At 58.1% G+C, this 56,966-nt stretch carries 51 protein-coding genes, 1 tRNA gene and 1 pseudogene (2 of these 53 only partly in view); 15 read left to right on the top strand and 38 right to left on the bottom strand.

Translation table 11 applies throughout. The annotated features are described in order from the left end of the window. The 6 genes from ACL9RJ_RS16875 to ACL9RJ_RS16850 all read right to left on the bottom strand — a co-directional run. Positions 1-66, bottom strand: partial view of an NAD(P)/FAD-dependent oxidoreductase gene (locus ACL9RJ_RS16875; protein ID WP_103032673.1) — the start only. The gene continues 1,017 nt to the left of window position 1, outside the view; only the first 66 of its 1,083 coding nucleotides appear in the window; it begins with the start codon at positions 64-66; its stop codon lies off the left edge, out of view. Beyond that, on the bottom strand, positions 67-2,091 hold the full coding sequence (locus tag ACL9RJ_RS16870; RefSeq protein ID WP_017127048.1) for a LodA/GoxA family CTQ-dependent oxidase: 2,025 nt from the start codon (positions 2,089-2,091) through the stop codon (positions 67-69). Between the two features lie 228 nt (positions 2,092-2,319). Next, entirely contained in the window at positions 2,320-2,640 is a 321-nt protein-coding gene (locus ACL9RJ_RS16865) for a hypothetical protein (protein ID WP_177119744.1), read from the bottom strand. A 312-nt stretch (positions 2,641-2,952) separates the two neighbouring features. Beyond that, positions 2,953-5,301, bottom strand: a complete 2,349-nt coding sequence (locus tag ACL9RJ_RS16860) for an FdhF/YdeP family oxidoreductase (RefSeq protein WP_017127046.1) — start codon at positions 5,299-5,301, stop codon at positions 2,953-2,955. Next, on the bottom strand, positions 5,298-6,137 hold the full coding sequence (gene fdhD, locus ACL9RJ_RS16855; protein ID WP_103032671.1) for a formate dehydrogenase accessory sulfurtransferase FdhD: 840 nt from the start codon (positions 6,135-6,137) through the stop codon (positions 5,298-5,300). Before fdhD ends, ACL9RJ_RS16860 begins: the two co-directional genes overlap by 4 nt. A gap of 95 nt (positions 6,138-6,232) precedes the next feature. After that, positions 6,233-7,120 (bottom strand): LysR family transcriptional regulator, encoded by an 888-nt coding sequence (locus ACL9RJ_RS16850; RefSeq protein ID WP_017127044.1) that lies wholly within the window; start codon positions 7,118-7,120, stop codon positions 6,233-6,235. Between the two features lie 137 nt (positions 7,121-7,257). Here ACL9RJ_RS16850 and lysM point away from each other — a divergent pair, with 137 nt between their 5' ends. Continuing rightward, entirely contained in the window at positions 7,258-7,698 is a 441-nt protein-coding gene (gene lysM, locus ACL9RJ_RS16845) for a peptidoglycan-binding protein LysM (protein WP_017127043.1), read from the top strand. A 136-nt stretch (positions 7,699-7,834) separates the two neighbouring features. Here lysM and yrfG read toward each other — a convergent pair whose 3' ends face one another. Beyond that, positions 7,835-8,497, bottom strand: a complete 663-nt coding sequence (gene yrfG / locus ACL9RJ_RS16840) for a GMP/IMP nucleotidase (RefSeq protein ID WP_103032670.1) — start codon at positions 8,495-8,497, stop codon at positions 7,835-7,837. Between the two features lie 231 nt (positions 8,498-8,728). Here yrfG and nudE point away from each other — a divergent pair, with 231 nt between their 5' ends. Together nudE and cysQ are read left to right on the top strand one after the other, a co-directional pair. Continuing rightward, positions 8,729-9,295, top strand: coding sequence for an ADP compounds hydrolase NudE (gene nudE, locus ACL9RJ_RS16835; RefSeq protein WP_017127042.1), 567 nt, complete (start codon positions 8,729-8,731; stop codon positions 9,293-9,295). An 11-nt stretch (positions 9,296-9,306) separates the two neighbouring features. Further along, the gene (gene cysQ / locus ACL9RJ_RS16830) at positions 9,307-10,134 is read left to right on the top strand and encodes a 3'(2'),5'-bisphosphate nucleotidase CysQ (RefSeq protein WP_042935703.1); all 828 of its coding nucleotides are present in this window, start codon (positions 9,307-9,309) and stop codon (positions 10,132-10,134) included. A gap of 38 nt (positions 10,135-10,172) precedes the next feature. On the opposite strand, the gene ACL9RJ_RS16825 is transcribed toward cysQ, so the two are convergent. The 7 genes from ACL9RJ_RS16825 to rfbB are packed head-to-tail and all read right to left on the bottom strand — an operon-like array spanning position 10,173 to position 17,265. Further along, positions 10,173-10,628 (bottom strand): YiiD C-terminal domain-containing protein, encoded by a 456-nt coding sequence (locus ACL9RJ_RS16825; RefSeq protein ID WP_017127040.1) that lies wholly within the window; start codon positions 10,626-10,628, stop codon positions 10,173-10,175. Positions 10,629-10,650: 22 nt separating this feature from the next. Then, positions 10,651-12,042, bottom strand: a complete 1,392-nt coding sequence (locus ACL9RJ_RS16820) for a sigma-54-dependent transcriptional regulator (protein ID WP_017127039.1) — start codon at positions 12,040-12,042, stop codon at positions 10,651-10,653. Then, positions 12,039-13,853: a sensor histidine kinase gene (locus ACL9RJ_RS16815; RefSeq protein ID WP_178992400.1), complete on the bottom strand. Its 1,815-nt coding sequence runs from the start codon at positions 13,851-13,853 to the stop codon at positions 12,039-12,041. The genes ACL9RJ_RS16820 and ACL9RJ_RS16815 overlap by 4 nt, the downstream gene beginning before the upstream one ends. A 37-nt stretch (positions 13,854-13,890) precedes the next feature. After that, positions 13,891-14,775, bottom strand: coding sequence for a dTDP-4-dehydrorhamnose reductase (gene rfbD, locus ACL9RJ_RS16810; RefSeq protein ID WP_177119740.1), 885 nt, complete (start codon positions 14,773-14,775; stop codon positions 13,891-13,893). Continuing rightward, entirely contained in the window at positions 14,772-15,317 is a 546-nt protein-coding gene (rfbC, locus tag ACL9RJ_RS16805) for a dTDP-4-dehydrorhamnose 3,5-epimerase (protein ID WP_017127036.1), read from the bottom strand. The genes rfbD and rfbC overlap by 4 nt, the downstream gene beginning before the upstream one ends. Beyond that, positions 15,314-16,186 (bottom strand): glucose-1-phosphate thymidylyltransferase RfbA, encoded by an 873-nt coding sequence (gene rfbA, locus ACL9RJ_RS16800; protein ID WP_017127035.1) that lies wholly within the window; start codon positions 16,184-16,186, stop codon positions 15,314-15,316. The genes rfbC and rfbA overlap by 4 nt, the downstream gene beginning before the upstream one ends. After that, positions 16,183-17,265, bottom strand: coding sequence for a dTDP-glucose 4,6-dehydratase (gene rfbB / locus ACL9RJ_RS16795; RefSeq protein ID WP_177109401.1), 1,083 nt, complete (start codon positions 17,263-17,265; stop codon positions 16,183-16,185). The genes rfbA and rfbB overlap by 4 nt, the downstream gene beginning before the upstream one ends. A gap of 185 nt (positions 17,266-17,450) precedes the next feature. Between rfbB and ACL9RJ_RS16790 the strand changes: the two genes are divergently transcribed. From ACL9RJ_RS16790 to ACL9RJ_RS16775, 4 genes are all read left to right on the top strand, one after another. Beyond that, entirely contained in the window at positions 17,451-20,363 is a 2,913-nt protein-coding gene (locus ACL9RJ_RS16790) for an aminotransferase (RefSeq protein ID WP_103032669.1), read from the top strand. Positions 20,364-20,576: 213 nt separating this feature from the next. Next, on the top strand, positions 20,577-21,455 hold the full coding sequence (aguB, locus tag ACL9RJ_RS16785) for an N-carbamoylputrescine amidase (RefSeq protein ID WP_177118519.1): 879 nt from the start codon (positions 20,577-20,579) through the stop codon (positions 21,453-21,455). A 5-nt stretch (positions 21,456-21,460) separates the two neighbouring features. After that, positions 21,461-22,567 carry an agmatine deiminase gene (aguA, locus tag ACL9RJ_RS16780; protein ID WP_017127030.1) on the top strand — a complete coding sequence of 369 codons (1,107 nt, stop codon included), beginning with the start codon at positions 21,461-21,463 and terminating at the stop codon, positions 22,565-22,567. Between the two features lie 246 nt (positions 22,568-22,813). Beyond that, positions 22,814-23,014 carry a hypothetical protein gene (locus tag ACL9RJ_RS16775; RefSeq protein ID WP_042935701.1) on the top strand — a complete coding sequence of 67 codons (201 nt, stop codon included), beginning with the start codon at positions 22,814-22,816 and terminating at the stop codon, positions 23,012-23,014. Between the two features lie 62 nt (positions 23,015-23,076). Here the strand turns inward: ACL9RJ_RS16775 and ACL9RJ_RS16770 are convergent, their stop codons facing one another. Further along, on the bottom strand, positions 23,077-25,170 hold the full coding sequence (locus tag ACL9RJ_RS16770; RefSeq protein ID WP_422765482.1) for a TonB-dependent receptor: 2,094 nt from the start codon (positions 25,168-25,170) through the stop codon (positions 23,077-23,079). A gap of 450 nt (positions 25,171-25,620) precedes the next feature. Here ACL9RJ_RS16770 and ACL9RJ_RS16765 point away from each other — a divergent pair, with 450 nt between their 5' ends. The 3 genes from ACL9RJ_RS16765 to ACL9RJ_RS16755 all read left to right on the top strand — a co-directional run bounded on the left by ACL9RJ_RS16765 (position 25,621) and on the right by ACL9RJ_RS16755 (position 30,190). Next, entirely contained in the window at positions 25,621-26,907 is a 1,287-nt protein-coding gene (locus tag ACL9RJ_RS16765; protein WP_017127027.1) for an OprD family porin, read from the top strand. A 142-nt stretch (positions 26,908-27,049) separates the two neighbouring features. Continuing rightward, positions 27,050-27,952, top strand: a complete 903-nt coding sequence (locus ACL9RJ_RS16760; RefSeq protein ID WP_017127026.1) for an alpha/beta hydrolase — start codon at positions 27,050-27,052, stop codon at positions 27,950-27,952. Between the two features lie 174 nt (positions 27,953-28,126). Next, positions 28,127-30,190, top strand: a complete 2,064-nt coding sequence (locus ACL9RJ_RS16755; RefSeq protein ID WP_177118522.1) for a multicopper oxidase family protein — start codon at positions 28,127-28,129, stop codon at positions 30,188-30,190. A gap of 368 nt (positions 30,191-30,558) precedes the next feature. On the opposite strand, the gene ACL9RJ_RS16750 is transcribed toward ACL9RJ_RS16755, so the two are convergent. From ACL9RJ_RS16750 to ACL9RJ_RS16715, 8 genes are all read right to left on the bottom strand, one after another. Then, a complete protein-coding gene (locus ACL9RJ_RS16750) occupies positions 30,559-31,332 on the bottom strand; it encodes a hypothetical protein (protein ID WP_017127024.1) in 774 nt (257 codons plus the stop codon). Between the two features lie 13 nt (positions 31,333-31,345). Further along, positions 31,346-32,161, bottom strand: a complete 816-nt coding sequence (locus ACL9RJ_RS16745) for an acid phosphatase (RefSeq protein ID WP_177065134.1) — start codon at positions 32,159-32,161, stop codon at positions 31,346-31,348. Between the two features lie 35 nt (positions 32,162-32,196). Next, positions 32,197-33,042, bottom strand: a complete 846-nt coding sequence (locus tag ACL9RJ_RS16740) for a MipA/OmpV family protein (protein ID WP_042935657.1) — start codon at positions 33,040-33,042, stop codon at positions 32,197-32,199. 105 nt (positions 33,043-33,147) lie between these two features. Next, positions 33,148-34,182, bottom strand: coding sequence for a DUF1254 domain-containing protein (locus tag ACL9RJ_RS16735; protein ID WP_017127021.1), 1,035 nt, complete (start codon positions 34,180-34,182; stop codon positions 33,148-33,150). Between the two features lie 164 nt (positions 34,183-34,346). After that, a complete protein-coding gene (locus ACL9RJ_RS16730; protein WP_042935655.1) occupies positions 34,347-35,330 on the bottom strand; it encodes an AraC family transcriptional regulator in 984 nt (327 codons plus the stop codon). A 273-nt stretch (positions 35,331-35,603) separates the two neighbouring features. Continuing rightward, entirely contained in the window at positions 35,604-36,617 is a 1,014-nt protein-coding gene (locus tag ACL9RJ_RS16725) for a hypothetical protein (protein ID WP_422765480.1), read from the bottom strand. A gap of 661 nt (positions 36,618-37,278) precedes the next feature. Next, on the bottom strand, positions 37,279-37,686 hold the full coding sequence (locus ACL9RJ_RS16720) for a DUF6124 family protein (RefSeq protein ID WP_422765479.1): 408 nt from the start codon (positions 37,684-37,686) through the stop codon (positions 37,279-37,281). A 483-nt stretch (positions 37,687-38,169) separates the two neighbouring features. Further along, positions 38,170-39,327, bottom strand: a complete 1,158-nt coding sequence (locus ACL9RJ_RS16715; RefSeq protein ID WP_422765478.1) for an ATP-binding protein — start codon at positions 39,325-39,327, stop codon at positions 38,170-38,172. A 766-nt stretch (positions 39,328-40,093) separates the two neighbouring features. On the opposite strand from ACL9RJ_RS16715, the gene ACL9RJ_RS16710 reads away from it, so the two are divergent. From ACL9RJ_RS16710 to ACL9RJ_RS16700, 3 genes are all read left to right on the top strand, one after another. Continuing rightward, positions 40,094-40,969 (top strand): nucleotidyltransferase domain-containing protein, encoded by an 876-nt coding sequence (locus tag ACL9RJ_RS16710; RefSeq protein WP_422765477.1) that lies wholly within the window; start codon positions 40,094-40,096, stop codon positions 40,967-40,969. After that, positions 40,969-41,631, top strand: a complete 663-nt coding sequence (locus ACL9RJ_RS16705) for a hypothetical protein (protein WP_422765476.1) — start codon at positions 40,969-40,971, stop codon at positions 41,629-41,631. The genes ACL9RJ_RS16710 and ACL9RJ_RS16705 overlap by 1 nt, the downstream gene beginning before the upstream one ends. 746 nt (positions 41,632-42,377) lie before the next feature. Then, complete coding sequence (locus ACL9RJ_RS16700; protein ID WP_422765475.1) at positions 42,378-43,649, top strand: hypothetical protein; 1,272 nt, start codon at positions 42,378-42,380, stop codon at positions 43,647-43,649. 49 nt (positions 43,650-43,698) lie between these two features. Here ACL9RJ_RS16700 and ACL9RJ_RS16695 read toward each other — a convergent pair whose 3' ends face one another. The 8 genes from ACL9RJ_RS16695 to ACL9RJ_RS16660 all read right to left on the bottom strand — a co-directional run bounded on the left by ACL9RJ_RS16695 (position 43,699) and on the right by ACL9RJ_RS16660 (position 51,000). Beyond that, entirely contained in the window at positions 43,699-43,974 is a 276-nt protein-coding gene (locus ACL9RJ_RS16695; RefSeq protein ID WP_422765474.1) for a hypothetical protein, read from the bottom strand. Beyond that, positions 43,971-44,900: an integrase domain-containing protein gene (locus tag ACL9RJ_RS16690; RefSeq protein ID WP_422765487.1), complete on the bottom strand. Its 930-nt coding sequence runs from the start codon at positions 44,898-44,900 to the stop codon at positions 43,971-43,973. Before ACL9RJ_RS16690 ends, ACL9RJ_RS16695 begins: the two co-directional genes overlap by 4 nt. Before the next feature lie 110 nt (positions 44,901-45,010). Next, a complete protein-coding gene (locus tag ACL9RJ_RS16685) occupies positions 45,011-45,508 on the bottom strand; it encodes a hypothetical protein (RefSeq protein ID WP_422765473.1) in 498 nt (165 codons plus the stop codon). Further along, positions 45,505-46,674, bottom strand: a complete 1,170-nt coding sequence (locus ACL9RJ_RS16680; protein ID WP_422765472.1) for an AAA family ATPase — start codon at positions 46,672-46,674, stop codon at positions 45,505-45,507. The genes ACL9RJ_RS16685 and ACL9RJ_RS16680 overlap by 4 nt, the downstream gene beginning before the upstream one ends. Positions 46,675-47,652: 978 nt before the next feature. After that, positions 47,653-49,569 carry an AAA family ATPase gene (locus tag ACL9RJ_RS16675; RefSeq protein ID WP_095120787.1) on the bottom strand — a complete coding sequence of 639 codons (1,917 nt, stop codon included), beginning with the start codon at positions 49,567-49,569 and terminating at the stop codon, positions 47,653-47,655. Then, positions 49,562-50,053, bottom strand: coding sequence for an ABC-three component system middle component 5 (locus ACL9RJ_RS16670; protein ID WP_368943263.1), 492 nt, complete (start codon positions 50,051-50,053; stop codon positions 49,562-49,564). The genes ACL9RJ_RS16675 and ACL9RJ_RS16670 overlap by 8 nt, the downstream gene beginning before the upstream one ends. After that, positions 50,053-50,649, bottom strand: coding sequence for an ABC-three component system protein (locus ACL9RJ_RS16665; RefSeq protein WP_422765471.1), 597 nt, complete (start codon positions 50,647-50,649; stop codon positions 50,053-50,055). The genes ACL9RJ_RS16670 and ACL9RJ_RS16665 overlap by 1 nt, the downstream gene beginning before the upstream one ends. 6 nt (positions 50,650-50,655) lie before the next feature. Beyond that, positions 50,656-51,000 carry a hypothetical protein gene (locus ACL9RJ_RS16660; RefSeq protein ID WP_095120785.1) on the bottom strand — a complete coding sequence of 115 codons (345 nt, stop codon included), beginning with the start codon at positions 50,998-51,000 and terminating at the stop codon, positions 50,656-50,658. 881 nt (positions 51,001-51,881) lie between these two features. Here ACL9RJ_RS16660 and ACL9RJ_RS16655 point away from each other — a divergent pair. Together ACL9RJ_RS16655 and ACL9RJ_RS16650 are read left to right on the top strand one after the other, a co-directional pair. Beyond that, the gene (locus ACL9RJ_RS16655; protein WP_017127006.1) at positions 51,882-52,130 is read left to right on the top strand and encodes a hypothetical protein; all 249 of its coding nucleotides are present in this window, start codon (positions 51,882-51,884) and stop codon (positions 52,128-52,130) included. 10 nt (positions 52,131-52,140) lie between these two features. Continuing rightward, the gene (locus tag ACL9RJ_RS16650; protein WP_083875371.1) at positions 52,141-52,410 is read left to right on the top strand and encodes a hypothetical protein; all 270 of its coding nucleotides are present in this window, start codon (positions 52,141-52,143) and stop codon (positions 52,408-52,410) included. Between the two features lie 114 nt (positions 52,411-52,524). Here the strand turns inward: ACL9RJ_RS16650 and ACL9RJ_RS16645 are convergent. From ACL9RJ_RS16645 to ACL9RJ_RS16615, 7 genes and pseudogenes are all read right to left on the bottom strand, one after another. Further along, positions 52,525-52,741: pseudogene (locus tag ACL9RJ_RS16645) on the bottom strand (IS21 family transposase); the annotation flags it as partial. Positions 52,742-52,811: 70 nt separating this feature from the next. Next, the gene (locus ACL9RJ_RS16640; RefSeq protein WP_017127004.1) at positions 52,812-53,165 is read right to left on the bottom strand and encodes a hypothetical protein; all 354 of its coding nucleotides are present in this window, start codon (positions 53,163-53,165) and stop codon (positions 52,812-52,814) included. Beyond that, the gene (locus ACL9RJ_RS16635) at positions 53,165-53,671 is read right to left on the bottom strand and encodes a Panacea domain-containing protein (protein WP_017127003.1); all 507 of its coding nucleotides are present in this window, start codon (positions 53,669-53,671) and stop codon (positions 53,165-53,167) included. Before ACL9RJ_RS16635 ends, ACL9RJ_RS16640 begins: the two co-directional genes overlap by 1 nt. A 263-nt stretch (positions 53,672-53,934) precedes the next feature. After that, a tRNA-Thr gene (locus ACL9RJ_RS16630) sits at positions 53,935-54,010 on the bottom strand. A 443-nt stretch (positions 54,011-54,453) separates the two neighbouring features. Further along, the gene (locus tag ACL9RJ_RS16625; protein ID WP_422765470.1) at positions 54,454-55,665 is read right to left on the bottom strand and encodes a methyltransferase; all 1,212 of its coding nucleotides are present in this window, start codon (positions 55,663-55,665) and stop codon (positions 54,454-54,456) included. Between the two features lie 192 nt (positions 55,666-55,857). Next, a complete protein-coding gene (locus ACL9RJ_RS16620; protein WP_177083568.1) occupies positions 55,858-56,547 on the bottom strand; it encodes an ABC transporter permease in 690 nt (229 codons plus the stop codon). Continuing rightward, positions 56,547-56,966, bottom strand: the 3' portion of a protein-coding gene (locus ACL9RJ_RS16615; protein ID WP_177083566.1) for an ABC transporter permease. Its footprint extends 273 nt past the window's final position; only the last 420 of its 693 coding nucleotides appear in the window; its start codon lies off the right edge, out of view — the gene reads right to left on this strand; its stop codon occupies positions 56,547-56,549. The genes ACL9RJ_RS16620 and ACL9RJ_RS16615 overlap by 1 nt, the downstream gene beginning before the upstream one ends.

The following is a 56,966-nucleotide window of genomic DNA, read 5'->3' as shown; positions in this document are numbered from 1 at the left end:
CAGGGTGATGGCGGTCGCCGAACCGGCCGGACCGCCACCGACGATGGCGACGTCGTAGTCTTCCATCTAGGTCGGACGGTTTCCGGGGTTGACGGCGCGTGGTGCCTCCCGGGCCTCTTCCTGACTGCTGAAGTTGGCCCCCTTGGGTGGCCGTGGTCCCGCGGCGCCGGGACTGCCCGCCGCCGCAAAATCGGCCGCCAACTGCGCACTGGCAAAGGTCTGCGCCTGGGTAATGGCCGGGCCGTAGCTGGCGACCATCATCGTGTCCGGGTAGACGGCGCTGCCGGAGATGCCCTTGCGTACTTCCAGCAGGCCCATGGAGCCGAAGATATCGACCATGGTCTTCATCTGTACCGCGGTCGGGGTCTTTTCCGGATAGTTGATATCCAGCGGCGCGTTCCAGTTGCTGCGCTCGACAAAGGCGACGAGGCGCTGCTCCGGCGGCACCGAAGGGTCGGTGACCAGGGCGTAATCGGCATCGCTGAGCACTTGGTTGGGGACGCGGGCGGGCCAGAATGTCGAGGTGAACGGGTTGTAGGCCGGGTCGTAGCCGCCACGGCAATAGGCCGTGTCCGCCTGCCAGGGCAGGCCCATCCAGCGGTTCAGGTCACCGGGCCCCTGGCCGTACAGCGGGCCGCCGACGGCCAGTGCCTGGGCCTGGTTCAGGGTTTTGCCGTAGTCGGGTTGCGAGCTGCCGGCCGGACGCTGGCGAATGCGCCAGGGCTTGGCATACAGCGGCAGGTGACGCATCGGCCAGGTCAGTTCGCAGCCGGGATGGAAGGCATCGGCCAGGCAGAAGTCCAGGGCTGCACGGTCGAGCATCGCCGGTTGCTCGGCCAGGGGGACCGAGTCGAGGTGCTCGGGCAGCGGATCGCCGGCCCAGTCGGATTCGAAGGTGCCAGCGGCCCAGAGGCTGAGCGCCTGGTACTGGGTCTGGGTAATCGCGGCGTTCTGCCGTGGGCTCGGGTTGGGTATCGAGGTCATGGCATCGCCATAGATCCATGGCCAGGGCAGGACGTTGCCATCGACCGGGTCGGGCTGGCGGAAACTGTTGAAGATCTGCCGGCGGGTTTCACCGAACACATCATAGTTGTCCGACGTCGGCTTGCTCGCCAGTTGGGCGATGAAGGCCGGGTCTTCGAAGTTGTAGCGGCCGTTATGGCCGAACTGGGTGGCGAAGCCCTGGTTGACCCATTGCAGGCCTGACAGGCGTTGCAGGATCGGATAGACATCATGCCGGAACGATACCGAGGTGCTCGGCTTCAGCCAGCCGGCCCCGATGAACAGGTCATAGGTCAGGTCGTACAGGGTGCGTATGGCTTTTACCTGCGGTGCGTAGTTCGGCGGCGCGGTGACGACCCAGGCCGGCTCCACCGGGATCGAGCGACCGCCGATACTGACCTGGGCGCTGACCGGGCCATCGCTGGTATCGTCGTACCAGCCGTCGGCGTTGATAAAGCTGTTGTCGTCTGTCGGGTTGAAGATCGGTGTGCCTTTGGGCGAGGCGGAGACGCCGCGACCGCCGAGGAACAGCAACCGACCCTGGGCGTCCGTGCGCAATTCGCCGAGGTAGACCGGCGTGCCCTGGAACGTCCCGTTGAACTCGACTCCCGATGCCAGGGTGCCGCTGATATGTTGCAGGCCGCCGTCAATGGTCAGTTCGCCGCGGGCCTTGGCGTCGGTGACTGTCGCATTGCGCAGGGGCAGTACCACCTTGGCGGCTTCGGGGATGTCCATCGCCAGTTGCCACTGGTACCACTGCGCCTTGCTGTTGGCGACATGGGCCGACCAGGTGATATCGGCGTTTTCCGTGGTCAGCTCGGCGACCACTTCGCCGGCCAGGTTATAGCCGTAGATCCGGAATTCGGCGGCCTGGCGCTTCAGGGCGCCCTGGGCATCGCGATAAAACCCGAGGGGCTCGGGCCGGGGTTCCGTAACCTGCGGGCCGACAAAATATTCCGCCTCGCTGTTACCGACCCGCGCGACGCCGATGGCCGGGTGGATCGCGGCGCTGACGATGCGGTTGTCCTTGCTGGGGGAGGTTGGGGTGTCGCCTTGGTGGTGCGTGGTGTGACCGGGCGTGATCGACATGAGTACTCTCCGCAATCCGTGCTAAAGAGGAAGTTGCCCGACCTGCGGGCAGGATCCCTGGGCGGGTGCCGGCCATCACATTCGAATGGATGAAGAGCACCGCCCGGAGACTCTAGTAAAGGGCCATCAGTTTGTCGAATGGCCTTTTGCTATTACCTCGACGATGATCCTGGGCTGCGGTTATCAAGGCACCCGAAACGAGCGTCGATCAGCTTGCACGGATCATGATCAGGCTGGCCTCACTGACTGTTTCTGTCCAAGCGAGGGGCCTGGCACTATTCCTCGTTCCGCCAGCCAAAGACGACCGGCCTCAGTTGTCCGATAGGCCTGTTGCGGATGATTGACCACTTCGGCATGGGTATACTCCAGAAAGCCTGCCTTGCTGCGCAGCGGGTTGATATGCCCCGTCTTCAGCGGCCCCATCTGCCTGTTTAATTGCCTGGCCAGTTGATCTGCGCTGTGTGGGCGGAGCGAGCAAAGCCAAAGGATTAGTGGCCACAGCTTTTCCTTGCGCGCCTTGGGTGAGAGCGTCTCGATGGCGGCAAGCAATGTGGAGGGTAACTCCCTCGTATTCGAGATGAGGTCATCCGTATTTGGGATGAGGTCACCCGTATTCGGGACTTCAGTTACGCCGGATGCGATGATCGAGGGGGGGCGCTGGCTGTCACCTCCGCCCTTTTGTACCTGCGTAGGTTAGCGGCGCTGAGGCATGGGCGTCAGAGGCTGATCATTGATCACCGGGGTCAAGAGGTGGGTGCTAAAAGATCTCTTTTACTTGACTGAATTTTCCTAAAAAGACCAAGACATTACGCCTTCTTGATGTTTGGCAGAGCGCCATTGCAGCGCCCTGCCATTTGTCGATCAGCTCGCCTTGGCCATGATCAAGCCGGTTTCGCTGGCCATTTCCAGGCGGATCGCGACGAACTTGGAGGTCGGTGTGTGGCTGCCGTCGCCGACGCTTTCCAGGGGCACCAGCGGGTTCACTTCCGGGTAGTAGGCGGCGGCCTGCCCGGCGGGAATGTCGAAGGCCAGCAGGGTGAAGCCCTTGACCCGGCGCTCGCGGCCGTCTTCCCAGAGCGACACGATATCGGCCTTCTGCCCCGGCTTGAAGCCCAGGCGGATGATGTCCGCTTCGTTGACGAACAACACGTCGCGCTGGCCCTTGACCCCACGGTAGCGGTCATCGAGGCCGTAGATGGTGGTGTTGTACTGGTCGTGAGAACGCATCGACTGCATGATCAGGTCTGGCACCTTGCCGGTGGCGTGGGTGCGTTCGTGGATCAGGTCGGCCGGCAGGATGTTCGAGCGGAAGTTCGCCCGGCCCGATGGGGTGTTCCAGCGCCGGGCGCCGGCGGCGTTGCCCAGGTAGAAACCGCCCGGGAGTTCGAGGCGCTGGTTGAAGTCCTTGAAGCCGGGAATGGTATCGGCGATCAGGTCGCGGATGCGTCCGTAGTCGGCCACCAGCCAGTTCCAGTCCACCGGGTGGGTGCCGAGGGTCGCGGCGGCGATGCCGGCGATGATCGACGGTTCCGAGCGCATCTGCCTGGACAGCGGCTGCAACTGGCCGTTGGAGGCGTGGACCATGCTGAACGAGTCTTCCACGGTGACGGCCTGTGCGCCTTCGGTCTGCAGGTCGATATCGGTGCGGCCCAGGCACGGCAGGATCAGCGCTTCCTTGCCGTGGGTCAGGTGGCTGCGGTTGAGCTTGGTGCTGATCTGCACGGTCAGGTCGCAGTTGCGCAGCGCTTCGAAGGTGCGCGGGCTGTCCGGGGTGGCCTGGGCGAAGTTGCCGCCAAGGCCGATGAAGACCTTGGAGCGGCCGTCGAGCATCGCGTGGATGGCTTCGACCACGTTATGGCCGTTGCTGCGCGGTACCTTGAACTGGAAGCGGCGTTCCAGGGCATCGAGGAAGGCCACCGGTGGGCGTTCGTTGATACCCATGGTGCGGTCGCCCTGCACGTTGCTGTGGCCGCGTACCGGGCACAGGCCCGCGCCCGGGCGGCCGATATTGCCGCGCAGCAGCATCAGGTTGGCGATTTCCTGGATGGTCGGCACCGAGTGCTTGTGCTGGGTGATACCCATGGCCCAGCACATGATGACGTTCTTGCCTTTGAGGTACATCCGCGCCGACTGCTCGATCTCCACCAGGGTCAGGCCCGACTGCGAGACGATCTGCTCCCAGGGGGTGTCGTCGATGGCGGCCAGGTAGTCGAGGACATTGGCGGTGTGCTCGTTGAGGAAGTCGTGGTCGAACACCGACGGTTCGTTCGCCGCCTGGGCATCGCGTTCCCATTGCAGCAGGAACTTGGCCATGCCGCGCAGCAAGGCCATGTCGCCACCCAGCGCGGGGCGGAAATAGGCGGTGTTGGTCGGCTTGTCGCCGTTGGTGAGCATCTCGATCGGGTGCTGCGGATGCTGGAAGCGTTCCAGGCCGCGCTCCTTGAGCGGGTTGATGCAGACGACCTGGGCGCCGCGTTTCACCGCTTCACGCAGGGGTTCGAGCATCCGCGGGTGGTTGGTGCCGGGGTTCTGGCCCCAGACGAAAATCGCGTCGGCGTGTTCGAAGTCGTCGAAGGTCACGGTGCCCTTGCCGACCCCGACACTTTGCGCCAGGGCCACGCCGCTGGCTTCGTGGCACATGTTCGAGCAATCGGGAAAGTTGTTGGTGCCGAAGGCCCGGACAAACAGCTGGTACAGGTACGCCGCCTCGTTGCTGGCCCGGCCCGAGGTGTAGAACTCGGCCTGGTCGGGGCTGGACAGGTTCAGCAGGTGCTTGGCGATCAGCGCGTAGGCGGCTTCCCAACTGATGGGCTTGTAGCGGTCGGTCGTCGGGTCGTAGCTCATCGGCTCGGTCAGGCGCCCCTGGTATTCGAGCCAGTAGTCGGACTGTTCGAACAGGGCGCTGACGCTGTGCTTGGCGAAGAACGCGGCATCCACCCGGCGCTTGGTGGCTTCCCAGTTGACCGCCTTGGCGCCGTTTTCACAGAACTTGACCATGCCGCTTTCCGGCGAGTCGCCCCAGGCGCAACCCGGGCAGTCGAAGCCGCCGTTCTGGTTGGTCTTGAGCATCATGCGCAGGTTCTTCAAGGCGTTGTCGCTGGTCAGCCAGGCCTGTGCCACGCTGATCAGGGCACCCCAGCCGCCGGCCGCGCCCTTGTAGGGCTTGTAGCGTGGAGTCGGGATCTGGTCGGCTTGTTGATGATTGCTCACGCTTGGTTCTCCATCGCAGGGCTGTAGACCCGCGGCGCACTTTTCTGCGGCAGGTGGATGAGATTGAGGTTGTGCCGGCGGGCCCATTGCAGGGCCAGGCCGGTGGGGGACGACAGGCTGACCAGGGTCTGGATGCCGGCCCGCAGGACTTTCTGGATCAGTTCGAGGCTGCAGCGGCTGGTGACGATGGCCAGGCCGCCGGCGGTCGGGATCTGCTGGCGGACCAGCGCGCCGATCAATTTGTCGAGGGCGTTGTGCCGGCCGATATCCTCGCGGCCCAGCAGCAGTTCGCCCTGGTCGTTCATGAACAGCGCCGCGTGCACCGCGCCGGAGTACTGGCCCAGGGGCTGGAAGGCGCTGATACGCTGGCGCAGGTTGTCCAGCCAGGCGGCCGGCGGCAGGGGCGCGCCGGGCAGCACAGCCAGTTCGGGCAATGCCTGTTCCACCGCTTCCACGCCACACAGGCCGCAGCCGCTGGTGCCGGCCAGTTGGCGGCGTTGTTCCTTGAGGTTCCAGAACGCGCGGCTGGAGATCTCCACCTCGGCATGTTGCGCCGAGCCGCTGCCGCTGAGCTTCAGGTCATAGAGTTCGGAGGCGTCATGGATAATCCCGCTGCCGATGCTGAAGCCGACGATAAAGTCTTCCAGGTCGGTGGGCGTGACCAGCATCACCGCCTGGCTGATGCCGTTGTAGGCAATGGCCAGCGCCACCTCTTCGGCCAGCGCGGTTTCGGCGGCCGCGCTGTGATCGAGGTTGCAGTACTGGTAACTCTGGCTGGCGGCGGGCGCGGGTGCTGCCGGGGCAGGGATCGCGCAGGCCTCTGGCTTGGCGTTCATGAGGGCATTACCGGTGGAATATCCAGTATCAAGACTAAGCGCGGCAAAAGGTCGCGTCTAATTGCTAGTACTGATCCACCGATAGATGCCGTCGATCAAGATTCGCTTTGCAATTTCTGATAGAGCGCGAAACAGGCTTCCGCCAGGGCCGAGCGCGGGGCCCCGCGGCGCATGATCAGGCCCAGCCGGGCCAGGGTCTGGGCGTTTTCGATCGGTTGCAGGCGCAGGTGGTCGGTCAGGGCCTCGAAACCTCCATGCAGCGGCATGATCGCGCAGCACAGGCCGCCGTGTACGGCTTGCAGCAACTGATGAACGGCATCGGTCTGCAGCAGCGGTTGCGGGCTCAGGCCGCGGCTGTGGAAGTTGTGGTCGATGGACTGGCGAAAGTGCATGCCGCTGGTGAGCATGCCCAGGGGCAGCTCGATCAGCGCCTCCCAGCTCAGGGGCTGCTCGCCGAAGTCGAAGAAACGCTGGTCGTAGAGCAGGCCCATGGCGGTTTCACTCAGCGCCAGGGCTTCGAAGCGGTCGGTGTCCAGGCGTTCGAGATAGGACACCCCGAGGTCGAGGCGATTGCTCGCCAGCTGTTCGAGGATCTGCTCGGAACTGAGGGACGACAGCTCGAAGCGCAGGCTCGGGTGTTCGCCGTGCAGGCGCTGCATCAGGTGCAAGGGGTCGAAGCTCGACAACGGCACCACACCCAGGCGCAGGGTCCCGACCAGGTTGCCGCGACAGGCGGCGGCTTCCGCCTGGAGCCCGTCGTAGGCCGCCAGCACGGTACGGGCCCAGGCCAGCACGCGTTCGCCGGGGGCGGTGAAACCTTCGAAGCGCTGGCCGCGATTGACCAGTTGCAGCTCGAGTTCTTCTTCCAGGCTGCGCAGGCGCATGGACAGGGTCGGCTGGGTGATATGGCAGCGCGCCGCCGCCTGGCCGAAGTGGCGGGTCTCGTCCAGGGCAATCAGGAATTTCAGCTGTTTGATGTCCATCGTCGCTCCAGGCGCGGTCCAGGCCGGGATTCTAGCGCGGTTGGACTACGCTGAGTCATTGGTCGGTCCGGAACCTGTCGCAGACGTCGCCGGTCTAGTCTTTCGCGTCTGGACATCACTCTTGAGGAGAAAGAACCATGAGTATCTTGAGCTTTGTGAAAGAGGCGGGCGAGAAACTGATCGACCTGCTGACGCCGGGCAACGCCCATGCCGGCGAGCAACTCAAAGACCATATCGCCAAGGTCGGCCTCGGCAATCCCAATGTCCAGGCCACGGTGGACGGCGACAAGGTCACGGTGACGGGGCAAGTGGCGAGCCAGGAGGAGAAAGAAAAGGTCCTGCTGGCGCTGGGCAATATCGCCGGGGTCGGCAGCGTCGACGACCAGATCGCCGTCAGCGGGCCGGTACTGAAGGCCGCGCGGTTTGTCGTGGTGAAGAAGGGCGACACGCTCAGCGCGATTTCCCTGGCGGTCTATGGCAGCGCCAATCAGTACAACAAGATCTTCGAGGCGAACAAGCCGCTTTTGTCACATCCTGACAAGATTTATCCGGGGCAAACCCTGCGGATTCCTGACTGATTCATACGTAAATGGATCGTTCCCACGCCTGGCGTGGGAACGCCTCTCGGGACGCTGCGCGTTTGCTCTCCAGGTGACGCGGAGCGTCACGGGCTGCATGCCCACGCGGAGCGTGGGAACGATCAGGCACTCCGGATCAAAGGCCTTTGATCAACTCACGGTAGTCGCCGACCGCGGCAAACTCCTCGGTGTCCTTGGGGCCCTTGCGGCTGTCCGGTTCGCTCACCGCCAGCAGGTGCGCGACGCCGAAACGCCCGGCACTGCGCAGGATCGGCAGGGTATCGTCGATAAACAGGCTGCGCGCCGGATCAAAGCCGATATCGGCCTGCAGCGCATCCCAGAACTGCGGGTCTTCCTTGGCGAAGCCGTAGTCATGGGAACTGATCAGCCGTTCGAAATACGCCGCCAGTTCGATTCGCTCCAGCTTCAGCGACAACGAGTCGCGATGGGCATTGGTGATCAGGATCACCCGTTTGCCCGCCTGCCTGATCGCCGCCAGAAAGGTATCGGCATCCGGGCGCAGGGCGATCAGGTCAGCGGTCTCGCGCTTCAACTCACGCACCGGCAGCTTCAGTTCGGCGCTCCAGAAGTCCAGGCAGTACCATTTCAGCTGGCCGGCATGGTCCTTGAACAACGGCCCCAGTTCCGCTTCGGCCAGGGCCAGGCTGACACCGTGCAGTTCGGCATAACGCCGGGGCAGGTGCTCCATCCAGAAGTGGTTGTCGTAATGCAGGTCGAGCAGGGTGCCGTCCATATCCAGCAGAACGGTATCGATGTCTCGCCAGGGTAATGAGGGCATGGAAAACTTCTCGAACGGTAAAGAGATATCCGACACAGACAATCGGAAAAGCCACGGTATACAGCCTCTTTGAAAGCGTCGCGAGCGAAGATGAGACAAGGCGAAAACAGGCGAGGACGGTGAGTTTACCGCTGTAAATGATCCGTCCGAGCCTGTTTTCAACGCAGTATCATCGAGCGCAGCAGCTTGCAAAGAGGCTGTATAGTAACGCGTTAATGTAAAGGAGCCTCCATGCGCCAGAAACCTACGGTACTTGCCCGCGAAATCGTCGCCAGCAGCCGCCTGTTCCGTGTCGAACAGGTGCAGTTGCGTTTTTCCAACGGTGTCGAGCGCACCTACGAACGGTTGGTGGGCAAGGGCGCGGGTTATGGGGCCGTGATGATCGTGGCGATGATCGATGCCGAACATGCGCTGCTGGTCGAGGAGTATTGCGGCGGCACCGACGAATACGAGCTGTCGTTGCCCAAGGGCCTGATCGAACCGGGCGAAGATGTACTGGCGGCGGCCGAACGTGAGTTGAAGGAAGAAGCCGGTTATGGCGCCCGGCAACTGGAGCACCTGACCGAGCTGTCCCTGTCGCCGGGTTACATGAGCCAGAAGATCCAGGTGGTCCTGGCCAGCGACCTTTATGAAGAACGCCTGGAGGGTGACGAGCCGGAGCCGATGCGGGTCGACCGGGTGAACCTGCGCGAGCTGTCCAGCCTGGTGCTGAACCCGCAGTTCAGCGAGGGGCGTGCCCTGGCGGCGTTGTACCTGGCCCGGGACCTGCTGACCCAGCGTGGAGTGTTTCAACCATGAGTGATCTGTTCGTGAATCTGCCACACCCGTACCTGGCCCCGGTGATCGAACTGGCGCGCCAGGCCGGTGAGGCGATCCTGCCGTTCTGGCGCGCCGATGTCGAAGTGATGGACAAGGCCGATGCCTCGCCGGTGACGGCGGCGGACCTGGCGGCCCATCACCTGATCCTGGCCGGCCTGACCGCCCTGGATCCGGGCATTCCGGTGCTGTCCGAAGAGGACGCCGATATCCCGCAGGCGGTGCGCGCCGGTTGGCAGCGCTGGTGGCTGGTGGACCCGTTGGACGGCACCAAGGAATTCATTTCCGGCAGTGAAGAGTTCACCGTGAATATCGCCCTGATCGAGCAGGGCCGGGTGGTGTTCGGCGTGGTGTCGATGCCGACCAATGGCCGCGTCTACTTCGGTGGCTCGGGCCTGGGCGCCTGGCGCGCGGATGCCGGCCTGGCGCCGGAGCCGATCCGGGTGCGCGAGCTGCCGCCGGCCGGTGCCGCGTTTACCGTGGTTGCCAGTCGTCGGCATTCGAGCCCCGAGCAGGAGCAGTTGCTGGCCGGATTGAGCGCCAGCCTGGGTGAACTGGAACTGGCGAATATCGGCAGCTCGCTGAAGTTCTGTCTGTTGGCCGAAGGGGCGGCGGACTTCTATCCGCGCCTGGCGCCGACGTCCCAGTGGGACACGGCGGCGGCACAAGGGGTGCTGGAGGGCGCCGGTGGCGAGGTGCTGGAGTTGAGCGGCGAGCGCTTCAGCTACCCGGCGCGGCCATCGTTGCTCAACGGGTTTTTCCTGGCCTTGCCGGCCAAGGCGCAGTGGCGCGGGCAGTTGCCGGACCTGCTGCGCGACTGAAAACGCCGTGTCCCTGCAGGCGCCAGCTCCCACAAAGATCAGCGGTGCAGCACGTACTGCCCGCTGAAACTCACCGCTTCGTCCTCGCTGCCGGCATTCATCACCTGGGTCTCCAGGGTCAGCCGCGCCCGCCCGTAGCGCTGGTAGGTCGCGAGGAATTTCTTCCAGGTCTTTTCATCCGGTGCCGCGCAGCGTGCCTCGGCATCGCCGGTGACCGGCAGCGGATAGCTGATCCGGCCTTCCTGGATGACGATATGCCCATCGTCGATCCCCGCCTCGCGCAGGCTCAGGTGCAACCAGCCCCAGCCGGCCAGCACCGCGCCGCAGTACAGGCTGCCGCCGAACATGGTGCTCTTGTGGTTGACGTTCGGTTCCAGCGGCAATTGCAGGCGCAGTTGCCCGGCGTCCCAGCCACCGACCTTGAGACCCATCTCGCGGGTCAGGGGAATGTCGTGATGGAGGATGGACTCCAGGTAGCGACTGTCGCGGTTCATGCAGTGACCTCTGTGGCGTGATTCATTCGAGTTCGTCGCTGGCACTGTTGCTGCCGCTGTCGAAGCTCAGCCCGTGCTTGCGCAGCTTGTCGTGGAGGGTCTTGCGCGGGATGCCCAGGGCCTCGGCCAGGCTGCGCAAGGAGCTGTGGGAGCGTGCCAGCTCGGCGGCGATCAGGGATTTCTCGAAGTGCTCGACCTGCTCGCTGAGTCCGCCCTCGATCACGCCGGCGATGCTGGCGTCGAGACTCGCCGACGCGCTGTTGTCCAGCGCCAGTTCCAGGCCGAGGGCAAAGCGTTCGGCGGCGTTCTGCAGTTCGCGCACATTGCCCGGCCAGGTATGGCGCAGCAACAGCGCTCGCTGCGCCGGTTGCAGGCTGTGGGGCGGCAGGCCATGGCGAGCGCTGGCTTCGTCGGCGAAATGCTGGAACAGGATCAGTGCATCTTCGCCGCGTTCGCGCAGGGGCGGAATCCGCAGTGGCGCGACATTCAGCCGGTAGTACAGGTCGGCGCGGAAACGGCCCTGGTCGGCGGATTGACGCAGGTCTTCCTTGGTCGCGGCGATGATGCGGATATCCAGCGGGATCAACTGGTTGCCGCCCAGGCGCTCGACCACCCGTTCCTGCAACAGGCGCAGCAGCTTGACCTGGACGTCCAGGCTCATGCTTTCGATTTCATCGAGGAACAGGGTGCCGCCGTTGGCGAATTCGAACTTGCCGATACGGCGTTTCTGCGCGCCGGTGAAGGCGCCGGGCTCGTGGCCGAACAGTTCGCTTTCCACCACCGACTCGGCCAGCGCCCCGGCGTTGATCGCCACGAACGGGCCGTTGCGCCGGCTCGACAGGTCGTGCAGGGCGCGGGCGACCACTTCCTTGCCGGCCCCGGTTTCACCGAGGATCAGCACGTCGGCCTTGGTCGCCGCCAGGGCGCCGATCTGTTCCCGCAGGCGCAGCATCTGCGGCGAGTGGCCGACCAGGCGCGCGCTGAGTTGCTGGCGATCGCTCAGGGCCAGGCGCAGGCTGCGGTTGTCCAGCACCAGGCGGCGCAGGGCCAGGGCCCGGCGCACGCTGTCGAGCAGGGCGTCGCTGGCGAAGGGTTTCTCCAGGAAGTCATAGGCCCCGGCGCGCATCGCCTGGACGGCGAGGGGCACGTCGCCGTGACCGGTGATCAGCAACACCGGCAGTTCCGGGTCCTGGGCATGCAGTTCGTTCAGCAGGTCGAGGCCGTCCATGCCCGGCATGCGGATATCGCTGACGATCACCCCCGGCCAGTCGCGTTCGATGCGCCCGGCCAGGCCCTGGGCCTCGGCCAGCGGCAGGATCTTCAGGCCGGCGAGATCGAGTGTCTGGCTCAGGGCCTGGCGCAGGTGGGGATCGTCGTCGATCAGTACCACCTGGATGTGGTGGTCGATATTCATACAATCGAGTCCTCGGCAGGTTGCAGGCTGACCCCCGGCGCGCCGGCGCGCAGCCGCAGGGTAATCAGGGCGCCGCCTTCACGGTGGTTGGCGAACAGCAGTTCACCGCCGAAGGCGCGCATCAGGGAGTCACAGATCGCCAGGCCGAGGCCGAGGCCCTGGGTGCGCGTCTTGGTGGTGTAGAACGGCTCGCCGGCGCGGCCCAGGGCTTCGAGACAGAATCCCGGACCGTTGTCGCGAATGGTCAGGGTGACGCCTTCCGGCGACGACTGGGCGCTCAGCCAGAGTTTGCGCGGCGGGCCCTTTTCGGTCAGGGCATCGAGGGCGTTCGCCAGCAGGTTGCCGAGGACCTGGCGCAGGCGGGTTTCCCCGGCCTCGACCCACAAGGCGGCGGCCGGCAGGTCGCGGATCAACTCGACCTCCATGGCCCGGCGGCGCTTGGCCAGCAGCGCCAGGGCATCGTCGAGCGCCGGTTGCAGGGCGACGCTTTCCGGGGCATGCCGGTCGCGGCGGGCAAAGGCGCGCAAGTGGGCGATGATCGAAGCCATGCGCCCGGTCAGTTCGCTGATCAGCTTGAGGTTGCCGCGGGCATCGTCGGTGCGTTCGTGGTCGAGCAGTACCTCGGCGTTTTCCGCATAGCTGCGGATCGCCGCCAGCGGCTGGTTGAGTTCGTGGCTGATGCTCGCCGACATGGTGCCAAGGGCCGAAAGCTTGCCGGCCTGGACCAGGTCGTCCTGGGCGCGGACCAGTTCCTGCTGGGCGTGTTCGCGCTCCAGTACTTCCTGCTTGAGCCGGCGGTTGAGCCCTTCCAGGTCGCTGGTCCGTTCGGCCACGCGCATTTCCAGTTCGCGGCGGGCCTTGGCCTCGAAGGCGATCCGCTCCAGGTAGTGGCGTCGGCGCTGCATCATCAGGCCGAGCAGCAGCATCAGCACCAGCAGGGTGGCGCCACCGACCGCGACCACGGTGCGTACCGGGCGGTCGATCAGGGTGCGCGGGGCGAGGATGCTGACGCTCCAGCCGGTTTCTTCGATCTGCTGGGTCTGGGTCAGCCAGGCCTTGGGATTGATGTTCAGCGGCTGCGGATTGCGGGTCGGATAGGGCTGGATGGCGGTGATGGCATCGCGTTCCGTATCGCTCAGGGCGCGGGTAGCACGAAAGCGCCATTCCGGCCGCGAGGTGAGGATCACCACGCCGTTGTGGTCGGTCATCAGCAGCTGTTCGGGCGTCTTGCCCCAGAGGCTTTCGGTGTGGTCCAGGTCGACCTTGACCACCAGCACGCCGATGACTTTCTCGCCATCGCGAACGGCGGCGGCGAAGAAGTAGCCGCGTTTGCCCGAGGTGGTGCCGAGGCCGAAGAAGCGTCCCAGGCGCCCGGCCATGGCTTCGCTGAAGTAGGGCCGGAAGGCGAAATTACGCCCGACGAAGCTGTCGTGCTTGTCCCAGTTGGAGGCGGCCAGGGTCTTGCCGCTGGTGTCCATCAGGTACATGACTTCGGCACCGGTCTGGCTGCAGATGTCGCGCAGCAGGCTGTTGGCGTTTTCTATGCGCGGGTTCTGCTCCGGTTCGGCGAGGGCGGCGCGCAGGGCCGGCAGGTCGCCGAGGATCTGCGGCAGGACTTCGTAGCGATGCAGGGTGCCCAGCAGGTTGGCGACGTACAGGTCGAGGGTCTGGCGATTCTGGCCCACCAGCTCGCTGCGGTAGTAACGTTCGGCGAGGTGTTCCAGCGGCCACAGCAAGGGCGCCAGGCACAGGAACAGCAGGGCCAGGCTGCGCCAGCGGGGTCTGCGGGGAATGGGTGGGGTCGTGATCATCGAGAACATGCGCCGGTGGAGTCCGACGCATTATGTCTCAGCCCTGCTCCGCAAGACACTCGCGTAATGCGGTATGCCAGTCGGGCTGGCTCACGTGCCATTCGCGCAACAGGCGGCTGCAGTCCAGGCGCGAGTTCAGCGGGCGGGTGGCGGGGGTCGGGTAGGCGCTCGACGGGATGGCTTCGAGGATCGCACAAGGCTTGTCCAGGGCCAGCAATTGCTCGCCGATGGCCTGGGCAAAGCCGAACCATGAGGTTTCGCCGCTGGCGGTCAGGTGGTAGGTGCCCCAGGCGCCGGCCTGGCCCGCCTGCCAGCGTTCGATCAGGGCGCGGGTGCTGTTGGCGATGGTCCCGGCCCAGGTCGGCGCGCCCACCTGGTCGGCGACGATGCGCAGTTCCGGTTTCTCCTGCAGCAGCCGCTGCATGGTCAGCAGGAAGTTGCGCCCGTGGCTGGAGTAGACCCAGCTGGTGCGCAGGATCAGGTGCTGGCCGTGGGCCGCGGCGATGGCCCGTTCGCCGGTCAGCTTGCTTTCGCCGTAGACGCTCAGCGGGTTGGTCGCGTCGTCTTCGTTGTAGGGTTCGGCCTTGCTGCCGTCGAACACGTAGTCGGTGGAGTAGTGAATCAACGGGACGCCCAGGTCGGCGGCTTCCTGGGCCAGGATGCCGGGCGCGGTGGCGTTGATCGCGAAGGCCAGTTCCGGCTCGGATTCGGCCTGGTCGACGGCGGTATGGGCGGCGGCGTTGATGATCAGGTCGGGGCGATGGGCGCGGACCTGCTGGCGGATCTGCTCCGGGTGCGCCAGGTCGAGCTGGTCACGCCCCAGCACCAGCAGTTGGCCGAGGTCGCCCAGGCGCTTCTGCAACTCGCGGGAAACCTGGCCATGCTGGCCGCTGATCAGGATTTTCAGGGGAGATGGGCTCATTCGAACAGATCGGCCTCGTGCAGGGATTTACCGTTCTGATCCTTGGCCGAGAGTTGTGGAACCCCTTCGAATTCCCAATCGATGGCCAGGGTCGGGTCGTCCCAGCGGATGCTGCGCTCGGCGCTGGGGGTGTAGTAGTCGGTGGTCTTGTAGAGGAACTCGGCGTAGTCGCTGAGCACCACGAAACCGTGGGCGAAGCCTTCGGGCACCCAGAGTTGACGATGGTTCTCGCCGGACAGGCGCACGCCGACCCATTGGCCGAAATGCGCCGAGCTGCGGCGGATATCCACGGCTACGTCGAGGACCTCGCCGGCAATGACCCGGACCAGTTTCCCCTGGGTGTTTTCCAGCTGGTAGTGCAGGCCGCGCAACACGCCTTTTTGCGAGCGCGAGTGGTTGTCCTGGACGAACTCCAGATCCAGTCCGGTGGCCTCCTGGAAGGCGCGGGCATTGAAGCTTTCGTAGAAGAAGCCACGCTCGTCGCCAAACACCTTGGGCTCAAGGATCAGCACGCCCGGCAGGCGTGTCGGTGTTGCCTTCATCGTTGCTCTCCGGCGAGGGTGAACAGGTACTGACCGTAGCCGGTCTTGCCGAAATAGCGGGCGCGTTCAAGTAGGTGCTCACGATCGATCCAGCCGTTCTGGTAGGCAATCTCCTCCAGGCAGGCGACTTTCAGCCCCTGGCGGTGCTCGATGGTCTGCACGTACTGCGAGGCTTCCAGCAGGCTGTCGTGGGTGCCGGTATCGAGCCAGGCGAAGCCTCGGCCGAAACGCTCGACGTGAAGATCGCCACGCTTGAGGTAGGCATTGTTGACGTCGGTGATCTCCAGTTCGCCCCGAGGCGAGGGCTTGACCGCCTTGGCGATCTCGATCACGTCGTTGTCGTAGAAATACAGGCCGGTCACCGCATAGCTGGATTTCGGCCTGGCGGGTTTCTCTTCGATGGACAGTGCGCGACCTTCGCTGTCGAAGTCGATCACGCCGAAGCGTTCCGGGTCCTTGACCCAGTAGCCGAAGACCGTTGCGCCCTTGGGCTGCCTGGCGGCGCTTTTCAGTTGGGTGCTGAAAGACTGCCCGTGGAAGATGTTGTCACCCAGGATCAGGCATACCGGGTCATTGCCGATGAACGCCTCGCCGATCAGGAATGCCTGGGCCAGTCCATCGGGAGACGGTTGCTCGGCGTAGCTGAAGTGCACGCCGAACTGGCTGCCGTCGCCCAGCAGGTTGCGGTACTGCGGCAGGTCCTGCGGCGTGGAAATCACCAGGATCTCGCGGATGCCGGCCAGCATCAGTACCGAGATCGGGTAGTAGATCATCGGCTTGTCGTAGATCGGCAACAGTTGCTTGGATACCCCGAGGGTGATCGGGTGAAGACGGGTGCCGGAACCACCGGCCAGGACGATACCTTTCATGCCAACAATTCCTTGTGATCGAGGGAGCCCAGGCGTTCGCCCTGATAGCTGCCGTCCTGGACCCGGCGGCACCATTCCAGGTTGGCCAGGTACCACTGCACGGTCTTGCGCAGACCGCTTTCGAAGGTTTCTTCAGGTGTCCAGCCCAGCTCGCGCTCGATCTTGCCGGCGTCGATGGCGTAGCGCAGGTCGTGGCCCGGGCGATCCTTGACGAAGGTGATCAGGTCGCTGAACCGCTCGACGCCGGCCGGGCGTGCCGGGGCCAGTTCTTCCAGCAGGGCACAGATGCCACGGACCACATCGATGTTCTTCTGCTCGTTATGACCGCCGATATTGTAGGTCTCGCCCACCGCGCCGTCGGTCACCACCTTGAACAGCGCGCGGGCATGGTCCTCGACAAACAGCCAGTCGCGTACCTGCAGGCCGTCGCCGTACACCGGCAGCGGCTTGCCGGCCAGGGCATTGAGGATCACCAGCGGGATCAGTTTTTCCGGGAAGTGGAACGGGCCGTAGTTGTTCGAGCAGTTGGTCAGCAGTACCGGCAGGCCGTAGGTACGGTGCCAGGCGCGGACCAGGTGGTCGGACGCGGCCTTGCTCGCGGAATATGGCGAACTGGGGGCATACGGTGTGGTTTCGGTGAACAGGTCGTCGACGCCATGCAGGTCGCCATACACTTCGTCGGTGGAGATATGGTGGAAGCGGAAGGCGCTTCTTGCCGGCTCGGCAAGCTTCGACCAGTAACCACGAGCGGCTTCCAGGAGGCTGTAGGTCCCGACGATATTGGTCTGGATAAAATCCGACGGACCGTCGATGGAGCGGTCCACATGGGACTCGGCGGCCAGGTGCATGATCGCATCGGGCTCGAAGCGCGCCAGGACTGCGCTGACGGTCGCCTGGTCGACGATATCGGCCTGGACGAACTCATAGCGGGTATCGGTCGCGATGCTGGTCAGCGACTCGAGGTTACCGGCATAGGTCAGCTTGTCGAGGTTGAGGACTTCATGTTCAGTGTTCCGGATCAGGTGCCGAATCAGGGCGGAGCCGATAAAACCGGCGCCGCCGGTGACGAGAATACGCATGTCGGTGTGCCTTTTCCTTAGACAGACATTTAAGCAATGAAGCATAGCTTGTGGGTAGGCGCAGAGCGGTGCAAGTACGATTGCTCCTGTATCGGTGCCGATTCTGCCTACTTTACTTCCTGCTTGCGTATTGACGGCACCAATGGCGATATAGACAGCCAATAAAAACTTCAGGGAGTCGTTACATGTTGCTCGCCACGTTGATCCGCCGCGCCAGTCTGCCAGGCCCGAATGTCTCGCCAGCGCAGGCGCTGCAACTGCTCGAGGAGCATTACGGACTCACTGGCACGTTGCAGGCGCTGGGCAGCCAGCAGGACCTCAACTATCGGATCGACAGCTCTGCAGGCCGGTTCGTTCTGAAAATCTGCCACGGCGATTACGCCACCGTCGAATTGCAGGCCCAGCACGCGGGGCTGGCGCACCTGGCGGGTCGCGACGGCCTGCGGGTGCCGCGGGTGATTGCCGCGAACAACGGCCAGGACCTGCTGTCCCTCGAACTCGGCGGGCAGCCGGTGCACGTGCGCCTGCTCGAATACATCGAAGGCCAGTCGCTGACCCACCTCAAGCACCTGGGTCGCGACCTGGTGGTCGGCCTGGGCCGGCTGTGCGGCGAAATGGACCTGGCCCTGGCGGACTTCCAGCACCCGGGCCTGGAGCGCACCCTGCAATGGGATGCCCGGCACGCCAGCGTGCTGATCAATCACCTGCTGCCGGTGATCAGGGACCCGCAGCAGCAGTCGGTCATTCGCGAAGCCGCCGCCCAGGCCGGGCGTCGCCTGCAACCGCTGGTGGAAAAACTGCCGGTACAGGCCATTCACCTCGATATCACCGACGACAATGTGGTCTGGCGCCGTGATGCGCAGCGACACTGGCAACTGCAGGGCGTGATCGACTTCGGCGACCTGATCCGGACCTGGCGCATTGCCGACCTGTCGGTGACCTGCGCGGCCTTGCTGCACCACGCCGAGGACGACCCCTTTGTGATCCTGCCGGCGATCCAGGCCTATCACGCGGTCAATCCGTTGCAACGCGAAGAACTGCTGGCCCTGTGGCCGCTGATCGTCGCCCGCGCGGCGGTGCTGGTGCTCAGCGGCGAGCAGCAGGTCAGTATCGATCCGGACAACCACTACAGCCGCGACAACCTGGCCCATGAATGGGAGATCTTCGAAGTGGCGACCTCGGTGCCCTTCGAACTGATGGAAGCGGCGATTCTCACCGCGCTCGACCAGCCCCTGGAGCCGATCGGCAGCGAAGGCTTTGCGCCGCTGCTGCCGGGCCTGGTGGGACGCGAGTTCGCGCTGATCGACCTGGGTGTGCTCAGCCCGCATTTCGAGGCCGGCAACTGGGAACAGCACGGCATCGACCAGCGCCTGTTGGCCGACGCGGCGGCGGTGCATGGCCTGGCGGCCAGCCGCTACGGCCAGTACCGCCTGTCCCGCACCCGGCCGGACAGCGCGGTGGAGCCTGACACTTGTCCCTTGCATGTCGACTTGCAAGTCCCGGCCGGCACCACCGTGGAGTCGCCTTTTGCCGGGACCCTGCACGCCCTGGCCGACGGCGGCGTGCAGTTGGTCGGGCATCCCTTGAGCCTGCGCCTGTGGGGCCTGCAGGCGTCTCTCAGATCCGGCGCCGCGGTGCTCAAGGGGCAAGTCCTGGGTGAGACGGGCGGCGCGCTGCGGGTCCAGCTGTGCCGGCATGCCGAACTCGATCCGCCGTTGTTCTGCACACCGTCGCGTACGGCCGCCTGGCAGGCCCTATGCCCGTCGCCGGCGGCGTTGCTGGGGCTGGCCTGCGACGCCGAGCCGGAGCTGGATGCGGCCGACCTGCTGGCCCGTCGCGCCGCCAGTTTTGCCCGTACGCAGAAGCACTACTACATCGACCCGCCGCGTATCGAGCGGGGCTGGCGCAATCACCTGATCGACATGCAGGGTCGTTCCTACCTGGACATGCTCAACAATGTCGCGGTGCTCGGCCATGGTCATCCGCGGATGGCCGCCGAGGCGGCGCGGCAGTGGTCGCTGCTCAATACCAACTCGCGGTTCCACTACGCCGCCGTCGCCGAGTTCTCCGAGCGTCTGCTGGCCCTGGCGCCGGACTCCATGGACCGGGTGTTCCTGGTCAACAGCGGCACCGAGGCCAACGACCTGGCGATCCGCCTGGCCTGGGCTTATAGCGGCGGGCGCGACATGCTCAGCGTCCTGGAGGCCTACCACGGCTGGTCGGTGGCGGCCGATGCGGTGTCCACCTCGATTGCCGACAACCCCAAGGCCCTCGACAGTCGCCCTGACTGGGTGCACCCGGTCACCGCGCCCAACACCTATCGCGGCGCTTTCCGCGGCAGCGCCAGTGCGCCGGACTACGTGCGCAGCGTCGAGCACAACCTGGCGAAGCTGGCCGAGAAAAACCGCCAGCTGGCCGGCTTTATCTGCGAGCCGGTGTATGGCAACGCCGGCGGGATTTCCTTGCCGCCCGGCTACCTGCAGCAGGTGTATGCGCTGGTGCGGGCCCAGGGTGGCGTGTGTATCGCCGACGAGGTGCAGGTCGGCTACGGGCGCATGGGCAAGTTCTTCTGGGGCTTCGAGGAACAGGGCGTGGTGCCGGACATCATCACCATGGCCAAGGGCATGGGCAACGGCCAGCCGCTGGGCGCGGTGATCACCCGCCGGGAAATCGCCGAGGCGCTGGAGGCCGAGGGGTATTTCTTCTCGTCGTCGGGTGGCAGCCCGGTCAGTTGCCGCATCGGTATCGCGGTGCTGGATGTGATGGCCGAGGAAAAACTCTGGGAAAACGCCCAGGTGGTCGGCGGCTATTTCAAGCAGCGCCTGGAAGCCCTGATCGATCGACATCCGCTGATGGGCGCGGTGCACGGCTCCGGTTTCTACCTGGGCGCCGAACTGATCCGCAATCGCGAAACCCTGGAGCCGGCGACCGAGGAAACCGCGCTGCTGTGCGATCGGCTGCGGGAGCTGGGGATCTTCATGCAACCCACCGGCGATTACCTGAACATCCTCAAGATCAAGCCACCGATGTGCACCACGCGTCAGAGCGTGGATTTCTTTGTCGACATGCTGTCGAAGGTGTTGGACGAGGGGCTCTGAGATCGTTGAGTGCCTGGTGCTCTGAATATCGATTCTTATCGATAAAATAAACGCTGAAAATATCAATTTTCAGTTTTTATGCTTTTAAAGCCGATTTTTATCGGTTATAAAGTCGCCACTGCCTTCGCGTGGCGCTGTAGCGCCCGGCTGCTCTCAATCTGTCATCGGTCGACCCATAGAATCGACCCTCTGCAACCGTTCAGGAGATGATTCATGAGCCGTATCGTTACCGTCGCCGCCACCCAGATGGCCTGCTCCTGGGACCTCGAAGCCAATATCGAGACCGCCGAGAAGCTGGTGCGCGAGGCGGCCGCCAAGGGCGCGCAGATCATCCTGATCCAGGAGCTGTTCGAAACCCCGTACTTCTGCCAGAAGCCCAATCCGGACTACCTGCAGTTGGCCACCCCGGTGGAAGACAACGTCGCGATCAGGCATTTCCAGAAGGTTGCCCGCGAGTTGCAGGTGGTGCTGCCGATCAGCTTCTTCGAACTGGCCGGCCGTGCCCGCTTCAACAGCATCGCGATCATCGATGCCGACGGTGCCAACCTCGGGATTTATCGGAAAAGCCATATCCCGGACGGTCCCGGCTACCACGAGAAGTATTACTTCAACCCGGGCGACACCGGCTTCAAGGTCTGGAACACCCGCTACGCGAAGATCGGCGTGGGCATCTGCTGGGACCAGTGGTTCCCCGAGTGCGCCCGCAGCATGGCCCTGCAAGGCGCGGAGATCCTGTTCTACCCGACCGCCATCGGCAGCGAGCCGCATGACAAGACCATCTCCTCCCGCGATCACTGGCAGCGCGTGCAGCAGGGCCATGCCGGTGCCAACCTGATGCCGCTGGTTGCCAGCAACCGCATCGGCAACGAAGAGCAGGACGGTTACGACATCACCTTCTACGGCTCGTCATTCATCGCCAACCAGTTCGGCGAAAAAGTCGAAGAACTCGATGAGACCGGGGAAGGTATCCTGGTCCACAGCTTCGACCTCGATGAACTGGAACATATTCGCAGCGCCTGGGGTTCGTTCCGCGACCGCCGTCCGAACCTGTACAGCGCCCTGAAAACCCTCGACGGTTCCCTGGAGTCCTGATCCCCATGACTATCTTGCATAGCACCCCACGCGCCGACGGCTTCCATATGCCCGCCGAATGGGCGCCCCAGACCCAGGCCTGGATGATCTGGCCCGAGCGGCCGGACAACTGGCGCCTGGGCGGCAAGCCGGCGCAGGCGGCCCATGCCGCGGTGGCCAAGGCCATCGCCCGGTTCGAGCCGGTGACGGTCGCCGTCTCCGCCGGCCAGTATGAAAACGCCCGGGCCCGCCTGGACGTACCGAATATCCGCGTGGTGGAAATGTCCAGCGACGACGCCTGGGTGCGCGACAGCGGGCCGACCTTCGTCATCAACAACCAGGGCGAAGTCCGTGGCGTGCACTGGGGCTTCAATGCCTGGGGCGGCTTCGACGGCGGCCTCTACGCCCCGTGGAACCGCGACGAGCAGGTCGGCGGCAAGATCCTCGACATCGAGCGCTGCCAGGAATACCGCACCGAAGGTTTCGTGCTCGAAGGCGGCTCGATCCATGTCGATGGCGAAGGCACGGTGATCACCACCGAGGAATGCCTGCTCAATCGCAACCGCAACCCGCACCTGACCCGCGAGGAGATTGAAAAGGTGCTGTCCGAGCACCTGGCGGTGGACAAGGTCATCTGGCTGCCGGACGGTCTGTTCAACGACGAGACCGACGGCCATGTGGATAACTTCTGCTGCTACGTGCGTCCGGGCGAGGTGTTGCTGGCCTGGACCGACGATCCGCAGAACCCCAACTACAACCGTTGCCAGGCAGCTATGCAGGTCCTGGAAAACAGTCGGGATGCCAAGGGCCGCGCCTTCGTGGTGCACAAGATGCCGATTCCCGGCCCGCTGTACGCCACCGAAGAAGAGTGCGCCGGCGTCGATGCGGTCGCCGGCAGCCAGGAGCGCAACCCTTCGGTGCGCCTGGCCGGTTCCTATGTGAATTTCCTGATCGTCAACGGCGGGATTATCGCGCCGAGCTTCGATGATCCGATGGACGGCGTCGCCAAGGACATCCTGCAGAAGCTCTTCCCGCAGCATGAGGTGGTGATGGTGCCGGGTCGGGAGTTGTTACTGGGTGGGGGAAATATTCATTGCCTTACACAACAACAACCTGCGCCGCACCATGGTTGAGTGGGGCTGTAACAAATAGTGGCACGGCTCCAAATAGTGGCACTTTTGCATCATGGTAAATATTTCTTCATCTAACCCGCGGCCCTGATGGGTCGCGGGTTTTTTTATGTGTCGTGGTCGACAAAACTGGCACTTTGGCATAGCTCTTGTATCAGCTTCCGCTATAGGCGAAGCGTCTTTTAGATTGCGACGTTCTGTCATAAACCTTGAGTAAGTTAGCCGCTCATGAACCAGGAGAGCGTCGAGATGAACGTAGCCAGCGAGCGAGTTTCGCATCCCCTGTCGGTGACGAGCGAGTCGCTTCAAGTTCTGGCCCAGTGGTTGAAAAGCAATGGAACGCGTACCACCCGAGGTCAGGATCCTCGTCGGATTATTATCGACCGCTATCCCGCGGGACTGTTCAGCGAAGCTGAACTGGAAGCCTTGCTAGGGGTTTTGCAGGGTTAAAAAGGACTGAAAAAAAACGCCGCTGCCCGGAGCGATCCGGACAGCGGCGTTTTTTATCGTCCTCAGAAACTGTAGGTGCCGGTGACCACCAGGTTGCGCGGAGCGCCCGGCTGGATCTGGAAGGCACTGGTGGCCGAGGTGTAGTAGGTGCGGTCGCTGATGTTGTTCAGGGCGGCGCGCACGTCCCAATCGCGGGTGCGCCAGCCTACCAGGGCATCCCAGCTGCCGTAGCCCGGCAGGACCACGGTATTGGCGTTGTCGGCATAACGGTCGCCGACCAGGGTCAGGCCGGTCTCGGCGTACCAGCCCATTTCCGGCTTCCAGGTCAGGAACAGGCTGGCGTTGCGCTTGGCGACGTTGCTGACGCGCTTGCCCTCGAAGCCGTTGTTGTCCTTGACGATGGTTGCATCCTGAAGGCCGAGGCCTCCGCGCAGGTACCAGTTGCCGACGATCTTGCCGGTGCCGGTCAACTCGACGCCCCGTGAGCGTTGCAGGCCGCTGAGCAGGGTGATTCCCGGGTTCAGCGGGTCGCTGGTGCGGCGGTTGTAGAGTTCCAGTTCATACACCGCCAGGGTGGTGCTCAGGTGCTCGCCGAGCCAGTCGCTTTTCACCCCGACTTCCTTCTGGCGGGTCATCTCCGGGCTCAGGTCGTTGCCGTTGCCGGCGGCATTCGGGGTGATGCCGATCAGGCCGCCACCCACGGGCGAGAAGCTCTTGCTCCAGGAGGCATAGAAGGAGTGATCCTGCAGGGGCGTCCAGACCACCCCGACCCGCGGGCTGGTGCTGTGGCTGTCGCGGCTGTCCCTGGCGCGGGTCAGGTTGTTGGTGGTCTCGACATCGAAGCTGTCGTAGCGCAGGCCGCCGAGCAACTGCCATTGATCATTGAGACGCAATTGATCCTGGACGTAGATCGCCCGGCTCTCGACTTCGGTGTGGTTGTCGCTGGACGGCACCATGGGGCCGGTGTGGCTCAGGTTGCGGTTGGGGTTGAACAGGTCCAGGGAGGGCACCGCCTGGCCGCCGCGGTTGGCGGCGAGGGACGTGTAGAGCTTCGGATCGCGGCGCTGGCTGCCCAGCTCCACGCCGGTCAGCAGACGGTGTTCGAGGCCGAAGGTATCGAAGCTGCCTTCGGCTTCCAGGTTGCTGTAGATATTGCGGGTGTTGAGGTCCTGCTGCCAGCGCTGACGCGTGACCTTGCGGGTCGCGGCGGTGTAGCCGGTCAGGTAGGTGTTGTCGAAATCGCTGTCGAGCTTGAACACGCCGAGGGTATGGCGCAGTTGCCAGTTGTCGTTGAGGGCGTAGGTCAGCTTCGAGCGCAGTGATTGCGCCTTGTCGTCGATGTAGTCCCGCGGATCGCCATAGCTGGTGCCGCGTCCGACATCGGCCGGGCGGCCGTTGATCCCCGGTACGCCGCGATCCGGTGTGCGGTTGTAGCGGCTGTATTCGTACTGCACCAGCCAGTTCAGGTCCGGGGTCAGTTGCCAGCTCATCGATGGCGCGAACAACTGGCGGTTGCCGCTGACGCCGTCGCGGAAGCTGTTGGCGTCCTCATTGCCCATGTTCAGGCGCAGGCTGAGGTTTTCCGTGGGATCGGCGCTGAGGTCGGTGTACAGGCTGCGCAGGTCTTCGCTGCCGCCCTGCACCTCGACCGTGGAGCGCCGGCCGAACTGCGGCAGCTTGCTCACCCGGTTGACGATCCCGCCCTGGCTGCCACGGCCGTAGAGCACCGCCGCCGGCCCCTTGAGCACATCGATGCGCTCGATATTGTGCAGGTCACGCACGTACTGGCTGTCGTCGCGGATACCGTCCAGGTAGAAGTCGTTGCTGGCGTCGAAACCCCGGATCCGCAGGCTGTCGAAACGGGTGTCCGCGCCGCTGCTGACGTTGGGAATGCCACTCAGCGCCTTGCCCAGGTCATTGGTGCCGTAATCGAGCACATTCGCGGTTTTCAGCGAGTCGATCGCCTGGGGCACATAACGCACTGGCGTGGCGGTACGGGTCGCGGTGCTGACCTCCTTGACCCGCGGATCGTCCGGGTCGGCATCGGCACTGATCGACAGTTCCGGCAGGGTGGTGGTCGCGGCGCAGGCAGATCCGGCGGACAGCAGAACGCAAAGCCCGAGGGTAACGGGCGTCAGGCGATAAGGGGCAGGCATGGAGAGGGTGTATCCGTCAGGGTGTGAGAGGGAGGGATATGACGGCATTAATAATAACGATTGTTATTAACTGATGATAATGATTGTCAGTAACGAGCGCTCGGAGTTTGTGTCTAAATGTGTCGCTGCTGTTACAGGGGCGGCGCTCGTCACAAAAGTCGGGATGACGGGCATGCCTGCGAATCGGCCGCGTCGTTGGCTGATATGCCATTTTTGGAGGTTGACCGAGAAATCTTGTCTAATTGCCGAGGATTCACGAAATTGACACTTTAGTCGTGTCGCAGATACGATTCGCGTCACGCCTGTGGCTATAAGCCATATAACAAAATAAATAAAAGGCCCGCCGCAGACACCCGCGGCGGGCCTTTTTGTTTCTGCGTGAAACCGCCAACACACAGGTTCAGCTCGGAGCCGCAGGGCGTTTTATCCAGCAATAAGGAAAATAATATTATGTTGAACAAACGGATCGGTCTGCTCGCACTGGGCATCCTCAGCGCTACTCAGGCCATGGCAAGCGAACAATCGGACGCCAAGGGTTTTGTCGAAGACAGCCACCTGAACATTCTGCTGCGTAACGCCTACATCAACCGTGACTACAAAAGCGGCAACCCGGACAAGATCGAGTGGGGCCAGGCCGCCATCGGCACCTTCAAGTCCGGCTTCACCCAGGGCACCGTGGGCGTCGGCGTCGATGCCTTCGGCCTATACGCCCTGCGCCTGGACGGCGGCCGTGGCGAAACCGGTGCACAAGGCATCGACTTCTTCGCCAAGGACAACAAGGGTGACCCGGCCCGTGATATCGCCAAGGCCGGCGCCGCGGTGAAATTCCGCCTGTCCAACACCGTGCTGACCTACGGCGACCAGATGCCGTCCCTGCCGGTACTGAACTACGACAACTCGCGCCTGCTGCCGGAAAGCTACACCGGTACCCTGATCACCTCCAAGGAGATCAAGGGCCTGCAACTGGACGCCGGTCACTTCACCGAAGAGTCGCGCAAGAGCGACGAAGGTCGTGACAGCGGTGGCCTGAAAAGCATCAACGTGCTGGGCGGCAGCTACCAGTTCACCGACAACTTCAAGGCCGCGCTGTACGGTTCCGACGTCGAAGACGTGCTGAAGAAGCAGTACGTGAACCTGAACTACGTGTTCCCGGTGGCCAAGGATCAGTCCCTGACCCTGGACTTCAACGGCTACCGTACCAAGCTGGACAGTGACTACGCGGCCAAGGCCGGCGCCGGCGGCGAAGACAACAAGATCTGGAGCCTGGCGGCCACCTACGCCCTGGGTGCCCATTCCTTCACCATCGCCCACCAGCGCAGCACCGGCGACAGCCTGCTGGGCTACCCGTACGGCGGTTACCAGCGTGGCCAGGGTCGTGTCGGTGATGGCGGCAACACCATTTACCTGGCCAACTCCTACTGGTCCGACTTCAACGCCTCGGACGAGCGCTCCTGGCAGCTGGGCTACGGCCTGGACTTCGGCGCCTTCGGCGTACCGGGCCTGACCTACAACGTCGCCTATGTACGGGGTGACAACATCACCACCTCCACCAGCACCGGCGGTACCGAGCGGGAAATCTTCAACCAGGTCAAATACGTGGTCCAGAGCGGCCCGGCCAAGGACCTGAGCGTCAAGCTGCGTAGCTCGATCCTGCGTGTGTCGGAGAAATCCAGCGAGTACAACGTCAGCGGTAACGAAGTGCGCGTGTACGTCGACTACCCGATCAACGTGTTCTGATCGGCGCGACAAGGCAGTAGCAACCTGATGCCAGGTTGAACAAACGCCCCGACTGGTTCGGGGCGTTTTTGTTTGTGCCGGTTGCGAGTAATCTGTGGACCTTGTGAGCCGACGCTATCCCTGAAACCGAGACCCGGGCGCCATGACCGTCAGAACCTTTATCGCCCGTCGCCGCTGGTTGTCCCTGGGCTTGCTCGCGGTGTTCCTTGCCGTCGGCCTGCCCTATGGCTGTTCGCGACTGGCCTACAAGGAGCGCGAGCTGCTGTTCAATATCCAGCCGGGCACCGCGAGCTGGTTCAGCGGCATTCCGGCGGGGGTCAGGGAGCTGCAGATCCCGGTCAGCGACGGACTGGTCGGTTCTGACTACCTGCATGCCTGGTGGTGGCCGTCGAGCCGGGCCAACGCGCCGGCCATCCTCTACCTGCACGGCACCCGCTGGAACCTGACGGCGCAGGTCGGGCGCATCACCCAACTGCGCGACCTCGGTTTCTCGGTGCTGGCCATCGACTATCGCGGCTTCGGCGACAGCCCCGGCGACCTGCCTTCCGAACGCAGCGTGTACCAGGACGCCGGCAATGCCTGGAAACGCCTGGTGCAACTGCAACCCGACGCGCGCAAACGCTATATCTACGGCCACTCCCTGGGCGGCGCGGTGGCGGTGGACCTGGCCGAGCGCCTGGCCAGCGGCAAGGAGGCACCGAAGGCGGCCGGCCTGATCGTCGAATCGACCTTTACCGACCTGGGTGATGCCGCCCGCGCGGCGATCCCGACGTCGCTGCCGGTCAGCTGGATCCTCTCGGAGAAATTCGACTCCATCGACAAGATCAACCAGATCGACATCCCGGTGCTGATCGTCCACGGCACCGACGACCCCTACGTACCATCGCGCTTCAGCAAGGCACTGTATGAAGCCGCCGTGCAACCCAAGCAACTGCTGTTGATCAAGGGCGGCAACCATATCAACAGCATGACCCTCGGCAGCCGCGAATATGCCAAGGCCCTGCGCCAGGCCTTCGAAGGATTTGCCGCACCGGTGGCGCGCTGACTTTGCGAGCCAAAACATTGGCAAACCCCAATAAACATTGCACTGCGCCGATAACGAACTAGCTTTATGCCAGCACGGATGGCTGTGGTCGGAAACGGATGCTGCGTGTCTGCCCTTGCCTATCACTACCGTGCCGACTCTCGATGTTCACGGTTGATTTGCAGGAGCAGTACCATGAAAGGATTGCACAAGGACAAAGCCCGCCATGCCCTGGGCCTGCTCGCCCTGGCGGTGATGGGCCACGGCGGCACGGCACTCGCGGTAGAACCTTCCCGGCTGTTCTACAACCCGCCGGGCCTGCAGCAGGAGGCGCCCAAGCCGAAGACCGGGACCCTGTTGCTCAAGTCCACCCAGGCCCCCGAGGCGGTGCCCGGTCACGCCGGCACCGAGCGGCGCCTGGACCTGACGATCAAATACACCAGGAATCATATCTACGACCCGGCTACCCGGCAGGATGTCCCGGTCTTGCTGCGCAGCTATGTCGGCACCGATGTCGACCCGGCGGCACCGTTCGTGGCGCCGACCATCAATGCCACCCCCGGCGACACGGTGCGCATCAGCCTCAACAACACGCTGCCGGCAGACCCCAGTTGCACCCAGCCGCAGACCAATCCGGATGCGCCGCACTGCTTCAACGGCACCAACCTGCACTCCCATGGCCTGTGGGTCAGCCCGTCGGGCAACAGCGACAACGTGCTGCTGTCGATCAACCCGGGCATCAGCTTCCAGTATGAATACAACATCCCCGCCGACCATCCGGCGGGCACCTTCTGGTATCACCCGCATCGCCATGGCTCGACTGCGATCCAGGTCGCCAGCGGCATGGCCGGCGCGCTGGTCATCCATGGCGATCGCCTGCCCGGCAAGGACGTCAACGGCGATATCGACACCTTGCTCAAGGATGAACAGGGCCAGGCGTTTCCCGAGCGCCTGCTGGTGTTCCAGCAGATCCCCTATGCGTGCAAGGGCGCGGACGGCAACTTCCGCTACAACATCGTCAAGGACAAGGACGGCAAGGACAAGAAAGTCCTCGACTGGACCTGCAAGGACGGCGAAACGGGGGTAGTCGAGTCGTTCGACCAGCTCCAGCCTTCCAGTTGGGGCGATTCGGGGCGCTACACCAGCGTCAACGGCCAGGTACAGCCGATCTTCGACGGTGCCAAGCCGGGGCAGGTCGAGCGCTGGCGGCTGGTGCACGCGGGGATTCGCGACACCATCAAGCTGAAGTTTGTCCGGCTGCAAGACAGCGCCAAGCCTGCCAGCAACCTGGGCATCGCGGCGTCGGAGTCGGCGCAGTTCATCGACAAGCAATGCACCGGCAAACCGGTGGAATACCACGTCATCGCAGCCGATGGCCTGACCATGAAAGAGGCGCAGAAGCGTGACATGGTGACCTTGCAGCCGGGTTATCGGAACGACCTGCTGCTGACCTTCCCCGAGTCCGGGCGCTACTGCGTGATCGACGAACAGGCCAGTGCGGCGGGCAACGTCGACCAGGCGGCCAGCAGCCGGCAATTGCTCGGCTTTGTCGATGTCGGCGCCGGCGAAAAGGTGCCGGACACCACCGCGCACCTGACCAAGGTACTGGTCGCGGCGGCCAGGCACTATATGCCCGATGATGTCCGCGACACCGTGGTCAAGGACCTGGAAAAAGGCCTGCACCTGGACAAGTTCATCCCGCACCCGGACATCGCCGAGAGCGAGCTCAAGGGCAAGGGCCAGACCCTGGTCTTCCTGATCGACACCAGCGATCCGGAGAACACCAAGTTCGCCGTGGGCAACACCTTGGCGGATGCCGTGCCTTACAAGCCGGGGACGATCAATCGCAAGCTGCAACTGGGCACGGCGGAGCAGTGGGTCCTGCAATCGGCGCGGGCGAGTCATCCGTTCCATATCCACGTCAACCCGTTTCAGATCGACAAGATCATCGGCCCGGACGGCACCGACCTGAGTGTGCCCGGATCGGTGGATAAAACCGACAAGGGCGACAACGAATACGCCGGCTTGAAAGGCGTGTGGAAAGACACCCTGTTCGTGAAAAGCCGCTCCAATCCGACGGTATTCCCGAAGGGGGAAGGGGTCTACACGCTGTACGTGCGCACCCGGTACGAGCGCTATATCGGCGAGTTCGTGCTGCACTGCCACATCCTCGATCACGAGGACCAGGGGATGATGCAGAACGTGAGCATTGGCCTGTCGGATGGCTCCGGGGGGATTTCGGAGGGGGCGCATCATTGAGACAGGTTTGAGGCAACAGGCAGAGGCTCGCCGTTGGGCGGGCCTTTGTTTTTTGGGAAGCTTGCCAGGGAGTGGGTGGAACTATGCGCAATTATGTTGAAAAACATAATTATGGAATTTTGCATAATTGGGCATAAACCAGGATCCCAACCCGTATTGAACAGGCGGGAGTTATTCCGTGAACGTGATGAATTACCAGGGTCAGGCTGCACGCATCTGGCCGTCAAGGCGCAGTTGGCTCACAAAAGTATCGATCAGTGGATTACGCTCCCAGAAGCGTTGGGACACCCGGATAACTGTGCGCTGTGCATTCAATCGGGTGACGTGGAACCGGATTCCCCAATGGGTGCCCAGGTCCATGCGCCACTTCAGAATCTTCCACTGATACCCAGCAAGGGCCCCTTCTGGACAATGTCGTAGACGAACCCATCGTGACGATAATTCACCCCCATGGCCCGGTAGCCGGCCACCGCCGAAAAGCCGGGCCAGAACTCCCAGCCCGCCAGCGCTGCCAGGTCCCAGTCTTCCCGGGACTGCCCGGCGCCCGCCATACCCCAGGATGACAACCAGAACCGGTCATTCACGGCATAGTGCCCGCGCAGTCCCGCCATGGCGTCCGCCCAGGTCGCGTTGTCCGAGCCCGATAGGCCACCCGCGGGCCCACCGTGCAGACTGATGGTGGTGCCGCTGTACCAGACACGCACGCCGCCCGCGACATCCAACCGATGGTTGTCATCACCCAGCACCGTGTAGCCGCCCCCGAGGAATCCGGAGGCGGTCTTGCTTTCCACCTCGAGCTTGGACGCCGGGGCGCCCGCCGGCAGACGGTTGCGGGTGTCGGTGTCGATATACATCAGGTCGGCGAGTACGCTGTATGGACCCCGCCGCGCCTCGCCCATGAGCATCACCGACATATCGACGGTACGCGCGATATCGGAGAAGTCGGATTTTATAAACTGGGTGCCGGTGCTGCGATGGCCCACGTGTCCTCGGATACCGGCGCCCCACACGTAAGGGCCGCCGTTGAACTGCCACTCGTCGCTGTCTGCCGCCATGGCCACGGTTGGCAGGCTGGCTGTGGCAAGGGCGCCAGCCAGCAGCGCCAGGCAGGTCGGCCTGCGCCGGTTGTCACTGTGCATCATGGTTTTTCTCCGGTCAGTGCTGGGTCAGCGAGAGCGCCACGCCTTCGGCCGCACAGTCCTCTGTGGGTTTCAAGCCTGCTTTTTGCGCCGCCTTGACCTCTTCCTTCGCGGCCGCGAGGTCCGCGAGGAACGCCGGGTTGTCATGCAGGCTCGCCACCGTGGCGGCCCCCATGATGCGGCCGGCATCCACGTCGCTCTGCCAGTGTGCATCGCAGATGACCCGGCTCTGGCCGAATGACAAGCCGCGGGTCATCAGTTCAGTGGCGCGCGCCGGCTGAATCTCGGCCAGCACCAGCCCCCAGGCCCAGCCGGCCGCGGAGTGGCCGGACGGCCAGGAACCGTCCGTGCGCAGCAGCGGTTCCATGTCCTTGCGGCATGTCCCTTCGTCATGCGCCACGAAGGGGCGGGTTCGGTTGTAGGCATTCTTCCCGGCGTAGGTGGAGCCACCTGCGTCCGTCAGGGTGCGTTGCATCAACGTATAAAGGTGCGGCGTGTTTTTCTCGGTGATCGGCGTGCCCATCGCGCAGGAGAATGCTTGCGCCGGGCCTGGAAATGACAGCTCCGCATCCTTGGCCGCGAGTTTCTCCCGGGCCGTGCCCCGCAGCGACAGCGCCGCCCAGCGTGCTTCTTCATCCCGCGCAAAGGCAGCAGTGTCCGGCTTGGGTGGAGCGCCAAGCAACGCCAGGCGCACTGGCAGGTCTGCCGGGTCAAGATAGCCTGGGGCCAGCTTGAAGTGAGGGTCCGTGACCTTGGTGGTCGCATCGTCGGCCAGCACCAGCCCTGACCAGAGCAGGCCAGCCAGCCCCAACTGCTTGTATAGGTTGTTCATCGATTGTTCCTTTATCCAGCCCGGTTGCCGGTCGATCAAAACCGGTACAGGGCATTCAGATAGGCGCCCGCGCCGACCTTCTCATCCGTCAGCGGGCTGTTGCGGGCATCGGAGACCAGGGCATAGGTCTTGATGCCGCCTTCCAGTGCCAGCTGTGGCTGCCATTGCCAGGTGAGGCCCAGTTTCAAGGTCACGTCGCGCATCCCGCCGCCTGGGTGGTATTCGTCGAACCGGGTGCGCGCGGCTTGCTGGGCCGTGACGCCGAAGCGGGCCATCATGTCGTTCTCGTTGCTCCAGGTGCCGTACAGCGTCGAGTCCAGGGTCAATGTCGACGACAGTGGATACGCCGTGGCGACCCCGGCTTCCAGGTACGCCGTACGGCCCAGGCTTTCGCCACCGTAATCGCGGTTCTGGCTCGATTGCAGGCCACGAACAAACAGGCGCCCGGCCGGCAGGATCCAGTACGCTTCCGCCCCGACCAGGGCCGTGCTGTCCAGGTTGCCCATGCCCCTCAGGTAATCGTCACGACCGCCCAGGGTCTGGATTTTTTCCTTGCGCCCCTGGTCGTAGCCGATCAGCAGGGCCACCCCGAAAGGAGCCAGCCCCGGCAAGTCCCAACGCAGCCCCTCCGGGAAGGCCGCGGTAAACGTGCCCCAGCTTTCGGTCGGCAGGACCGCCTTGAGTTTTAGTGACGGGAACGCGGCGTACCGTGAAGAGCCTTCGTACAAAGGACCCACGGCGACGCCGCCACCTGCCGTCACGGAGGGCGTCCTGCTTGAATCGTCCGCATGGGCGGGCAGTGCCATCGCCAATGCGAGGGTCGCGCCTATAAAGGCCATCCCCTGATATCTGGAAAAGTGTGAATTAACCGGGCGTGTCATTGCTTCTTTCCCCTGATGTAAAACTCTGTAGTTCAGAGAAGTCCCTGACGTGTCAGCTCTTGCGCTTGTTTATAAGCGTCGAAACTTTTTAGTTGATGTACTTGATTAGAGTTTGACGGGCTGCGGCTGTGGAAAACGCCATTGGCCATTGAGTATCTGGTAACTTGGCTGATAGAGCCTGACCGTGTAGTTCCAGCCGGGGGGAGTAGGCAGGCAGTTGGCAATCTTGCCGTCACAGCCGCCGAACTGGATGACGATCGAGCCATCGTCACTTTTCCTGGCCGTGAGGTTATTCAACGAGTAGGCGTCATACGGGTTTTTCTGGAAGTAGCCGTCTGCGTTGTAAACACTCACAGACCAGAAACTGTTGACCGGGACATCTCCCACTTTGAGCCGGTAAACGGTTTTCCCATCGTTCTTCGGTATGGCGCTGCCAAGGTAGATCGCGTCCCTGGCCGGGTTTCCGCCCCAACCCGTCGCGGTTCCGATCAGGTGATGGATCGGATTGACCTTGCCCTTGGGGCCAAAGGATTGGTTGTAGTCGGGAATCGTCGAGCCCAGAACGGCCAGGGCATCGCGTATCTTTTTCTGGCTCGCCTGATCCCACTTCGGCACCACGAACTCCCCGCTCCGGGCCTGGCTGACCTTGATTGCATCCTGCAGCGCATGCACCTGTTCAAGGTCCTGGCGATCCGTGGGATCGAAGAACAGACGGACAGCGACAAAGACATAGCGTGTGCCGACAGCCTCTTTCGTCAGCATATGGTCGCCGGATTCGTAGAGGACGGCGGGTACGTATTGATCTTCGTTGACCACTTGCATCGACATGAAGCGCTTGCCGGCCTCGGGCAACGTGATTGTCACGGGGCCGGCATCGAGATCGAACACCGCCGAGGAGTAAAGCGTGTCCCGGTTCATGCGGATGACGTTCTGAGCGTCGATGGGCACCGGTTCGCGGCTATGCACAAACTGACCAAAACCCCCACTCGCCACCATTTTTCCCATGTAGAGATCGGACTCGGCACGGACAAAGTTATCCACACCAACCGGTATCGCCGCATCTGAGGATGACTGGGCGTTCGCACCTGCAAAAGTTGCCAGCGTCAGGGCAAGGATGCAGGCCATGGATGAATGGGACATTGAAACCTCGTGGTCTTATAAGTTGGCGTTACCTTTTTGACTCTATAAGAACGTCCTGGTGGAAACTTGCCATTTGGTGCCAAAAGCGAAGCGGGCGCGTGCCGGTAGGGCAGCGCCTGAAGGAGGGAATGCTCGGGAGGAGGGGGATGGGTCAGGCGAGGATGTCAGCGATCGTGTTGCAGGACCGCGCGATAGCGCGATGGCGGGCTCCCGGTCCAGCGCTTGAAGGCACGAGTGAAGTGCGCCGGATCGCTGTAGCCGACCATATAGGCAATTTCCGTGGCGGTGTATTTACCGCTGGCGAGTAACTGAAAGGCCTCGTTGCGACGGGTTTCGTCACGTAATGCGTCGAAGTCGATGCCACAATATTCGAGGCGACGCTGCAACGTTCGAGGCGACATTCCCATCTTTCTGGAAATGCTGGCGAGCCTGGATTGTTCCTGGTCGGATATCTGCCTGGCGAGCACATCGGCCGCCCGAGCGGTGGAGTTCAAGGCGCGGGTGGTCTTCCAGGCATCATCGCGGGTGTTTTGCAGGGGAATCTCGAGCAACTCACGATCGAATTCGATCATGTTGTACTCGGCGTTCATTTCGAGGTTCGCGCCCAGGTATTCTTCGAGCGCCTCGTCTCCTCGCTCCCTCGGGTTTTTCAGATGTATGCGTATGGCGCCAGGCTCGCCGGACATGAGAGGCACTTTTCTCAGCACCGCGAGGGTGCCGAGAATGACCTGCTTGGGATCGGCCCCGTGCTGCCCGGTAAATTGCTGGATCAGCCTCGTCGTACGGCCCTCGGTGATGATTTTTACTTCCCCGCCCTGATGCAGCAATTTCGTATGGACCGCCGCCGCCGCACAAGCCTGGGCGAGGTTGGTCGAGCCCAATATCAATTCGCCCCAGGCACCGAGGGAGCCCACTTCGATCAGGTGTCCCACGCAGGCCCCGGCGAAGGGATCCTGGGTGATCGCCGCCATTTCATTGGCGATATGAAAGCAGGCCGCTCGCGGTACCCAGGCATCAGGGTTCTGAAAAACATGAGGGGAAATATCAAAACGCCGAAAGAACTCCAGCGGTGACACCCCCCGCATGCCCAGATAGGGAGCGATTGGCCGAAGGGTGCTGAGTTTGATGGAGGGCGTGGCATTCGTCATGGGCGTTTACACCGGTATCATCGCTTGTTCGACATTCGCACCGTACCGTCGCCAATGCATTTCAAGGCGCAAGCCGTTTCAAAAAGCATAAGGCAGCATAGGCGAGATTCGCCAGCGCTCACCGCAACCCATACGAGTAAACCCCCACATCATTGCTGTCATACCCGTTCCCCGTGGCGGATGCAGCCGGTGCTGGCTGGGGGGATGCCGGAGAATGGCAGGTTGACCGGTTGAGCACTATCACTCAAGTAAAATGTTGCAGCGGTATCGCGGTCACTTATTGTTTGTTGAAGTTGTCGGTGTGACAAATTCTGCGTCATTACTCGTTTGGATGGTCGTTGAAGGGGTGAACCATTTTTTGTTTGATTCCAGTTTTGCAAAATCAATCCATCCATTAGATAGCTTGGGCATGTTTTTCTTGTTTTTCACCGCGCTCTCTATTTCTGAAAATTTGAGGTGTAGTATTTCGCTCTTCGCATCGCTGTCGCAGAACATGAAAGAGTGAAAGGATTCGGCGAACCAGATTTCATTTTTTCCTGAGCTGGCGACACCGTAGAACTGCACGATGGGGTCTTCCTTGAAGCCAGTCAGGTTACAGATATCAAACATCAGGATCTGTAACACCCCTTGGGGCAGATGCTTCTTTCTATTATCGATTTCTGTTCTTATCGTCCTCTCGACATTTGTTTCCAGCTGATCTTGCATCTGGATCGGCTTGTCAAGCAGGTCAAGGAAATCTATCATTTTACTTTGCGGGGTTTTCAGTTCAATCGCAAAGATTTGTTGGTTCTTGCTTACGTAGTAGTCTGGAAATGTCCCGGCAAAACTACCCTTGTTGCTCCTCACGTCGTTAAGCCCAATCGCATAATGACTAAACCCAAAATTCTTGGTTTTTGCCAGGCAATTCAAGAATCCGGGCTCTTCGACTACGCTGGTGCTGATGTTTTTACCGCGAAGCTCTTTGTTGTGCTTTACAAAAGTCATGGCTCTGGAGAAGAACAGGTAGCCTTTGGCATCCAGCATTTCATATATTTTTTCTTGTGATACAGACTCGCCAACCATGTATTTCTTTTTTTTATCCGTATGCTCCAGCTCTTCCTCACTTTTGGTTTTTATTTCGAATGGCTCTGCTATCAAGCTGTGTTCGCGTTTGTTTTTCGCGATTTTTTCTTTTTTTTCTTCCTCGACTTGTTTGAACATGCTGGTTGCGATGTCAGTATTTGATGAGGACACTGGTGAGGGACTTGTGGGTTTCTTGGGGGGCAGGGCAAACGGATTGGGTTTCACCGCTTTTACCAGAAATATTCCCGGGTTCTGTATTGATTTGGATATGGGGTTCCCACATGTCCCACACTTGTATTTGTACCATAAGTCAGGGCTTATCTCTTTTTCCGATCTTGAGGGCTGTTTGCAGTTGATATTCGAGCACTCATAAAAATATGGCATGCATGCCCCCTGGGTTTGATGTCTGTAGTGGGTACGGCTCCACCAAACTGAAATACCAATCTGAAGCAGAAAGGATCATCAGCACATCGTTCAAGTAGAGTCAGGCTAGTTTAGAAGAGGATTTCCATTCGGCAAGGCCGAGACCAGGGCTCTAAATGGGTCCCCTGGACGGCCACCGTTTCCGAGTGCTCCTGGCCGTTTTCGTGACACGCACGCGCCCCAAGAAAACCGGTCAGTAATCGTCACCAAACACCGGCCTTGACTCAGCAGGAATTGAGCGCCCGCAGGTGGCGCAGCTCCAGCACCTGTCCGACCACATTGCGCAGCGGCTGGAAGTACACCTCCCCGAACACCATGAACTCCAGTGCGGCACCATTCAGGGCCTGGCTGGTGTGGAAAGTGGTTCAGGTGGGCGGGCGCGGCAGTTTGGGGCTGCGGGGTGGGACGTCTAAGCAGCAGGCCTCGGCAACCGCCGAACCGGGCGGCTGCCGAAAGGCCGGGTTCAGCTCGACAGCTGCGGCTTGGCCCCTGCAAGCAGAGAGTCCACCACCGTCCGCGACAGCTCCAGCGCATGCATCACGCCCCTGAACAGATCGCGATCAACGCCGTGCAGATGAGGACCGATTTCATCGGCATTCAACTCGGCGACTTTGAGCAAATCCGAGACATGGGCCAACGCGACCGTGGCGGTGATTCCTGGTTGTACGGAAAACAGCGGTGACCTATGGGCGCAGTCAGGAGGGGCAGTGTTGAAAGCGGTGGTGGTGAGGGTATCGAGCAGCAGACACGGCGGTGGATCTGCATTGATCTGTTCTAAAGCGCCGTAGACGGCACCGCATAGAAAGTCGCTCTTTTCAGAAAGACTGGAAGTGCGGCAAGGAGGTGGATCGGGGGTGATTTTCTTAGCCATGGTGAATCTCCAACAGGTTAAGGAGATCTCCACTCTCGCTGCGAAACAAGGGTGGCGAACTGTACGCAGGTTCGCAGACCGGTCTGTTGGAACACCGGCAGGCATAAGCCTCCTGCGCACAGCCCGCCATAACGCAGACATGAAAAAGCCGCTTACGCGGCGCTGTGCGCCAACAGAAACCGCCGGGCTGCGAAACCCGCATCGCTGATTTTGCAGCGACCCTCGGAATGTAGACCCAGCAGTAAGCGCACACAACATTCTCCCACGTCCAAAATGCGTAGGAAATATGAGTTTTTTTGGAAAGCCATTTCTGCGCATTACAGAGCGCCGGTGTAGAACTCAGCTAATCCCGTACCTGGAATCGACTGATTTGCTCCCCGGTCTGCGTGTATCAGCGGCTATCTGCGTGAGCAGCTCGTTGGTCCGAGCGCGTAGCTCGGTCGTACTCCACGGAAGCTCTACTCCGGTAATCTGAGCGTGCGGCTACCGCCCCTCAATCAACGCCCGCTCCTCCAACCAGATCTCCTGAACAAACTGATCCGTAATCGCATAAATCCCATGCCCGCGCCGCATGAGGATGTTCTCCGCCACCAGCGCAATCACCACGGGTTGAATCTCTTCAACCCGCACTTCGCGACCTACCGTCTTTGAATATTCAGCTGCTGCATCGATAGAGAAGATCCCCCGAGCATCGCCTTCCGTAGCCGCGATCTTGTTGAAAATCGCCCGAGCCAGGCTGCCCAGCTGTTCGACTTTTTCAAGCTCAATACTTGCCGCTGCTGAGCGTAAGGTACTCGCAATCACGGGGAGGAAAAGATCCGGATCACCGTCCTGCTGCAGTAGCTGACGCAATGCCTTGAGCATTTCCTCTGGTCGATTGCCCAAGGTATTGAAGGCTTCGACGGCGGCTTCTAGTGAGGGGAGCTTTTCCTTCTTCACTGTCATCGCCAGTCGGTTGAGCAGGAATTCAACGTAATCACTCTTGAGCTGTGGGTACGGGGCCGATGTCGCGCCGGAAAACGCTTGGTTGCGTTTGGCGGTCAGCTCACTTACCTGGGCTCTGTGAGAGCCCGTGCCGATAAAGAGGAAGTGGCCCGGCGTATTCGGGCGCGGGTTGATTGCATCACGAGCAGCCTTGAGTGCCAGGAGCAGTTGGTTGCCATCGTCGGAGGAAATGGCTTGTTGCACCTCATCGATGATCAGCACGAGATCGGTCTTCGCTTGGTCGATCACTTCTGTGAGGGCTTGCGCCAATGTGGTGCCGTCGGCGTTACCGATGCTATCGAGTTTGAAACCGAACTTGAATCCTGCCGCGCCTAGATCGACATTGCTGACTCGCTTGAGCGTTTCCAGGATTGAAGAGCCCGGCGTTTGCAGCTCTTTCAGGGTCTTGCGGATGGCGTTGTGCACGAGCGTTGCGGGGTTGGCCAGCGTGTTGCTCCAGAGGTCGACGTAAATCACCAGGGCGCCTGCTGCTTCCAGTGCTGGGATCAGGTCGTTGCGTAAGAAGGTTGTTTTGCCCGTACGACGAAGGCCGGACAGAAACAAACCGGATCGAAGCCCTTCATCCAGCACACCTGGATTGAGAAGCTGGTTTGCCATCGATTCAGCCAATTCTGGGCGCTGAAATATGCTGCTCATGCAATTATCCCCTTTTATGCGTACGCCATAATTATTGCCAATACATAATTTAGCATAAAGGGTGAAATCTGGAATTTTGGCGCGAAAAGATGTGATTCAAAACGAAGGGGTGAGGCGGGAAGGGGTTGATCGAGGATGAATATCCCAGAAACAACAAAGCCCTCACATTTCTGCGAGGGCTTTGTTTTATATGGTGCGGCACCAGACGAACGGTATGTTTCGGCGAGACTAGGTTTTTCGGGCGTCTGGAGCTCGCTGGAAAAATCGGCGTACCCCAACTAGTAACTATAAATAAATCAGCTAGTTATGGCGTTCGGTGGAATCGAATCCGGGATTCTTTAAATTTCAGAACGTTTGTCGGTATGCAAGTAATTCAGAGGCTCATATGGAATGGTAAACCTCCTGAATTCGAACGTTGTTGATCATCCCCTCCGTCGAGAATAGGTAGGAATCCACTAAAAGCTGCCGTGGCGACAGGCAGCAGTCGGCCAAAAGTTGCCATTGACCAAAGTCCATATCCAGCCAAAACGGACGTTTCTGACGGGGAGATCAACCCAAAGCCGGCCATAGACACACCGCCTACGACTTCGTAATCTACGTGCAGGTCTTGTCGCTTTTTCTCCTATGCCTATTTCGCGTCTTTAGTGCGGGACTCAATTGGCTCAAGGGATGACGTATGGACAAGGAACGTTATGCGGCGCATGCGGCGTAAAAATTACGCTACATGTGTCGCCTATATATAGTTAGTGTTTTCAAAGGATAAGCAATGAGCCTGGAAGATAGATTGTCCGGATGGACTGGCCCTTCGAGTGACACCGAGCAGGACAAGCAGGATAGAACGGAGCGAATGATTCGCCAAGCGATAAATTCACACGAACCATTCAACAATTGCTCGTTGCAGGTTTATGCGAAAGGATCTTACGCTAACAACACTAATGTGCGTTCAGATAGTGATGTCGATATCGCTGTGGAATGTACAGAGGTTCTATATTGGAAGGAGTCTGAAAAAGGGAATTATACGCCAGGCAAACCATATGAGGGAATTTGGACCCCTGCAAAACTGAGAACCGAGCTTCTTTCCGCTTTGGAGGCAAAGTTTCCCGGTCAAGTAGATTCCACGGGATCTACCGCAATACAGATAAATTCTAGCTCAGCGCGCGTAGATGCTGATGTCGTTCCATGTTTTAGCTATCAATATCACATGAGCCACGGGACGAGAGATGGAACTAAAATATTCAAGGCGGATGGCAGTAGTATCGTTAACTATCCAGTTCAGCAAATGGAAAACGGAATAGCTAAGAACAAGCGAACTGGTTATGCCTATAAAAAAGGGGCGCGACTTTTAAAACGCATTGAAAACGCAATGGCAGAAGATGGAATATTTCGCGAATTACCATCCTTCTTTATGGAGTGCCTAGCCTACAACTGTCCAGACACTGTGTTTGCTCATTCAACATGGACAGAGTGTCTCAGAGCTATGCTTATTCATATTTGGGATAATCTTCAAGGTAATGAGCCGGACACCGGGCGCTGGATAGAAGTGAATGAATGCTTTTACCTGTTTCATTCAAGTCAAAAATGGACTCGTGAAGATGGGCGAGAGTTCTCAAAAGCAGCTTGGAACTACTTTGGGTTCAAATAATGCGTAATGTAACATTTAAAAACTCGGTGTATCTGCTAGTCGGTACTTCAGCAGTTGCTTGGTTTTCGATTGCCTACTTTAGCGGACTAGATCTATCCAAGGTGCTAGATTTTTTTGGGCTTATTCCAAAAGTTGTGAGCATTGATCTTTTGGTGATAGCAGCGTTTGTTAAGTGGGGGTGGAAACTTAAAATATTTAGAGGGTGGCTTGTACCGTTCCCGAATTTAAACGGAAGCTGGGTGGGCTTTATTTATTCAGATTGGAGAAATCCAGAGACGGGCGTAAAGCCACTCCCTATACCTGTAATGCTGACTGTGAATCAGTCTTTCTTTCACATTAGTTTCATGATGCGTACAAGTGAAATGGAAAGCTCTTCGTATTCTGAGGGGTTTCTTATTGATCCTGATCGACAGATTAAAAGCGTAGCGTATATGTTTACTAGCAAGCCTAGACTAAGTTTGAATGAGCGGAGTATTCCCCATGATGGAGCAGCAGTGTTCCAGATCATTGAAAAGCCAAAACAAAAGCTAGTGGGTCGGTATTGGACGGAAAGATTAACAAAAGGTGAGATGGTTCTTCAGCATCACTCAAAAGAGCTTCTGGATGAACTTCCAGAGGGCTTGGGTGAGCATCCAGTAACAGAAAATGAAAATCGACGCTAACAAGGCGTTACTGCCGGACATTTTTTAGCTGTTCTCCAAAAATGCCGCAGAGCCTGGCGTTATCCGGCTTGGAAAGTTTGTCAAGATGAATGAAGAACTAGAAAAATATGAGGCCGCGTTAAGAGCCGCGCCACGAGTCAGGCCACTTTCATCCAAGGGCTGGGCATCACATATACCCAAAGAGTCTGGCGTCTACGTAGTGTGGGAGCATGATATCCCGTACTACGTAGGAGAAACCTCAAGCTTGCGTCTCCGCATGTCTGACCTTTCTCGGCCGGTGAATCACACCTTTAGCAAAAAAGTTGCAAAGGCTCTTGGCCTCTCGGAAAACGAATATGCTAGGTTGGCCACTGAGATCTCCGCACGGTATGAGTTGTCATGTGTACCAGTTTCCTTTGGCAGAAAGGAGGTTGAGGAGTACCTAATCCTCCGTTGGCGAGAGACAATAATCAACAAGCCAACTAAGCGACTGCTTCATGGTTCGCAATACAATTGGGTGAAACCGGTTAACAATTCGCTGCAGACGCGACTACCCTGACGGGCTGAACATCAAACATTGATGTCCGTTTTTGCTCGGTAGCAGTCAGTCGCGACTCATCGCTATCAACCCAAGGTTACCCATGGTGTAATCGGTTAACTGCAGACGCCCGTACCGCAAATTAGAAAATTCGATATTTTGTGGGTTTTAGTTATGATGCACGTCAATATTTTTTGTTGCTCGGCACAGAGTTTTTAATGGGGATCAAATGTTAATTGATGAATATCAACTATTGGCAGTAGATGATTACCATTTGCAATTTACTGAGGTTGAAGTTTATGGCATCACCTCTTCACGGGAGATTGTGTATCGCGGAACAGGGGCGATTAACAGGGGGCGCGACTCACGCCTCACGATTATGGTTTTGACATCCCCAAACCTATCCTTTGAGGAGGAAAGAGCAGAAGTAGCTCGGAAGCTCCGAGAGGGGCAGGCATTATCTGAGCAACTCACATGCAGGATGAAAGCTAAAGATCAACTAGGGCGGTGGTGGAATGAATGCGAGATATTTATTACAAAAATAACCAACGATGAGTCAAAAACGACAATAATCGCTGAGGTCGACAAATTTGTGTTGAAAGTCCCGAACGGTAGGGGAGACGAGCTTGGCGAATCGAGAGTAGAAATTGTAACAGTGCACAATGGGGATCTACCATTTCAAATAAAGCAGAAAGAAGGAGAAGGTTTTGAGTGGGACTTGAATTTTATGGTTTCAGATTTTTCGATAAGAATAACGAAGGATATGCCATGTACTAAAATTGCACTGCATCATGAAAGTGCGATTGATCGATCTCGAGTGAAAATTCTGCTTGAAGCAATCTCCATATGTAGCGGTAGAGTCATTACCCCTTTACTGATGTCGTGGCAAGACAAAGAGCATTCCAATCTAGAGGTTTTTCATGGTGAAGCCGATCATAATCGACTGCCGTCGATACTGGATGAGTTATCTATTTTTAAAATTGAAACCATTAAGCTGTTTGTAGAATGTTATCTGTCAGCATTTAGTGTTCCATATGAAGAGACTTACGCCGCTTGGCATCGTGCATATCTTGCATCCGGCTCTAGCATGGAAATTTCTTCATTGGCACTGTGTACGGCGATTGAAGGAATTGTTAAGTATCGCTTCACTGAAGCTACACCAATCAGTGTAGAGGTTGATGATGAGCTTGTGAAAGTGAGCGAAATAGTTAACAAAATAGAATCGACGGAGTGGATTGTTGAGTCGATCCTGAAGCATTTGGAGCGAATAAGGGAATCTAAGCCTACAATAGGCAAATCTCTAAAGCACTTTGCAAGCTCTCATAATATATCATCAAAGCAAATACAGAGATGGGAGTCGCTACGAAACAAGATTACGCATTTTGATCTCTTGGATGACTCTCCGGAAGAGAACGAAAAACTCCTCAGAGATTACAAAATTTGTCTTACTATATTTTTTAAATTAGTTGCGCGTTCTGCAGGATATAACTGGGTAGATTGATATTTGTACCTCCTCAAGCGTCAACTTTTGGCCGTTTTCTGACCTTCGTTTAGCGGTTGAACTGCCAGGGTTTTCCTAAGCGATGAGTGAGTAATTGCATGGTCAGCAAATAGTAATAGCGCGTCGATTCAGTGTGCCGGTTTAGGTTGTGATTCAAAAACCACGCAAGGTGTTTTCTCTGCCAAGTCCATGGATTGTCGCGTTGCCAGCGCTCAGCGATCGCTGTTTGGATAGCCTTCGCCTGACGCTGGTGGCGTTGGCGGGTGGTGTGCGATCCGGTCAGGACGCCCGCCAGGAACAGCTCTATATCGAATGGCTTGCTCATGCTCGGCCACCGATGTACGCCGATACCACGTCGATACGGCCGTGTCCGAGCTCATAGCTGACTTGCGCTCGGGCCTCTCGATCAAGGCCTGGATTGAGGCGCCTGCACCTGCCACCGTTGATGGGCGCCAGATGATGGGTGATTTGCTCATAGCGTTCGCACGCATAGGCCGCGCGCAGTTCGTGGAAGCCTTTGAGGTTGTGCATATGGAGGATGTCCCGTGCGGGGCGGACGATTTCCCGTTGGAAATCGAGGTAGCGTTCGTTCGGTGCAAGTAGGTTGCGGCTACCGTCGGGCGAGACCTGTCCGGCAAACCTCAGTGCGTCACGAATATGATCATCTACCGTAATCCAGCGAGGTGCTGAGGCACCTGAACGGCCACCTTTGGTGCCGTCCTGGATGTTGATCTTGTCGTAGTGTTCGGCTTCACGCTTGAGTCGCGGTAGGTCGGCCAGAATCGCTTCGCGCAGACGCATGCCAGTGGCACGTGCCAATTGTGCGATGGCCGCGGCGCGCGGCTGCTGGTGTTCGCAAAGCACGTCGACGATCCGCTTCACCTGTTCGCGATCTTGGCCTTGCGGCGCTGAACGACGAACACTGGTGCGCCGCATTCCCAGCGCCTTGCTCGGACTGGGCACTTTCACATATTGATCACCGCGAAGCGCGGCCATGGTCCGATTCACACTGGACAACCGGTTTTGTGCGGTGGCGATGGTGAGCTCACCTTGTTCAACTTGCTGACGCAGATGTCCGGCGTAGTCCAGCAAGGTCTGCCCATCAATCTGTCGCGCGTCGTTAAACCCGGGTCCATCCTCCGACCGACACCACCGCACGAACGCCTGCCACCGATCACTGTGCGCCTTCACCGTGCCGTAATGCCCGCCGCCAAATAGGTCGCGCAGCGCCTGCGGTCCGGCATAGCTCAGCTGCCGGCCATAGCCAAGAAAAAAGGGGACAGATTTATTTTCCTATTTTCCTAAAAATAAATCTGTCCCCTTTTTTCTTTGTGTATGTGGTAGACTTTATTTTGCTATGTCTACAGATTTTCTTTGGTTCTGTAAAATTTATGCTCTAGATCAATAAAAACAACGTAGAATGTGTTTTTGTCAAATGTAAATCCATTTTTATCGAGTAATGTGAAATTCATTTCTCCAGGGATGGTAAAGCCTATTAGGCGAACCATATTTTCTAGCCTGAATCGTGCCCAGTTAACATCGTGGGGGACTGATTTTGGGTGTGTAAAATCACTTTTAGCAGGGAAGTTTCCATAATCAGCTAATACTTTCAAACTCGCCGATCCGCACCGCTCGTTCCTCCAGAAATTGAGTGGTTCTCTGGAGTAAGCCCTTATTTTATCCATTAAAATTACGAGCGAACCTTCTGATAGATCCGAGAATGATGCAGCCTCTTTTTGAGTGTCATCAAAAAAAGAAAAATTAAATTTACATCTAGACCTTATGTCATGTGATTCCAAACTACTGATTGGAAAATTTTCTATGAAGCTCTTTTTGTGACGGCTATCGCGAAATTTCATAGTTTAGGAGTTCCACCTAACTTTCCTTCTCTGTACAGAGGAGAGATGGGGCGATCATTCCTGATCATATCACCTGGAAGTTCGTCAAGGCGGTAGCAATAACTTTCACTTTTTATTTTTTCGACTAGAATTGTTCTGTATTTCCCCAGAAGATCAATGATTTCCAAATTGTGAGATGTGAATATGAATTGGGAATTATTTTTATTTGTTTCTGGGTTTATGAATAACTCTAACAGTTGTGGAAGAAGTGCAGGGTGATAGTGTGTGTCAAATTCGTCCATCACAAGAATACCCCCGGATTCTAATGCTGCCCAATATGTGTACAATCTTCTGTAAAGAGCTTTTGTTCCATCCGACTGGTTAAAAAATGTAAACGGCTTATTGTGTGAGTCAGTGTCTGAGTCTCTACTATGGTAAAAAAGTGGGATAAATTCTGGTTTACCATCCTCGCCAACGGTTGAGACGAGTTTAATATCACTGATGCCTAGGTCGCTATTGATTATTATTTTTTTTGCGAATTCAAATGATTTTGGGATTTGTGAATAAAGATCATTAACTCCCTTATATGTAAAGAAAACCTGATCATCCATGACTGAGATTGATGCTACGTTTCCATACATGCCACTAAGACAATTTCTGATATTCTCAATGTCTATCGCAAGGTCTGGTAGCTTGTATTGAGGGATCGTATCTATTATTGAAGCGTTGCTTTTCAATATTATAAGATCAAGCCCTGGCAGGTCAGCACCAGATTTTGTGATTTTATTGTTTGTGCGTTCTAGTAATATTGTTTTTCTTGATATTTTTTTGTATATGGTTTCGCGAATTATACTGCTTCTTGTAGTGACTAATTCGTATATATATCTAATTCCATTTGAAGTGAAGTCAATATAAAATTCAGAAGGTAAATTGTTGTCGAAAAAACTTGAAACTTTAATCTCTTCGGAGGGTTTGTTTCCAAAGGAATGGCAGCAAAACAATGAAAGGAATTGGATTGCTTTCAAAATATGCGTTTTGCCTGATGCATTTCCGCCTTTAATTCCAAGGACGTAGGAAGTGTTTTTTTTACGTGAAATAGAAGCTGGCACTTTTGAATTTAGCTCAAAAGAAACGTTAAAGCCGTCCTTGAACGAGTAGTAATTTTTTGCGCCGAATGAATGGATCAATTTTTTTACCTTGGATGCATATTGTGACGATTATGTCGTGATCCTAGCTTAAGGCAGGGTGAAAAGAAAATCTAGCCATATGTTTGAGACCAACACATGACTAGACTGGATTAAGTATTTTGGCTGCGTGAAAGTGGATTACGTAGTCATTTTGGCTAGCAACCTCTCAGCAATCCACCCCGCCACCTGCGCAACAACGGCATTTCCGACACTAAAAGCCTCCGCAAGGTTGGCCGCATCCAGTCCGAGGCAAAGCCCATCATCTTCAGACGCTCGCTGCCGCTCAACCATCTGATCCCATCCGTTCGGCTGAGCGACGAAAGTGTTACAGCCCAGAGCGATCTGTGATCCGGCTTTATTTGCCCATAGAGTATTGGCAGCCCAGGCATCCGCGGGTAAAGGCCACCGCAGAAAAAAGGGCAGAAAAAAGGGGACACAGAAAAAATGAGTGTTGGATCGTTCAGCCTGGAATATCCAAGGCTAGGCTGGACAGAAGTGTTAGGAATAAAATGCATGTTTTGCTATCCCACTTGTCCAGTATTTGTTCTTCAAACAACACTAAGTTTAAATTGTTTTGTAGTACTTAGTCGGTCTTTTGGTTTGGCCAACTCAGGAGTCTCTCGATTTGCCAGCTGATCTGTATTTAAGTTGTCAGATTTAATGGAGAATTGCTGCTAGATTAAACTGCCACTAGTGTTGCGGCGTAAATTCATGGTTTTTCGAGCTCTGCGTAAACTCATAGAATAATCATCCAATTAAAAACTACGAATTTCTATGACTGGAGCGCAACTGGTTCGACGCTGGCGCATTGAAGAGGTAGAAAGCTATCAATGCTTTGGGCCGCGTTCACTGTGGGGCAAGGGCGAGATTAATTTTCGCAAGTGCTGCTTTGACTGGCGATAAATCAATCTGCCCCCATAGCTTAGAATCTCAGCCGATAGTATTGTAAGTTACTACTGTCGGTATGCTAACGGGATCTCATATATTTAGAACATTTCCGGAGTAGTAAGGCCCGACGCCAAACTTTTGATTGTTTAGCTCATCCAAAACCATGGAAGTACAGAATATGAGTTGGAAGTCATTTCTGCCTTCAAAAGAACTTATCAGTGCACGTTGAAAATTATGGCTACGAAACTCTTTCATTCCTCCGTTTTCGATGGCGTCAACCATGAGGAATCTGGGGAGGCGATAGTTGATATCGTCGAGCGACTCCAATAGAGCTGAGATGTGTAGTGAGTTTTTCTTGATGTAGTTAGAACTGCCGGAAAACTTTACTCTGCCATTTATTAACATCCGATCCTTAGCAAAGTCAATTTCCACTTCGGATGTATTCGCACCCGCAAATTCTTCTTCATAAGGCTCGCCATTCGCACGACGCTCTGGCTGAAGTATGCCCACTACATTTTCTGCAATTCCACTATATACAGCTTCTCGCCGTCTTTTGTTGGACGCGGAGGCGCTAAGAATAAGCTCTTTAATCTTGGAAATGTCTGCAATTAAGTCTAGTTTTTTGAGTTTGTAAGAATCTAGTTCTGTTACTACCCTTATTTTTTTCTCTTGATTTATATTTTCGGATTCAAGAAATCCTATTTTTTTTGCTCGTTCAAGTGCAGCGTGTGAGGCGGGATCAAATAATCCCACGAACTCGGAGATTTTACTTTGTGCATTAGCCAGGTTAGCTTTTGCCACTTCAATTGCAGATTCTAGTCCTATTTTGTGCTCTATGTTATCTTGTAGGACTTTGGTGTTGCTATTTAGTTGAAAGTCTAATTCGTTTAAAATCTCCATGTAGTTTGACGTATGTTTGTTTTTTTCAACAGGGGACTTGCATAAGTGGCAGGTGTCACCGCTATCTAAATTATCTGATTCAGCGACTTCTCCAAGGCAGCAGGGACATTGGGAATATCTTAGGAAGCCCACGGAGTCATATGCTGCTTTAGATTCTAATAGTGACTTTTTTCTGTAGCGTAAAGATTTTTCAAATAGTTGGCAGTCTACGATTTCACCATTTATCGAAAAAAGGTCTGATTGGAAGCGTTGTAGTTGTTTGCTGTACGTTTCAATGTCAGATTTGATTTTTTTGTATTCTGCTATTCTTATCGATTTAATATCGGAATCTATTTCAACTTCAGGCGGCGAATCTCTTAGCCTTATTATCTCTTCTACATTCGATGCAATGCTTACTCGGAGTGTCTGTAGGGTTACTCCTGAATCCTCCCCTAGAATCCTGTACATTGCGGAGAGATCGGCTGAAACGCGATCGAACTCTCGTTCCGCGATCAACAATTCTTGGCGTAATTGGTGGGTATCTAAGTTATCGAGTCCGAGCAAAAATTCAGCAATTGCTAGGCGTGTTCCTTCGCTATCCGATCTTTGATTATCTTCGGCTCTGAAAATTTTGGTAGAGGCAGTTTCTTGGTCAACGTATAGAAACCTTAAAATCTGATGCATCGTCAGATTCGCATAGTCTTCTGTTTTATGTCCTTCCCAGCCTAGAAGTTCAAAAAACTTTTGTGAAAATGACATTTTCTCGTCGCTTCGACGAGGGCCATAAGTACCCCAAGACTCTACGTTTTCTCCCTCTTCATCATAAGTGCCCGAGCGTATAGATATTGGGGGGATTTTACCTTTTTCTATTTCACGTTTTATCGTGAATGGTTTGTCATTGATGCTCAGTTGACAGCAGACATAGTCGCATTTGTCTGCCGGATATAACCACTGATTATCTTTGATTTCTCCTCCAAGCACGTAAAAAAGTAATTCGAGTATTGTGGTTTTTCCGACGGAGTGATCTCCTCGAATTACATTTATACCTCTGTGGAATTTCTCATCATATACACTGAACCCAGATTTTTTTACGATGAAACGCTCAATAAATAAGGTCGACTTAATCATAACGATATTCCATTAATCCACTTTTGCTTTTGAATCCATTCTTGCCTTCCAACTTCATCTGTGGAAATGCATCGACTAATCCACGAAAGAGTTCAGAGTTTGCGAAGGTGTCGTCTTTGAATGATTCTAGAAGATTGGGCGGTAGAGAGTCTATGAAGAGTGCAACAGTACCCGCTGTAAGCTTAATCATCGATTTTTGTTGTAGGGCAAGCATGGCTGAATCTTGAATGCGAGAAAGCTCATAGAACAAACTTCGAGGATTTGGTGTTACTTCAAAAGGATCAGGGGTTTCGGAAATTATTTTTTTATAGCGACTCAGAGGTCTCGGAAGATTGACGGTTTTTAGCAAGTGCGGATAGAGATAATAGAAGTCCATCAGTCGTAATGCGTCTTTAGAGATTTCGTGATCATCTACCGAGCTTAGAAGATTTAGAACTCTATATACGCAGTGATGCACATCGTATGCTGGATGATAAATAACCATCACGCCCACTCCACGTGACATTTTTCAGTTAAGAAATATAGCATGCCCTCAACAAGGTCACTTGTTACAAAGCCGCCGGCCATCACCACTTCTTGATAAAGAGGTTCAATTATAGTGGCGTTTATTGCTGATCGAATTATTATATCATCGCGCCCCGATCTAAGTAGGGGAAGTATGTGGGCGTTGAATCTGGTTAGGATAAGCCCTAGCAAATGATTGAATATAATCTGGTATGATTTGAGGTGCTGAAATTTTGAAATCATTTTCGCAGCTTTCTGGCTCGAAACCCGTGCTTGGTGAAGGTAAACTTCACGCCCCGCGATTTCTAGCTTTGCTTCTAATCCAATGACACTTCTGGAGGGCGCGCTTTTGATCTTGCTTTCCAACTCCTCAAGTACGATCTGATAGATAGGATCGCTTTCTTTCAGGCGTTCATGCTGTTCTATCAACTTCTTTAAGGCTTCTGCTCCTACAGCAACATTAAAAGAAGGGAGCTTTATTACAGTTGATCCGATGTAGAAATCACCTTTTACGTCGTTATTGGAAATTTCATTTCCGGAAATTGATACCATCTCGCGGCTCCCTTCCTCGCTCATGGTTTATTACTCTTTACCGCCGATATTAAGATCGCCGTTAACTTTATTTTGCAAGATTTTATTGTCGATGATGTCTAGGCTTTTTCCGATGTTGAGGCTGCCACCTACTTCGTTTTTTGTAATTTCATTATTTTGGAATCCTTTCTTTTGGACGTCTTTTTTGCCACTTCGTATCCAGAGCCATCCCATGCATAAGCAAAATGTAAAGATTGCCAGAATAAGCAAAATGTTGAGAGTCAAACTATTTTTAAATAGCTCGGATTTGTCTAAGTATGTGGTAATTAAATACTGAAAAACAAATGCCGCAACAATGGATGGCCCGCCTATTTTAAGCGCATTTCCCCAGTTCAAAATATTCCCCTAATTTAGTGTTATTTATGAAGTTGCGGACATAGCTACGCTGGGCGAGCTAATAAGCCTTCGGAAGTGATTTTGATCGATTAAAAATAAATTCGAACTACTATTGCTTAATAGTCTTTTATCGCTTGTCGCTGTCTGATGCTGTAAGCCAAGGAATTGATGCGCAGTGTTGTTTTTTTCTACAGCGTCGTGAAATCGATCCTTCATGACTTTCGCTCCTTTGGCACAGTGCCAGCATCGATAATCTAGCCTTTGGACACGGTTTAGTAAATAAAAAGTCTTGCCAGCAAAAAAAGGGGACAGATTTATTTTCCTAAAAATAAATCTGTCCCCTTTTTTTTCTTTTTTTTCATCCAGGCGGGGCGGCTTTGCAACCCTGCCTGGATGGACCCGTGTGGACAAGCGAATCACTGAAATCCTGCCGGTAAGCGCTTACTTTATTGCGCCCAATTTACCTTTGGCTAAGCGACGTTCTCGCTAGTCCGGTCCGAGAGTTTGTGAGCGATGACGCTGCACTATGGGAGATCGAGGTGCGTGTGAATTATTTTATTACAAATTACCCATAAGTTATGCACAGGCAATGGGCTTGCATAACTTTTGATGGCACATTATCTTGTGTTCTTGGCGTAAAAAAAACACTACATGTTGTGTTATTCGCCAACAATCTGTCGTTGGGTTAAGCGTCAAAAATCTGCGAGTGATGGCACGAAGTTGTCGAGACCAGAATGCCATCACTCGCACCGCCCAAAGCCAGAAAACTATGCGTAGCCCAAGGGGGCTTGCATTGAGCCAAATCGTGACTTAACCGTCAATGACTCTCTGCTCGGCGTCCCCCCGATGGCTTGTTTAACTCAAAATCGGGAGGGCCCCCCATGGGACCTAACACCAAAGCTACATCGAATAAGGTTGCTCAACTCGCGTCCGAGACGCTTCGCAACCCAAATGCCTCAGCCATTGCCAAGAGCTTGGCGGCTTCAGCGCTTGCTCAGACGCACACGGATAGGCAAACCGGTGCTGATATGGAGCATAAAGCTGGGCAGGTACTTCAGAGTGAGAAATACAGCGAAGCGACGAAGACACTCGCCGGATCGTTGGTTTCTCAAGCTAACAAAGAACGCTGAGGGACGAACCATGAAAATTGATATGGCCCATGTAAGAACCCGTTCGACTACAGGTGGATGGATTGACTACGCATTGTTTAATGCGAAGTCTACCAACGGCGATAACGACGGTCTCTTGGCCCGGTTAACCGGCAATGCAAGAAACGCAGGTCTAAAAGTCGATCAGTCTGCACTTGTCTATTCCTCGGGAGGGCGTAACCGCTTTTATGGCTCGCGGCATTTGGTCGACCACTTAGCCCGTCATGGCGTGCCAAATTGGACCCATGAAATCGATCTCTGAGATCACAAAGCTACCCCCAGTAAGGGACTTGAGAACCTCAAGGCTCTTACTGGGCAGGGGAAGGTAAGAGTACTGACTTTCCACCTGTCCCCTTTTTTTGTCTGTCCCCTTTTTCTTGGCAGCCGAGAGGCGGTAATGCTCGCATAACCAACTGTACTGGAAGCATTGTGGGTGAGCGAGGTCGATATTCTTGCCAAAGCAGGGCCCGAGTTGGGTCGGGGCGGCGCAACTCGGGGTGGATATGAGCCCAGTCCGGCGTCGGACATTGATCGCCTGGTGCAGGCACTGTCGGCGGAAAAAGGCACCGATTCAGTTCAGCATCGGAAATCGACCATTCTCAAGGCGCGCACGATGTTCCTGGAAAAAGGATGCGATGGTGAGTCGAGGGCACTGCGTGGCGATTACTTCTTGGTGGCGGAGCCGAACACGAAGCCGAGGGCTGATGTTGTAAGTCCATACAGCCATTTTCTGGCTTCATTGAGCTCGGGAGATTCTTGCATGAAGAAGCTGCCGACGATCAGAAGGGCCGAAATGGCAATCACGAAACCGGCAATGTTGGTGGGGGCTGCGCGGTCGGTCGCTCCCCAGAATTTACCCAGCCAACCGAGGTTTTGTTGATTGTGCTGCAGGCGAAAATGCTGTTGGCCGTTGGCGAAAAATGCATTTTCATCGTTGCCTGAGCCGTTGAGCACCGGTGTAGCGGCTTCAGCGGCAGGATCAATAGGCAGTGAGCCCAGGTTTTTGGTCTGGTTCATCAGACCTGGACCGCCGCCTGACCGTTCTGAGCTTTCTGGGTCGCCTCCTTGAAGTGAGCGGCGATCATCGGGAACGGAATGTCTACACCGCGTACCCCTTTTGCCGCAGACCAGGTCATGTCCCAGGGAGTGCCAGAAGCATGGGTCATTTCGGAGAGTCGAATGCCGGAGTAACGACCATAACTGTTATAGACGTTTTGCAGGAAGGTACGAATATCAGGGTCGGCCGGAACGGCCGCTTCTCTGACGCCCAGGGCGTCATACTCGAATGCCTTGCCCGCGATCTCGCCTGAGCCGAAGCGCTTGAATTCGTGATACAGCGAGGGAATGACGGGGCCGTACTGCCAGGCCTCGACTGCTTCGTTGATCAGCGGTTGGTCGGTGTAGCCGGCGTACCAGCCATGGGCGTAATAAACGAGTTTCTGCAGTTTCATGGGGCTAATGGACTCGCCTCTGGCAGCGGCCAGTTCGAGAAAGTAATTAGCTATCGACTTTGCATTGAACACGTTTTTCCTCCTTCTGCGACCTCGGCAGCCTGGCTACCGGAAGGCCCCGGCCCCTCGCGGATCCAGCCAATACAGCTCCTTCGGAGGCTAGTATGGCACAGCAATTTCGGATCCCATGATAAATAGCTATAGGCTAAACGCAAGGATAAAACTGTATCTATATACAGTTATTTGTGGCTGCCTGATAACAAGCTTTGCTACGTGTCTATGGCTTGCGCAGAAACAACAAAGCCCCTGCATTTCTGCAGGGGCTTCGTCTTATATGGTGCCGGCACCAGGAGTCGAACCCGGGACCTACTGATTACAAGTCAGTTGCTCTACCAACTGAGCTATACCGGCGTGTTAGGGCGACGATTATAGCGATTGGCAGAGTTCTGTAAACCCCTGATATCTGACTATTTTTGCTGAGCTGAGATTCTTTCGTCCGGCCCTTGTCGGCAACCCTGGGCCTGCTCCTCATGGGCCGGGCTTGCCGCGTCGATCACCGCCAGCAGCCGGCGTGCCGTTTCAAGCGCTGTTGGCGGGCCTTCAGGCTCGGGAAAAAACCAGCGTTATGTCGATTGGCTAGAGTGCTTATGCACAAGTGGTTGGTCGCTGGCGGGCCGGGAAAGCGAATTTGTGGACTCGTTCTCATCACGGTGCAACTACCTGTTTTTTCGGTGCTTTATTTTATGAACAAAAAATGACCAGAAAGGCTTTGGCGCTACAGGCTATGTTTTCAGCGGTTGTCCAGCAAAAGTATCAACAGAGTTATCCACAGGCTGTGCATGGCAATGTGACAGTTAGCCGCGTTCGGCCAGCAGCATCAGGTTGCGCGGTGTCAGCGGGCTTTCGCAGAACTGGCCGAGGCGCACGCGGTAACCCTGTTCTTCGAGGAACAGCGCGCGGTCGAGCACCAGCCAGAGTTCCAGCGGGCGGCGGAACAGGCCGCGCAGCAGTTCCAGGTTGCGCACCTCGGCCAGCCGTTGCCAGCCTGCGGCTTCCAGCGCCGTCCAGTCCTGTTCCCCCATTGTGGATAACTCTTTGAGCGCGGCCAGGTCGCGGCAGTAGTCGGCGAAGGGTTTGTCGAGCCAGGCGCTGGGCAGCGACGGGGTGGGCAGGTAGTCGTCGCGCTGGCGCAGTCGGCGTTGCAGCAGGTCGAAGGCCAGGCGGCGGGCCATGGAGGCGTCGCGCTGGCGCCGTACCCGGGCGCCGGCGGTCACGGTTTCGCTCAGGGGCAGGGCGAGGTCGTCCAGCGACAGGTGCAGTTCCGAGGCCTGGGCGGCGACGGACAGGGCCTGGTAGTGGTCACTGCCGATGCGGTTGTAGCAGCACGGAGCGATCGCCAGTTGCCGACAGCCGGCGCGGCTGGCGAGCTGCATCAGGCGTACATGCAGGTCGCCGCAGGCGTGCAGGGCCACCGGCGTGTGCCCGGCGTTCAGGCGTGAACCGGCATCCGCCGCCATGACGTCTTGCTGGACGTGCTCGGCGGGCAGGTGATGATGCCGGCTCAGTTGCTCGCCGCTGGCGACCAGGGCCGGATCGTATTCCAGGCAGGTCAGTTGCTGGCCGGGTTGCAGCAGGCGGCGGCCGAGATGGCCCTTGCCGGAGCACCAGTCGAGCCAGTGCTCGGGCGAACGGGCGAAGTCGAGGCGGGCGGCGAAGGCTTCGATCTGCTGCCATTTGCGGCCGGGGACATCGACGTTCAGGCGGTGATTGGCGGGCGGCAGGGTGCTGGCGTGGAGGGTGCCGACAGCGGCCAGTGCGCGGGATTCGGCTGCCAAGGCCGGAAACGGCGCCGGGGCGGCAAGCTGCTCCGGATGGTTGTGGCTGGTTTCGGCGTCGTCGAGGCTGCGCTGGCGTAGCCAGGTGGCGAGTTGCGGATGCTGGTTTTCCCACGGCAGGTGCAGGTGGGTGAAGGGCCGTGGGCGCCAGAGGTGCTGATGCGCCGAGAGAAATGTATCCAGGGCCTTGAAGCGGGTATGCAGGTCGGGGCCTTGGAGGATCAGGGGCATGTCGCGGGCTCCGGGTCGGCGTCTTCGCGGGTGAAAGCCAATTTAAAGCAACCGTGGGACCTGTAGGCGCCGGCTTGCTGGCAATGGCGGTGGTGAATCTTACATCGCCATTGCCAGCAAGCCGGCTCCTGTGGGGGATCGCGTTGAGGCTATGGGGCGGCAGGGGATTTTAAGTCCCCTGTGCAAACATCCCTAGCGCCCCTGGCAGGCATCGACCCGCATCCAGCGTTCCAGCTGCTTGAATGCCTGTACCAGCAGGAACGAGATCACCAGGTAGAACACCCCGGCGGTGAAGAACATGTCCACCGTGAGGTAGTTGCGCGCAATGATGGTCCGGGTCATGCCAGTCAGTTCCAGCAGGGTCACGGTACTCGCCAGGGAACTGGCCTTGAGCATCAGGATCACTTCGTTGCTGTAGGCCGGCAGGCCGATCCGCGCCGCGCGCGGCAGCATGATGTAGAACAGTGCCTTGGGCCGCGACATGCCCAGCGCCCTGGCCGCTTCGATCTCGCCCGGCGGGATGGCCTGGATGGCCCCGCGCAGGATCTCGGCGATATAGGCGGTGGTATGCAGGGTCATGGTCGCCGCCGCGCACCAGAACGGATCGCGCAGGTAGGGCCACATGAAGCTGGCGCGGATCGAGTCGAACTGTGCCAGGCCGTAATACACCAGGAACAGCTGGACCAGCAGCGGTGTGCCACGGAAGAAGAAGATGTAGCCGTAGGGCAGCGCCCGCACGAACCACAGTCTGGAGGCCCGGGCGATGCCCAGCGGCACGGCCAGGATCAATCCCAGCACCACGGCGATGCCCACCAGTTCCAGGGTCAGCAGCGCCCCCTGGAAAAACTTCGGCAGCCATTTGATGATGACTTCCCATTCCATTATGTGGTCCTCACAAAACCGCGCGCGGCACGTTTTTCCAGGAAGTGCATGCCGATCATGGCGAGGATGGTCAGGCCCAGGTACATGAAGGCCGCCACCAGGTAGAAGGTGAAGGGCAGTCTGGTGAACTGCACGGCGTTCTGCGCCTGGCGCATGATTTCTTCCAGGCTGATGACCGAGACCAGCGCGGTGTCCTTCATCAGGATCATGAACAGGTTGCCCAGCCCCGGCAGGGCGATACGCCACATCTGCGGCAGGATCAGCCGGCTGAAGATCCGCGCCTTGGACATGCCCAGCGCGACTCCCGCCTCGCGGTGCCCCTTGGGGATCGCCAGGATCGCGCCACGAAACACTTCCGTGGCGTAGGCGCCAAAGCACAACCCCAGGGCGATGACCCCGGCGGCGAACGGGTTCAGGGC

The organism is Pseudomonas sp. Mn2068, from assembly GCF_049319725.1.
GTDB classification, from domain to species: Bacteria; Pseudomonadota; Gammaproteobacteria; order Pseudomonadales; family Pseudomonadaceae; genus Aquipseudomonas; species Aquipseudomonas gingeri.
This window is presented reverse-complemented; position numbering and strand designations above follow the sequence as displayed.

Excerpts from the sequence above, each read along its gene's own strand:
- ACL9RJ_RS16870 (WP_017127048.1), bottom strand. The coding sequence starts at position 2,091 with ATGTCGATCACGCCCGGTCACACCACGCACCACCAAGGCGACACCCCA.
- fdhD (WP_103032671.1), bottom strand. The coding sequence starts at position 6,137 with ATGAACGCCAAGCCAGAGGCCTGCGCGATCCCTGCCCCGGCAGCACCC.
- ACL9RJ_RS16850 (WP_017127044.1), bottom strand. The coding sequence starts at position 7,120 with ATGGACATCAAACAGCTGAAATTCCTGATTGCCCTGGACGAGACCCGC.
- lysM (WP_017127043.1), top strand. The coding sequence starts at position 7,258 with ATGAGTATCTTGAGCTTTGTGAAAGAGGCGGGCGAGAAACTGATCGAC.
- yrfG (WP_103032670.1), bottom strand. The coding sequence starts at position 8,497 with ATGCCCTCATTACCCTGGCGAGACATCGATACCGTTCTGCTGGATATG.
- nudE (WP_017127042.1), top strand. The coding sequence starts at position 8,729 with ATGCGCCAGAAACCTACGGTACTTGCCCGCGAAATCGTCGCCAGCAGC.
- ACL9RJ_RS16825 (WP_017127040.1), bottom strand. The coding sequence starts at position 10,628 with ATGAACCGCGACAGTCGCTACCTGGAGTCCATCCTCCATCACGACATT.
- ACL9RJ_RS16820 (WP_017127039.1), bottom strand. The coding sequence starts at position 12,042 with ATGAATATCGACCACCACATCCAGGTGGTACTGATCGACGACGATCCC.
- ACL9RJ_RS16815 (WP_178992400.1), bottom strand. The coding sequence starts at position 13,853 with ATGATCACGACCCCACCCATTCCCCGCAGACCCCGCTGGCGCAGCCTG.
- rfbD (WP_177119740.1), bottom strand. The coding sequence starts at position 14,775 with ATGAGCCCATCTCCCCTGAAAATCCTGATCAGCGGCCAGCATGGCCAG.
- rfbC (WP_017127036.1), bottom strand. The coding sequence starts at position 15,317 with ATGAAGGCAACACCGACACGCCTGCCGGGCGTGCTGATCCTTGAGCCC.
- rfbA (WP_017127035.1), bottom strand. The coding sequence starts at position 16,186 with ATGAAAGGTATCGTCCTGGCCGGTGGTTCCGGCACCCGTCTTCACCCG.
- rfbB (WP_177109401.1), bottom strand. The coding sequence starts at position 17,265 with ATGCGTATTCTCGTCACCGGCGGCGCCGGTTTTATCGGCTCCGCCCTG.
- ACL9RJ_RS16790 (WP_103032669.1), top strand. The coding sequence starts at position 17,451 with ATGTTGCTCGCCACGTTGATCCGCCGCGCCAGTCTGCCAGGCCCGAAT.
- aguB (WP_177118519.1), top strand. The coding sequence starts at position 20,577 with ATGAGCCGTATCGTTACCGTCGCCGCCACCCAGATGGCCTGCTCCTGG.
- aguA (WP_017127030.1), top strand. The coding sequence starts at position 21,461 with ATGACTATCTTGCATAGCACCCCACGCGCCGACGGCTTCCATATGCCC.
- ACL9RJ_RS16775 (WP_042935701.1), top strand. The coding sequence starts at position 22,814 with ATGAACGTAGCCAGCGAGCGAGTTTCGCATCCCCTGTCGGTGACGAGC.
- ACL9RJ_RS16770 (WP_422765482.1), bottom strand. The coding sequence starts at position 25,170 with ATGCCTGCCCCTTATCGCCTGACGCCCGTTACCCTCGGGCTTTGCGTT.
- ACL9RJ_RS16765 (WP_017127027.1), top strand. The coding sequence starts at position 25,621 with ATGTTGAACAAACGGATCGGTCTGCTCGCACTGGGCATCCTCAGCGCT.
- ACL9RJ_RS16760 (WP_017127026.1), top strand. The coding sequence starts at position 27,050 with ATGACCGTCAGAACCTTTATCGCCCGTCGCCGCTGGTTGTCCCTGGGC.
- ACL9RJ_RS16755 (WP_177118522.1), top strand. The coding sequence starts at position 28,127 with ATGAAAGGATTGCACAAGGACAAAGCCCGCCATGCCCTGGGCCTGCTC.
- ACL9RJ_RS16750 (WP_017127024.1), bottom strand. The coding sequence starts at position 31,332 with ATGATGCACAGTGACAACCGGCGCAGGCCGACCTGCCTGGCGCTGCTG.
- ACL9RJ_RS16745 (WP_177065134.1), bottom strand. The coding sequence starts at position 32,161 with ATGAACAACCTATACAAGCAGTTGGGGCTGGCTGGCCTGCTCTGGTCA.
- ACL9RJ_RS16740 (WP_042935657.1), bottom strand. The coding sequence starts at position 33,042 with ATGACACGCCCGGTTAATTCACACTTTTCCAGATATCAGGGGATGGCC.
- ACL9RJ_RS16735 (WP_017127021.1), bottom strand. The coding sequence starts at position 34,182 with ATGTCCCATTCATCCATGGCCTGCATCCTTGCCCTGACGCTGGCAACT.
- ACL9RJ_RS16730 (WP_042935655.1), bottom strand. The coding sequence starts at position 35,330 with ATGACGAATGCCACGCCCTCCATCAAACTCAGCACCCTTCGGCCAATC.
- ACL9RJ_RS16720 (WP_422765479.1), bottom strand. The coding sequence starts at position 37,686 with ATGGCTAAGAAAATCACCCCCGATCCACCTCCTTGCCGCACTTCCAGT.
- ACL9RJ_RS16715 (WP_422765478.1), bottom strand. The coding sequence starts at position 39,327 with ATGAGCAGCATATTTCAGCGCCCAGAATTGGCTGAATCGATGGCAAAC.
- ACL9RJ_RS16710 (WP_422765477.1), top strand. The coding sequence starts at position 40,094 with ATGAGCCTGGAAGATAGATTGTCCGGATGGACTGGCCCTTCGAGTGAC.
- ACL9RJ_RS16705 (WP_422765476.1), top strand. The coding sequence starts at position 40,969 with ATGCGTAATGTAACATTTAAAAACTCGGTGTATCTGCTAGTCGGTACT.
- ACL9RJ_RS16700 (WP_422765475.1), top strand. The coding sequence starts at position 42,378 with ATGTTAATTGATGAATATCAACTATTGGCAGTAGATGATTACCATTTG.
- ACL9RJ_RS16695 (WP_422765474.1), bottom strand. The coding sequence starts at position 43,974 with ATGAGCAAGCCATTCGATATAGAGCTGTTCCTGGCGGGCGTCCTGACC.
- ACL9RJ_RS16685 (WP_422765473.1), bottom strand. The coding sequence starts at position 45,508 with ATGAAATTTCGCGATAGCCGTCACAAAAAGAGCTTCATAGAAAATTTT.
- ACL9RJ_RS16675 (WP_095120787.1), bottom strand. The coding sequence starts at position 49,569 with ATGATTAAGTCGACCTTATTTATTGAGCGTTTCATCGTAAAAAAATCT.
- ACL9RJ_RS16670 (WP_368943263.1), bottom strand. The coding sequence starts at position 50,053 with ATGGTTATTTATCATCCAGCATACGATGTGCATCACTGCGTATATAGA.
- ACL9RJ_RS16665 (WP_422765471.1), bottom strand. The coding sequence starts at position 50,649 with ATGAGCGAGGAAGGGAGCCGCGAGATGGTATCAATTTCCGGAAATGAA.
- ACL9RJ_RS16655 (WP_017127006.1), top strand. The coding sequence starts at position 51,882 with ATGGGACCTAACACCAAAGCTACATCGAATAAGGTTGCTCAACTCGCG.
- ACL9RJ_RS16650 (WP_083875371.1), top strand. The coding sequence starts at position 52,141 with ATGAAAATTGATATGGCCCATGTAAGAACCCGTTCGACTACAGGTGGA.
- ACL9RJ_RS16640 (WP_017127004.1), bottom strand. The coding sequence starts at position 53,165 with ATGAACCAGACCAAAAACCTGGGCTCACTGCCTATTGATCCTGCCGCT.
- ACL9RJ_RS16625 (WP_422765470.1), bottom strand. The coding sequence starts at position 55,665 with ATGCCCCTGATCCTCCAAGGCCCCGACCTGCATACCCGCTTCAAGGCC.
- ACL9RJ_RS16620 (WP_177083568.1), bottom strand. The coding sequence starts at position 56,547 with ATGGAATGGGAAGTCATCATCAAATGGCTGCCGAAGTTTTTCCAGGGG.